The organism is Arthrobacter sp. SDTb3-6 (assembly GCF_013376095.1).
Taxonomy (GTDB): domain Bacteria; phylum Actinomycetota; class Actinomycetes; order Actinomycetales; family Micrococcaceae; genus Specibacter.
In genome coordinates, this window is the sequence record NZ_JAAMFN010000025.1 from 1 (window position 1) to 56,135 (window position 56,135).

53 protein-coding genes (1 of these 53 running past the window's edge) are annotated in these 56,135 nt (G+C 68.3%); 27 read left to right on the top strand and 26 right to left on the bottom strand.

The genetic code is table 11. The annotated features are described in order from the left end of the window. The 4 genes from G6035_RS12735 to G6035_RS12750 form a co-directional block, all read right to left on the bottom strand. The coding region (locus G6035_RS12735; RefSeq protein ID WP_176617478.1) for an NHL domain-containing thioredoxin family protein at positions 1-1,826 on the bottom strand (1,826 nt) is incomplete at its 3' end. After that, positions 1,826-4,108 (bottom strand): cytochrome c oxidase assembly protein, encoded by a 2,283-nt coding sequence (locus tag G6035_RS12740; RefSeq protein WP_176617479.1) that lies wholly within the window; start codon positions 4,106-4,108, stop codon positions 1,826-1,828. The genes G6035_RS12740 and G6035_RS12735, both read right to left, overlap by 1 nt. Before the next feature lie 102 nt (positions 4,109-4,210). Continuing rightward, positions 4,211-4,498 (bottom strand): HU family DNA-binding protein, encoded by a 288-nt coding sequence (locus tag G6035_RS12745; RefSeq protein ID WP_110502511.1) that lies wholly within the window; start codon positions 4,496-4,498, stop codon positions 4,211-4,213. Between the two features lie 190 nt (positions 4,499-4,688). Then, the gene (locus G6035_RS12750) at positions 4,689-5,897 is read right to left on the bottom strand and encodes an ROK family transcriptional regulator (RefSeq protein WP_176617480.1); all 1,209 of its coding nucleotides are present in this window, start codon (positions 5,895-5,897) and stop codon (positions 4,689-4,691) included. A gap of 159 nt (positions 5,898-6,056) precedes the next feature. Here G6035_RS12750 and G6035_RS12755 point away from each other — a divergent pair, with 159 nt between their 5' ends. The 4 genes from G6035_RS12755 to G6035_RS12770 are packed head-to-tail and all read left to right on the top strand — an operon-like array spanning position 6,057 to position 10,889. Next, positions 6,057-7,349 carry an extracellular solute-binding protein gene (locus G6035_RS12755; protein WP_371131002.1) on the top strand — a complete coding sequence of 431 codons (1,293 nt, stop codon included), beginning with the start codon at positions 6,057-6,059 and terminating at the stop codon, positions 7,347-7,349. 34 nt (positions 7,350-7,383) lie between these two features. Next, complete coding sequence (locus G6035_RS12760; RefSeq protein ID WP_176617482.1) at positions 7,384-8,274, top strand: carbohydrate ABC transporter permease; 891 nt, start codon at positions 7,384-7,386, stop codon at positions 8,272-8,274. Continuing rightward, the gene (locus G6035_RS12765) at positions 8,275-9,177 is read left to right on the top strand and encodes a carbohydrate ABC transporter permease (RefSeq protein ID WP_256127962.1); all 903 of its coding nucleotides are present in this window, start codon (positions 8,275-8,277) and stop codon (positions 9,175-9,177) included. A gap of 26 nt (positions 9,178-9,203) precedes the next feature. Further along, positions 9,204-10,889 carry an alpha-amylase family glycosyl hydrolase gene (locus tag G6035_RS12770; protein ID WP_176617483.1) on the top strand — a complete coding sequence of 562 codons (1,686 nt, stop codon included), beginning with the start codon at positions 9,204-9,206 and terminating at the stop codon, positions 10,887-10,889. Between the two features lie 82 nt (positions 10,890-10,971). Here the strand turns inward: G6035_RS12770 and rpsN are convergent, their stop codons facing one another. The 5 genes from rpsN to G6035_RS12795 form a co-directional block, all read right to left on the bottom strand. After that, positions 10,972-11,277: a 30S ribosomal protein S14 gene (gene rpsN / locus G6035_RS12775; RefSeq protein WP_176617484.1), complete on the bottom strand. Its 306-nt coding sequence runs from the start codon at positions 11,275-11,277 to the stop codon at positions 10,972-10,974. A gap of 5 nt (positions 11,278-11,282) precedes the next feature. After that, positions 11,283-11,450: a 50S ribosomal protein L33 gene (gene rpmG, locus G6035_RS12780; RefSeq protein ID WP_044574616.1), complete on the bottom strand. Its 168-nt coding sequence runs from the start codon at positions 11,448-11,450 to the stop codon at positions 11,283-11,285. After that, positions 11,450-11,686, bottom strand: a complete 237-nt coding sequence (gene rpmB / locus G6035_RS12785; RefSeq protein ID WP_113716244.1) for a 50S ribosomal protein L28 — start codon at positions 11,684-11,686, stop codon at positions 11,450-11,452. Before rpmB ends, rpmG begins: the two co-directional genes overlap by 1 nt. A 253-nt stretch (positions 11,687-11,939) precedes the next feature. After that, entirely contained in the window at positions 11,940-12,740 is an 801-nt protein-coding gene (locus G6035_RS12790) for an SGNH/GDSL hydrolase family protein (protein ID WP_176617485.1), read from the bottom strand. A gap of 73 nt (positions 12,741-12,813) precedes the next feature. Then, entirely contained in the window at positions 12,814-14,637 is a 1,824-nt protein-coding gene (locus G6035_RS12795; protein ID WP_176617486.1) for an ABC transporter ATP-binding protein, read from the bottom strand. Between the two features lie 102 nt (positions 14,638-14,739). On the opposite strand from G6035_RS12795, the gene G6035_RS12800 reads away from it, so the two are divergent. Then, positions 14,740-15,201, top strand: coding sequence for a MarR family winged helix-turn-helix transcriptional regulator (locus tag G6035_RS12800; protein ID WP_176617487.1), 462 nt, complete (start codon positions 14,740-14,742; stop codon positions 15,199-15,201). Positions 15,202-15,239: 38 nt separating this feature from the next. On the opposite strand, the gene G6035_RS12805 is transcribed toward G6035_RS12800, so the two are convergent. The 7 genes from G6035_RS12805 to G6035_RS12835 form a co-directional block, all read right to left on the bottom strand. Continuing rightward, complete coding sequence (locus G6035_RS12805; protein ID WP_176617488.1) at positions 15,240-15,653, bottom strand: VOC family protein; 414 nt, start codon at positions 15,651-15,653, stop codon at positions 15,240-15,242. 73 nt (positions 15,654-15,726) lie between these two features. Continuing rightward, on the bottom strand, positions 15,727-16,692 hold the full coding sequence (locus G6035_RS12810; RefSeq protein WP_176617489.1) for a siderophore-interacting protein: 966 nt from the start codon (positions 16,690-16,692) through the stop codon (positions 15,727-15,729). Beyond that, positions 16,689-17,543: an ABC transporter ATP-binding protein gene (locus G6035_RS12815; RefSeq protein WP_256127963.1), complete on the bottom strand. Its 855-nt coding sequence runs from the start codon at positions 17,541-17,543 to the stop codon at positions 16,689-16,691. The genes G6035_RS12810 and G6035_RS12815 overlap by 4 nt, the downstream gene beginning before the upstream one ends. Before the next feature lie 2 nt (positions 17,544-17,545). Continuing rightward, entirely contained in the window at positions 17,546-18,613 is a 1,068-nt protein-coding gene (locus G6035_RS12820; protein WP_371131003.1) for a FecCD family ABC transporter permease, read from the bottom strand. Beyond that, the gene (locus G6035_RS12825) at positions 18,610-19,659 is read right to left on the bottom strand and encodes an iron chelate uptake ABC transporter family permease subunit (RefSeq protein WP_176617490.1); all 1,050 of its coding nucleotides are present in this window, start codon (positions 19,657-19,659) and stop codon (positions 18,610-18,612) included. Before G6035_RS12825 ends, G6035_RS12820 begins: the two co-directional genes overlap by 4 nt. Positions 19,660-19,670: 11 nt before the next feature. Then, positions 19,671-20,723: an iron-siderophore ABC transporter substrate-binding protein gene (locus tag G6035_RS12830; RefSeq protein ID WP_371131004.1), complete on the bottom strand. Its 1,053-nt coding sequence runs from the start codon at positions 20,721-20,723 to the stop codon at positions 19,671-19,673. A 152-nt stretch (positions 20,724-20,875) separates the two neighbouring features. Further along, positions 20,876-21,376: a MarR family winged helix-turn-helix transcriptional regulator gene (locus tag G6035_RS12835; protein ID WP_371131005.1), complete on the bottom strand. Its 501-nt coding sequence runs from the start codon at positions 21,374-21,376 to the stop codon at positions 20,876-20,878. A gap of 127 nt (positions 21,377-21,503) precedes the next feature. Between G6035_RS12835 and G6035_RS12840 the strand changes: the two genes are divergently transcribed. Next, on the top strand, positions 21,504-22,139 hold the full coding sequence (locus G6035_RS12840) for an NADPH-dependent F420 reductase (protein WP_176617492.1): 636 nt from the start codon (positions 21,504-21,506) through the stop codon (positions 22,137-22,139). A 128-nt stretch (positions 22,140-22,267) separates the two neighbouring features. Here the strand turns inward: G6035_RS12840 and G6035_RS12845 are convergent, their stop codons facing one another. Then, positions 22,268-23,281 (bottom strand): glutathione S-transferase family protein, encoded by a 1,014-nt coding sequence (locus G6035_RS12845; protein WP_176617493.1) that lies wholly within the window; start codon positions 23,279-23,281, stop codon positions 22,268-22,270. Between the two features lie 136 nt (positions 23,282-23,417). On the opposite strand from G6035_RS12845, the gene G6035_RS12850 reads away from it, so the two are divergent. From G6035_RS12850 to G6035_RS12870, 5 genes are read left to right on the top strand one after another with little or no spacing between them, the layout of a single operon-like run. Beyond that, a complete protein-coding gene (locus G6035_RS12850; protein ID WP_371131006.1) occupies positions 23,418-24,620 on the top strand; it encodes an ABC transporter ATP-binding protein in 1,203 nt (400 codons plus the stop codon). Further along, entirely contained in the window at positions 24,620-25,276 is a 657-nt protein-coding gene (locus tag G6035_RS12855) for an ABC transporter permease (protein ID WP_176617494.1), read from the top strand. Before G6035_RS12850 ends, G6035_RS12855 begins: the two co-directional genes overlap by 1 nt. After that, on the top strand, positions 25,273-26,025 hold the full coding sequence (locus G6035_RS12860) for an ABC transporter permease (protein ID WP_176617530.1): 753 nt from the start codon (positions 25,273-25,275) through the stop codon (positions 26,023-26,025). Before G6035_RS12855 ends, G6035_RS12860 begins: the two co-directional genes overlap by 4 nt. Further along, positions 26,022-26,975: an ABC transporter substrate-binding protein gene (locus tag G6035_RS12865; RefSeq protein WP_176617495.1), complete on the top strand. Its 954-nt coding sequence runs from the start codon at positions 26,022-26,024 to the stop codon at positions 26,973-26,975. The genes G6035_RS12860 and G6035_RS12865 overlap by 4 nt, the downstream gene beginning before the upstream one ends. 9 nt (positions 26,976-26,984) lie before the next feature. Next, the gene (locus G6035_RS12870) at positions 26,985-28,418 is read left to right on the top strand and encodes an NAD(P)/FAD-dependent oxidoreductase (RefSeq protein ID WP_176617496.1); all 1,434 of its coding nucleotides are present in this window, start codon (positions 26,985-26,987) and stop codon (positions 28,416-28,418) included. Here the strand turns inward: G6035_RS12870 and G6035_RS12875 are convergent. Next, positions 28,415-29,515 carry a serine hydrolase domain-containing protein gene (locus tag G6035_RS12875; RefSeq protein WP_176617497.1) on the bottom strand — a complete coding sequence of 367 codons (1,101 nt, stop codon included), beginning with the start codon at positions 29,513-29,515 and terminating at the stop codon, positions 28,415-28,417. The two genes, G6035_RS12870 and G6035_RS12875, sit on opposite strands and share 4 nt — an antisense overlap. A gap of 117 nt (positions 29,516-29,632) precedes the next feature. Here G6035_RS12875 and G6035_RS12880 point away from each other — a divergent pair, with 117 nt between their 5' ends. Next, a complete protein-coding gene (locus tag G6035_RS12880; protein WP_176617498.1) occupies positions 29,633-32,782 on the top strand; it encodes a glycoside hydrolase family 38 C-terminal domain-containing protein in 3,150 nt (1,049 codons plus the stop codon). 1,196 nt (positions 32,783-33,978) lie between these two features. On the opposite strand, the gene G6035_RS12885 is transcribed toward G6035_RS12880, so the two are convergent. Then, positions 33,979-35,997 carry a glycogen debranching N-terminal domain-containing protein gene (locus G6035_RS12885; RefSeq protein WP_176617499.1) on the bottom strand — a complete coding sequence of 673 codons (2,019 nt, stop codon included), beginning with the start codon at positions 35,995-35,997 and terminating at the stop codon, positions 33,979-33,981. Between the two features lie 224 nt (positions 35,998-36,221). On the opposite strand from G6035_RS12885, the gene G6035_RS12890 reads away from it, so the two are divergent. Both G6035_RS12890 and G6035_RS12895 read left to right on the top strand, forming a co-directional pair. After that, positions 36,222-38,186 (top strand): acyl-CoA dehydrogenase family protein, encoded by a 1,965-nt coding sequence (locus tag G6035_RS12890; protein ID WP_176617500.1) that lies wholly within the window; start codon positions 36,222-36,224, stop codon positions 38,184-38,186. A 131-nt stretch (positions 38,187-38,317) separates the two neighbouring features. Then, positions 38,318-38,611, top strand: coding sequence for a hypothetical protein (locus G6035_RS12895; RefSeq protein ID WP_176617501.1), 294 nt, complete (start codon positions 38,318-38,320; stop codon positions 38,609-38,611). A 67-nt stretch (positions 38,612-38,678) separates the two neighbouring features. On the opposite strand, the gene G6035_RS12900 is transcribed toward G6035_RS12895, so the two are convergent. After that, positions 38,679-39,104, bottom strand: a complete 426-nt coding sequence (locus G6035_RS12900) for a universal stress protein (protein ID WP_176617502.1) — start codon at positions 39,102-39,104, stop codon at positions 38,679-38,681. Positions 39,105-39,196: 92 nt separating this feature from the next. After that, a complete protein-coding gene (locus tag G6035_RS12905) occupies positions 39,197-42,046 on the bottom strand; it encodes an FAD-binding and (Fe-S)-binding domain-containing protein (RefSeq protein WP_176617503.1) in 2,850 nt (949 codons plus the stop codon). A gap of 83 nt (positions 42,047-42,129) precedes the next feature. Between G6035_RS12905 and G6035_RS12910 the strand changes: the two genes are divergently transcribed. Further along, the gene (locus tag G6035_RS12910) at positions 42,130-42,777 is read left to right on the top strand and encodes a GntR family transcriptional regulator (protein ID WP_176617504.1); all 648 of its coding nucleotides are present in this window, start codon (positions 42,130-42,132) and stop codon (positions 42,775-42,777) included. A 51-nt stretch (positions 42,778-42,828) separates the two neighbouring features. Beyond that, entirely contained in the window at positions 42,829-43,311 is a 483-nt protein-coding gene (rraA, locus tag G6035_RS12915; protein WP_176617505.1) for a ribonuclease E activity regulator RraA, read from the top strand. Between the two features lie 9 nt (positions 43,312-43,320). Here the strand turns inward: rraA and G6035_RS12920 are convergent, their stop codons facing one another. Both G6035_RS12920 and G6035_RS12925 read right to left on the bottom strand, forming a co-directional pair. After that, on the bottom strand, positions 43,321-43,962 hold the full coding sequence (locus tag G6035_RS12920) for an NAD(P)-binding domain-containing protein (protein ID WP_176617506.1): 642 nt from the start codon (positions 43,960-43,962) through the stop codon (positions 43,321-43,323). Positions 43,963-44,028: 66 nt separating this feature from the next. Further along, a complete protein-coding gene (locus tag G6035_RS12925; RefSeq protein ID WP_176617507.1) occupies positions 44,029-44,514 on the bottom strand; it encodes a thioesterase family protein in 486 nt (161 codons plus the stop codon). 139 nt (positions 44,515-44,653) lie between these two features. Between G6035_RS12925 and G6035_RS12930 the strand changes: the two genes are divergently transcribed. Together G6035_RS12930 and G6035_RS12935 are read left to right on the top strand one after the other, a co-directional pair. Beyond that, positions 44,654-45,472 carry a metal-dependent hydrolase gene (locus tag G6035_RS12930; protein WP_176617508.1) on the top strand — a complete coding sequence of 273 codons (819 nt, stop codon included), beginning with the start codon at positions 44,654-44,656 and terminating at the stop codon, positions 45,470-45,472. 56 nt (positions 45,473-45,528) lie between these two features. Further along, complete coding sequence (locus G6035_RS12935) at positions 45,529-45,999, top strand: hypothetical protein (protein WP_176617509.1); 471 nt, start codon at positions 45,529-45,531, stop codon at positions 45,997-45,999. Positions 46,000-46,021: 22 nt separating this feature from the next. Here G6035_RS12935 and G6035_RS12940 read toward each other — a convergent pair whose 3' ends face one another. After that, positions 46,022-46,522, bottom strand: coding sequence for a DUF456 domain-containing protein (locus G6035_RS12940; RefSeq protein ID WP_176617510.1), 501 nt, complete (start codon positions 46,520-46,522; stop codon positions 46,022-46,024). A gap of 42 nt (positions 46,523-46,564) precedes the next feature. Between G6035_RS12940 and G6035_RS12945 the strand changes: the two genes are divergently transcribed. After that, positions 46,565-48,073, top strand: a complete 1,509-nt coding sequence (locus G6035_RS12945) for a DUF2079 domain-containing protein (protein ID WP_176617511.1) — start codon at positions 46,565-46,567, stop codon at positions 48,071-48,073. Positions 48,074-48,175: 102 nt separating this feature from the next. Beyond that, on the top strand, positions 48,176-48,946 hold the full coding sequence (locus G6035_RS12950; RefSeq protein WP_176617512.1) for a sulfite exporter TauE/SafE family protein: 771 nt from the start codon (positions 48,176-48,178) through the stop codon (positions 48,944-48,946). Between the two features lie 15 nt (positions 48,947-48,961). Here the strand turns inward: G6035_RS12950 and G6035_RS12955 are convergent, their stop codons facing one another. Beyond that, positions 48,962-50,221 (bottom strand): MFS transporter, encoded by a 1,260-nt coding sequence (locus tag G6035_RS12955; RefSeq protein WP_176617513.1) that lies wholly within the window; start codon positions 50,219-50,221, stop codon positions 48,962-48,964. A 53-nt stretch (positions 50,222-50,274) separates the two neighbouring features. Then, positions 50,275-51,318: a Gfo/Idh/MocA family oxidoreductase gene (locus G6035_RS12960; RefSeq protein WP_306295905.1), complete on the bottom strand. Its 1,044-nt coding sequence runs from the start codon at positions 51,316-51,318 to the stop codon at positions 50,275-50,277. A gap of 102 nt (positions 51,319-51,420) precedes the next feature. On the opposite strand from G6035_RS12960, the gene G6035_RS12965 reads away from it, so the two are divergent. The 7 genes from G6035_RS12965 to G6035_RS12995 all read left to right on the top strand — a co-directional run. After that, positions 51,421-52,899, top strand: coding sequence for an amino acid permease (locus G6035_RS12965; protein ID WP_176617515.1), 1,479 nt, complete (start codon positions 51,421-51,423; stop codon positions 52,897-52,899). Positions 52,900-52,912: 13 nt separating this feature from the next. Then, the gene (locus tag G6035_RS12970; RefSeq protein WP_176617516.1) at positions 52,913-53,278 is read left to right on the top strand and encodes a helix-turn-helix domain-containing protein; all 366 of its coding nucleotides are present in this window, start codon (positions 52,913-52,915) and stop codon (positions 53,276-53,278) included. A gap of 139 nt (positions 53,279-53,417) precedes the next feature. Next, positions 53,418-53,885 (top strand): thioredoxin-dependent thiol peroxidase, encoded by a 468-nt coding sequence (gene bcp, locus G6035_RS12975; protein ID WP_176617517.1) that lies wholly within the window; start codon positions 53,418-53,420, stop codon positions 53,883-53,885. Positions 53,886-54,138: 253 nt separating this feature from the next. Beyond that, positions 54,139-54,636: a 2-oxo-4-hydroxy-4-carboxy-5-ureidoimidazoline decarboxylase gene (gene uraD / locus G6035_RS12980; RefSeq protein WP_176617518.1), complete on the top strand. Its 498-nt coding sequence runs from the start codon at positions 54,139-54,141 to the stop codon at positions 54,634-54,636. Then, positions 54,633-54,971, top strand: a complete 339-nt coding sequence (gene uraH / locus G6035_RS12985) for a hydroxyisourate hydrolase (RefSeq protein ID WP_176617519.1) — start codon at positions 54,633-54,635, stop codon at positions 54,969-54,971. The genes uraD and uraH overlap by 4 nt, the downstream gene beginning before the upstream one ends. Before the next feature lie 2 nt (positions 54,972-54,973). Further along, on the top strand, positions 54,974-55,885 hold the full coding sequence (gene pucL / locus G6035_RS12990) for a factor-independent urate hydroxylase (RefSeq protein ID WP_176617520.1): 912 nt from the start codon (positions 54,974-54,976) through the stop codon (positions 55,883-55,885). A 108-nt stretch (positions 55,886-55,993) separates the two neighbouring features. Continuing rightward, positions 55,994-56,135, top strand: the start of a protein-coding gene (locus G6035_RS12995; protein WP_176617521.1) for a nucleobase:cation symporter-2 family protein. 1,337 nt of this gene lie beyond the right edge of the window; the window shows 142 of its 1,479 coding nt (coding positions 1-142); its start codon is at positions 55,994-55,996; its stop codon lies beyond the right edge, outside the window.

A 56,135-nucleotide genomic window follows, 5' to 3' on the forward strand; every position in this document is an offset into this window, starting at 1 on the left:
GCATCCTCCGGGCCGTCGCAGGCCGCGGCCCGGGCGGTCAGGTGCAGCACGCCCTCGGGCACATCGGCTGACAGCACCAGCGTCCGGGACAGGCCCACGGACGTGCCGCCGCCGGAGACCAGCAGTTCCGGCGGGGTGGAGGAGACCTTCAACTGCGTGGGGTCGCCCCAGCGGTCGTCCAGCTTTTGCCCGGTCGGCGCCGAGAAACGCACCGTCAGTGCCAGCCCGCCGCTGGCCACGGCAGTCCTGGGGCGCTGGGTCTGTGCGGCGCCCTCGTCGACCTGCAGTGCCTGCTTGGGCAGCGGCACGCGGATCAGCTGGTGCTTGTTGGCTTCCACCACGATGAGCAGCGGGACGTCGCCGGACTCGTCCAGCAGCACGTCGCTGGGCTCGGCCAGCCCGCGGGCCAGCGTGCTGACCTGCCGTGTGGCGGGGTCGTAGCGTCGCACGGCACCGTTGTAGGTGTCCGCCACGGCCACGGAACCGTCCGGGAGCACGGCGACTCCCAGCGGGTGCTGCAGGCGGGCCTGGGCGGCGTCGCCGTCGCGGAAGCCAAAGTCGAAGAGGCCCTCGCCGATGGCGGTCTCCACGGTCGCCGTCCGCCCGCCGGCATCGCCCGCAGGTCCGAACTTCACCACGCGCAGCGCTGACGTTTCGGAGTCGGCCACCCAGAGATTTCCCTGGGCGTCCTCGGTCAGGCCGGAGGGCTGGGCAAACCAGGCCTGGTGGGCCGGACCGTCAAGCAGTCCCTCGAGCCCGTTGCCTGCAACAATCTCCACGGCACCGCTGGCCGGGTCAAAGCCAAAGAGCTGGTGCGTTCCGGCCATGGCAACCACCACTGTCTCCAGCACGGAGGAATACGCCACATCCCACGGCGAGGACAGCGCAATCTCGAGGGGCGCGGTGCCGAGCTGCGTCGCAGAGGCCGGGGCGCCGTCGTCATCCACCCGCGCAGGGCCCGCATCCAGGAGCCGCTGCACGCCATTGCCGGCCACGGTCCGCACCTCGCCGGTGGCGAGCGTGACCCCGCGGAGGCGATGGTTTACCGAGTCGGCCATGATCACGTCGTACCCGACGCGCGCGGCCAGTGCGGCCGGGAGCAGCGCCACGCCCTGGGGTTCGTTGAACTCGGCCTGCCCGGCGGAACCGTCCGTGTGCCCCCTGGTCCCGGCCCCGATGGTGCGCACCACGGTGGCCAGGTCCGGACCCATCTCCACGAGCCGGTGGTGGCCGGTGTCGGAGACGAGGAAGTTCCCGCCCGCCAGCGGCAGCACCTTGCCGGGAAAGCGAAGGTCGCGGGAGACGGGCTCGGGAGCCACATAGGGCCCGTCGCCGCGGTGCAGGGTCCCCTTCGCCTCATGCTCGGCGATCAGTTCGGGGATGAAGGAGGCCAGGCCGGCCGCATGCCCCTCGCCGGAAAGGTGGGCCACGATGTAGCCCTCGGGGTCCACCACCACCAAGGTGGGCCAGGCGCGCGCGGAGTAGGCCTGCCAGGTGGCCAGCTCGGGGTCGTCCAGGACGGGGTGGGTGATCTCATAACGTTCGACCGCGGCGGCGAGGGCCGCGGGGTCCGCCTCGTGCTCAAACTTCGGCGAGTGCACGCCCACCGTGACCAACACGTCCCTGTACTCCTCCTCGAGGGGGCGCAGTTCGTCCAGCACGTGCAGGCAGTTGATGCAGCAGAACGACCAGAAATCGAGGATGACAATCTTGCCGCGCAGCTTTTCCAGGCCCAGCTCGGCGCCACCGGTGTTGAGCCAGGCACGGCCCTGCAGTTCGGAGGCGCGGACGCGGACGGTGGCGGCGGTGTTCGTTGCAGAATCCACTAGTGCTTTTCTCCTTGTGACCCAGGTTGGGAACGTGAACCGGATGGGGTACCAGACGGTGAAGCTGGGGGCGCAGCCGGGCTGTTGTGCAGGTGCGGCAGCGGCGGTCCGCTGTGGGCGGAGTCCATCGTGGCGTCACGCCGGGCCAGCTGGGCAAACATGTCATTGTAAGCGTTGAGGTCGGCGTAGTTATTCCGAACGGCGGCCCGGTCCTTGCGCTTGGTCTCGCGCGCATCCGACTTCGACCACATGTAGGCGACCCCCATGGCAATGGCCAGGGTGGGGACCTCCCCCACGCCCCAGGCGATGCCGCCGGCGGTTTGCTGGTCAACCAGCGCCGAGTCACCCCAGGGCCGGCCCATGTTGCCAAAGTATTCGCCCGAGAGCAGGTTGGTGGCCATCATCAGGGAGACCCCGAAGAATGCGTGGAACGCCATGGTTGCCAGGAGCAGCAGCAGCCGCATCGGGTACGGGAAGCGGCGCGGGAGCGGGTCCGAGCCGATCATGCTCATGATGAAGATGTAACCCGTCAGCGTGAAGTGCACGATCATCAGCTCGTGGCCCACGTGGTAGCGCATGGCCAGGTTGAACAGGGGCGAGTAGTAAAACACGACCAGGCTGCCGGCGAAGTTGGCTGCGGCAAACAGCGGGTGCGTGATCAGCTGCGAGTACCGGGAGTGCACCAGCACCAGGATCCATTCGCGGACGCCCCGGCTGCCGTCCCGGCGCGGGGTCAGCGCCTGCAGTGCCAGGGACACGGGCGAGCCCAGCGCCAGGAACAGGGGGGCGATGACCATCAGCGACATGTGCTCCACCATGTGGGCGCTGAACAGGACCTGGCCGTACACGGCCGTCCCGCCGGAGGTGATGTAGACCAGGGACACGAGCCCGGCAAACCAAGACACGCTGCGCAGCACGGACCACTTGTCCCCGCGGCGGCGCAGCTTGATGAGGCCGGAGATGTACGCGGCCGCGGCGGCCAGGGCGAAGGCCACCCACAGCCAGTCCATCCGCCACTCGGTGAACCACCGGGAGAAGGTCAGCTCCGGTGGCAGCGGGTAGTCGGTGAGAATCTGGGCCGGGGTCAGCGCCGCCTGCACCAGTTCCCGGGACTGCGGGGGCGCGGAGCGGCTCAGGCCCACGGCGAGGCCGCTGGTGATGCCCATGATCAGCAGTTCGCCAAAGACCAGCTGCCAGAGCAGGCGGCGGGTGCGGGCCGCCGTCGCTGGTTTTTCACCCCCGGCCAGGCGGGGAATGATCCAGGTCCGGTGCATCCAGCCGATCACGCCGAGCAGGATGGTGGCGGCGGACTTGGCCAGGATCAGCTGGCCGTAGCTGGAGTAGAAGAGGTCGTGCCAGTTGGTGATGCGGATGGCGGCGTTGACAATTCCGGAGCCGGCCACGCCTGCGAAGGCGAAGATGGCGAGCGTGGAGAAGCGCTGCAGCGTCGGGGCGGTGATCTTGCCCAACACCCCGGAAACCACCACCAGCACAATGATGCCGCCCACCCACAGCGAAACGCCGGTGATGTGCAGGAACAGCGAGTTCACGGCGCCAACGTGGTCGGCACTGGAGGCGGAGTGGCCGATCAGCGCCTGCGGCACAAACGCCAGCAGGGCCACGACCAGGGGGACGGCCAGGGCGCTGATATTGCGCAGGCCAAACACGAGGGTGGTGGTGACGGCGGCGCAAATGACCACCATGAGCCAGGCCTGGCCCACGGGCAGCGACGTCATGTAAAACACCAGCTGGTGGGTGTATTCGCTGCTGCCGGACACGGACAGCCCGGAAATGCTTGAGTACGTCAGCACTAGGACGGCGATGGCTGCCAGGGTCCAGACGCCGCCGGCCACCGCAGCCAGCGTCATGACGCGGGTGAAGGCGGGATGTTCGGGGACGTGGTGGCGCTTGGCGGAGTCCGCCTTTTGCTTGCCGGTGTGGGGCCGGCGGGACGTGGCATCCTTGGGCAGGATCACGATGGCGAACACCAGCGAGCCCACGACCGTGGCCAGGGCCAGGTTGTGGATGGTGGTGGCCACGGGCAGGCCCCAGCGGGTGAAGGCCCCCGGATCGCCGAGCTGCTGCACCCCGGCGGCGCCGGTCCACAGCAAAGCGCCCACGACGCCGGCCATGGCGCCGGCCAGCCCAAGCCACCACCACGGCCCGCGAATGCCGCCGGCAAAAGTGGCGGCCAGACCGGGTTTTGGCGCGGCAATCTCCGGGCGGGGACTCGTGGCGGGGGCTGATTCTACGGGTGGCACCCTTCCATTGTCTGGCACCATGCCGGTCCAGGGCGAATCAGGGACTTCCCAGCTTCACCTGCGGATTAAACACGCGGGGGCGGCCGGCAGGTGCCGGCCGCCCCCGCGGCGAAGTTGTGGTGATTACTTCTTGTTGGAAACGGCAGCCTTCAGCTTGGAGCCGGCGGACAGCTTGACGCTGTGGCCTGCGGCAATCTGGATGGTTTCGCCGGTCTGCGGGTTGCGGCCGGTGCGAGCTGCACGGTCGGTGCGCTCGATGGAGAGCCAACCCGGGATGGTGATCTTTTCACCGGCGGCAACGGAGCTCTCGAATACCGAGAACAGTGCGTCCAGGACGCCGTTCACTGCGGTCTGGCTGGTCTCAGCCTTTGCAGCAACTTCCGCAACCAGTTCGCTACGATTCTTAGCCATGTTTGTCCTCCTGGACGTCAAGAAATTCTTGTTCCACGCGGTTGCGTGTCAACCACTGCTAGCGAACTTACCAGTTCTTCCGCGGGATTCCGGCAATTTTGGGCGTTTTTCGTGGTTTTTGGACCGATTTGCAGTGATTCCTGCCCCGGTTTTCACCCCCGGGCGCCCGCAGCGGCCCAAAAACGGCCCGTTAACGCGCCACACCGGGGCGAAACGGGGCAAACGACAACGGCTCGTCGCGCAACATGGAAAGCCCGCATTCCAGTGCTCCCAGCACCACGCCGTCGGCCCCCAGCGTGGACGCCGCCAGCTCGGGCACGGGCGGCTGGAAAACGTCATCCAGCACGGCGGCGGCCTTGTCGATGACGGGCTGCGCAGCCTGGGCGATGGCCCCGGCCACGATGACCTTCTCCACGTCCAGCAGGCTCACCAGTATCTGGGCAACGCGGGCCAGCCGCTCCCCCAGGCGGTCCACAATCCCCTGCGCCGCCGCATCCCCGCCGGCTGCTGCGGCAAACACCGCCTCGGCGGACAACTGCGCCCGGGGAAGCTGCGCCAGCGCCGAGCCCGGCGGCAGGGTCCTGGCCTTGCTGGCCGCCACAGCCCATTCCCGGGCCAGGAACCCCAGCCCTTCGGAGGAACCGGCTCCCTGGACAATGTCCAGCAGGCGCATTTCGCCCGCACCGCCGTGCCGGCCGCGCAGCAGCCTGCCGTCAACGACCAGCCCCGCACCGAAGCGTTCACCGGACAATAGCGTTGCAAAGGAGTCAAGGCCCGGGTTGCGGGCGTGTTCGGCGAGCGCCGCCAGGTTTGCGTCGTTGTCGACCATGGTCCGGCCGCAATCGTCAAATACGGCAGGGAAGCCCGGATTCATGTGCTGCCAATAGTCGTGTCCCGCCGGGGAGTGTCCCTGTCCGTCCACGGGGGCCGGCACGCCGACCACCACGAGGAAGACCTCCTCCGGGCGCACATCCGCGTGTGCCAGCACGGAATCGACGGCACCGCGCGCCGCCGTCCGCCGGACGGGGCCCTGCACGCCGTCGATCGTGTGGCCGGTCCGGGCGAGGATGGTGCCGCGCAGATCGGCCACGGCCGCGGTGACTGTGTGTTGGCCGGCGTCGACGGCGACGATATAGCCGGCCCGGTCGCGCAGCCGGTAGCGGCGGGCGGGCCGGCCCTTGCTGTACTGGCCGGCCTCCCGGGAATCAGCCACCTCGTCGATCCACCCCTGCGCCACGAGGGTGTCGCAGAGCCCCAGGACCGTGGACCGGGTCAGCCCTGTCGCCGCCATGACCTCCGACGCCAGAAAGGTCTGGGCAGCCAACGCATAGCGCAGCACCGCCCCTACGTTCATGCGCCGCAACAATTGCGGCGACGTCGCCACATCTTCCCGTAACATCCCTTGACCCCATCGCCGTCGTGAGGCAATATTACCTTTGCTTATTAAATATAGGTTCTAGATTTAGTTATTAGAGAAACGCCGCCGCGCAGCCGGCGGACCATCGGAGTCCAGCCAGGGATGTCCAGCCAGGGAAGTCCAGCCAAGGGAGACAATGACGTGCAATCCACTACACCAGCAGCGCAGCCGGGACTGAGCAGGCGGTCGTTCCTGTTCGGTGCCGCAGCGTTGGGAGCCGGGCTGTCGATGGCCGGATGCGCCCCGGGCCAGGGGTCCGGCGGGAAAACCACCACCATCACCTTCTACGTCTCCAAGCCGGAGGTGATCGGCTATTTTGACGGCTTGATCAAGCAGTTCCACGCGAGCCAGGACACCGTCCGGGTCATCCGCGATTCCACGTCAAGCATGTCCGCAGACTTCGTGCGGAACCAGCCCCCGGACCTGGGCTGCTGGAACTACAACTTCTCCGTGGCGGCCTTCGTCAGGCATGGGGCCCTGAGCGATCTCTCCGACATGGCCGAGGCCAAGTCGATCAATCCCAAGTTGTGGCCACTGCTCCAGCAGACGGCCACCTACCCCGGCCGCACCAGCGCCATCCCGTACTCGGTCATGGCTGCCTCGGTCATCTACAACAAGGACATGTTCGCCAGGTACGGTTTGGCCGTGCCCACCACCTGGTCCCAGCTGCAGGCGGTGTGCAGGACGCTTCAGGGCGCCGGGATCTCCCCCTTCTACAACACGCTCAAGGACAACTGGACCGTGGCACAGGGCATGTTCGACTACAGCGTCGGCGGCATGGTGGACATCCCCCGGTTCTTCAGCGCCCTGGACGCCGAGGGCACCTCGGTGCGGGCCGGATCTGCCGCGTCGTTCCACAAAGACTTCCAGGGCCCCATGCAGCACATGTCCCAGCTTGCCCTGCTGGCGAACCAGGATGCCGCAAGCCGCGGATACGGCGACGGCAACCTCGCCTTCGCCCAAGGCAAGGCGGCCATGTACCTGCAGGGCCCATGGGCACTGAACGAAATTGCCAAGACCGCGCCCACGATGAACCTGGGCACCTTCCCCCTCCCGGTCACCGAAGACCCTGCAGACCTCAAGGTGCGCGTGAACGTCGACCTCGCCTTGTGGATCCCGGAAGCGTCGAAAAAGAAGGCGGCGGCACGCCAGTTCCTGTCCTTCCTCATGCAGCCGGAGGTCAACGACAAATACAATGCCGACAACAACGGCTTCGGCGTCCGGACGGATTCCCCGCCGGCGAGGAACCCCGCACTGGCCGGCATGCAGAAATACTACGACGGCGCCGCCTTCTACCTGGGCGCCTCGCAGCTGATCCCGGCCTCCATCCCCGTGGCCGACTATGCCCAGGCCATCGCCCTTGGGTCCGCCCCCGGGCCGGAACTGGCCACCCTGGACTCCGACTGGTCCCGGCTCGCCCTGCGCAACGCCTGACCGCCGTCCCGCACCCACGAATCGAGTAAAGATCATGGCCCTTTCATCCCCGGCTCCGGTCCGGCGGCGACGCCGCGTCGAACCCGTCTTCTATCTCTTCCTGTTGCCCACCGTCATCCTGTTCACCCTGGCGATCATGGTTCCTGCCGTCATGGGCATCGCCCTCAGCTTCACGAACTCCGTCGGCTTTGGCGATTTCAGGTTCATCGGCCTGACCAACTACATTGCCGTCTTCTCCGACCCGGCCATCCTAGCGGCATACCTGTTCACGATTGGCTTCGCCGTCGTGACGGTGCTGCTGGTCAACGTGGTCGCGTTCCTGCTGGCCATCGCCCTGACCTCCAGGATCCGGGCAAGGATCGCCCTCCGTGCGGTTTTTGTGCTGCCCATGGTGGTCTCCGGCATTGTCATCGCCTATGTCTTCAACTACCTGTTCTCAAACTCGCTGCCCAGTGTTGCCTCGGCCGTCGGTTTCGGGCCGCTGGAGCAAAGCGTGCTGGCGAACCCGGACCTGGCCTGGCTTGCCATCGTGGTGGTCACCGCCTGGCAGGCCATCCCGGGAACCCTGCTCATTTACATCGCCGGCGTCCTGGCCATCCCCTCGGATGTCTACGAAGCCGCCTCCCTCGACGGGGCAGGCGGCTGGCGCCAGCTGCGCTCCATCACCGTCCCCCTGACCGCCGGATATGTGGTCATCAACCTCATCCTGGGCTTCAAGGGCTTCATGAACACCTACGACATCATTGTCGGCTTGACCGGGGGCGGCCCCGGCACCTCCACGACCAGCGTTGCCATGTCCATCTTCAACGGCTTTTCCAACGGCGATTACTCGTACCAAATGGCCAACGCGACCATCTTCTTCCTGATCGCGATCGTCATCGCACTGCTTCAATTGCGCACCACCCGCGGAAAGGCGGCCCTTTAGATGAGCACCCAAGTCATGCCCGCCCCGGCCACGCACACGGCTCCCGCCACCGCGGGGAGCCGCCCCCGCCGTCGTCCATCCCGGGCCCAGCGCGGCAGCTGGGCGCTGACCATCATCCTTGCCCTCTGCTCCCTCACCGTCCTGGTCCCGCTCTATGCAAGCTGCGTGATGGCCTTCAAAACCACCAGGCAGGCCGTTGACGGAAACGCATTTTCGCTGCCCTTCCCCTTGAGCCTGGACGGCTTTGTCCAGGCGTGGACGCTCACGGATTTCCCCCGCAGCTTCGCCATCTCCGTTTTCATTGCCGCCGTCACGGTGGCCGGCACCATCGCCCTGAGCTCGTTCGCCGCCTTCGCCATTTCACACAACTGGGAAAACCGCGTGTTCCGCTGGTCCTTCTTCTACCTGCTGGCCGCCATGTTCCTGCCGTTCCCGGTGGTTGCGCTGTCCCAGGTGAAGCTGACCGGCATGGTGCACCTGGACAACCCGGTGGGCGTGGCCATCCTGCACATCATGTTCCAGCTGTCCTTCAGCGTCATGCTTTTCACCGCCTTCCTGCGCTCCATTCCCACCGAGCTGGAGGAAAGTGCCAGGATCGACGGCGCCAGCACCTGGCAGGTGTTCTGGCGGCTGGTCTTCCCGCTGCTGGCCCCGATGAGCGCGACGGTGGGCATCTTCGCCTTCCTGGCGTCGTGGAACGACTACATGATGCCGACGCTGATCACGGCAGACCCTGCCCTGCAGACCCTGCCCGTGCTGCAGAACATCTTTCAGACCCAGTTCAGCAATAACTACAACGTGTCCTTCGCGTCGTACCTGATGGCCATGGCCCCGGCCATCATCGTCTATCTCATATCCCAGCGCTGGGTCATGTCCGGGCTGACCCAGGGCGCCATCAAATAAACCACCACCCAAGGAGAACAAACCCCATGACTGAAACACTTGCCACGGCACGGCAGCTGCCCACCCCCGACGAGACCTGGTGGCGCCAGGCCGCCGTCTACCAGATCTACCCCCGCTCCTTTGCCGATTCCAACGGCGACGGCATCGGCGACCTGCCCGGCATCACCTCCCGCATCCCGTACCTGGCGGAGCTGGGCATCGACGCCGTCTGGCTCAGCCCGTTCTACCCCTCGGCACTGGCCGACGGCGGCTACGACGTCGACGACTACCGCAACGTTGACCCCCGCCTGGGCACCCTGGACGACTTTGATGCCATGACGCAGGCCCTGCACGCCGCTGGCATCCGCCTGATCGTGGACATCGTGCCCAACCACACCTCCGACCGCCACGAGTGGTTCCGCGAGGCACTGGCCGCCCCGAAGGGTTCCGCCGCCCGCGACCGCTACATCTTCCGGGACGGTTTGGGCCCGGACGGTGCCGCGCCGCCCGCCGACTGGGTGTCCACCTTTGGCGGGCCCGCCTGGGAACCCGTGGGCGACGGACAGTGGTACTTCCACTTTTTCGCCAAGGAACAGCCGGACCTGAACTGGAACAACCGCCAGGTCCATGCGGACTTCCAGCAGACGCTGCGCTTCTGGTCGGACCGGGGCGTGGACGGCTTCCGCATCGACGTGGCGCACGGCCTCGCGAAGGACCTGGGCCAGGACCTGCCCAGTCAGGCCGAACTCGACGCCACTCCCAAAGACGGCAACCACCCGTTGTGGGACCGCGATGACGTACACGACATTTACGCCGGGTGGCGCACCGTGTTCAATGCCTACACCCCCGCCCGCACGGCCGTGGCCGAAGCCTGGGTGGCCTCGGACCGCAGGGCGCGCTACGCGAGTGCGGACGGACTGGGCCAGGCTTTCAACTTTGACCTGCTCGAGGCCGATTTCGACGCCGGGGCGTTCCGGGACATCATCACGTTCAACCTGGGCCTCGCCGCGGAGTCCGGTTCGTCCACCACCTGGGTGTTCTCCAACCACGATGTGGTCCGCCATGCGACCCGCTACGGGCTGCCGGCGCGGAACGGCGACACGGCCAAGCAGGGCTCGGCGTGGCTGCTCAGCGGCGGCACCGTGCCCCGGCTCGACGCCGCGCTCGGCCTGCGCCGTGCCCGCGCCGCGACCCTCCTGGAACTGGCCCTGCCGGGTTCCGCCTACCTGTACCAGGGCGAGGAACTGGGCCTTCAGGAGGTGGCGGACATTCCGGCGGGGCAACGCCAGGACCCGTCGTTCTTCCGCAACCCGGGCGTGGACATGGGCCGCGACGGCTGCCGCGTGCCGCTGCCCTGGACCCGGGCCGGGGCGTCCTTCGGTTTCGGCACGGGGGATGCCCACCTGCCACAGCCGGCCTGGTTTGCCGAATCGTCCGTCGAGGCGGAGGACGGCGTGGCGGATTCCACGCTGTCGATGTACCGTGCCGCCCTCGCCCTGCGGTCGCGGCTGCAGGCCGCAGAGTCGCTGGAGTGGCTGGAAACCGGGCGCGAGGACGTCCTGGCGTTCCGCCGCCCGAACGGGTGGACGTCCATCACCAACTTCGGCACGGACCCCTTCACGCTGCCGGCCGGGGAGGTGCTCCTGGCCAGTGCCGGGCTCCTGCCCGGTTCACTGCCGGGTTCACTGCCGGGTTCACTGCCCGGGGCGGCAACGGCCTGGCTGCAGCTGTAGGCCGGGCGTATGCCGCGTCGCTTTCGCGGGCACCAAAAAAGGGCGGCAACCCGAAGGTTGCCGCCCTTTTTAGAACCGGAATTTACCAGCTGGACTTCGTGATGCCGGGCAGTTCGCCAGCGTGTGCCATCTTGCGGAAGCGCACGCGGGAGATGCCGAACTTCTGGAGCGTTCCACGCGGACGGCCGTCGATGGCGTCGCGGTTGCGGACGCGCACGGGCGAAGCGTTGCGGGGGAGCTTCTGCAGGCCCAGGCGGGCAGCTTCGCGCTCTTCCGGAGTGGAGGCGGGGTTAACGAGGGCCTTCTTCAGTTCGAGGCGCTTTTCAGCGTAACGCTCGACGATGACCTTGCGCTTCTCGTTTTTGGCGATCATGGACTTCTTGGCCATAGTCTTTAGCGCTCCTCTCGGAATTCAACGTGCTGGCGGATCTTGGGATCGTACTTCTTCAGGACCAGGCGGTCCGGGGTGTTGCGGCGGTTCTTGCGGGTCACATACGTGAAACCGGTACCGGCCGTGCTCTTGAGCTTGATGATGGGACGTACGTCCTTGTCCTTTGCCATTAGAGCTTCACCCCTCGTGCCAGAATCTGTGCAACAACGGCGTCAATTCCGCGTACATCGATGACCTTGATCCCCTTGGCAGAAACCTGCAGGGTGACATTGCGGCGCAGGGACGGAACCCAGTAGCGCTTCTTCTGGATGTTCGGATCGAACCGGCGCTTGTTGCGGCGGTGCGAGTGCGAAATGCTATGTCCAAAGCCCGGCTCGGCTCCGGTCACCTGGCAGTGTGCTGCCATGATCACTCCTAATAAATGAATGGAAACGGTCCGCTGCTGCAAACCGTGCGCCAAGGCAGCGTCCGCCCCTGGACAGCATGATTCCCACAATTCATTGACAATGATGATGGAAAAGGCCGTCCGGCGAATACCCGAATGCACGCAACTTGAGCCCCTAACTACCGGCCCGCGGGAACATATTCACCGCAAACCGGAGCAATTGCACACGCTCCGCGCCACCTGGCGCCTACCCAGTCTAGTGGCTGGCGGGCCATTAAGACCAATCGTCCTTATCATGGCCCCTGCGCCGCGGCGAATGCAGCTCCGGCCAGCGCGCGGAGAGGTTGTCCCCGGACGACACCCCCCGCAGGCGGCGGCCAATCCACGGCCCCACGTATTCGCGGGTCCAGGCGGCGTTGTCCTTCAGCGTTTCGGCGGTGGTCCGGACCGGGACGGGCGGCAGCTCCGGCATGGGAATGCGGGCCGTCCCACCCAGCCGTTCCAGGACCCGGTTGGCCATGTTGATGTGACCGGGCGTGGACATGTGCATGCGGTCCACGCCCCACAGCCGCCAGTCGTTGTATTCGCGGAAGCGCCAGTAGTCGACCAGTTCAGCACCGCGCACCTCCGCCACTTCCCGCAGCAACTCGTTGTAGACGGCGGTGCGGCCGCGGATGCCGGCAAAAACCTTGGAGCTGCTGGCATCAAATCCGGTGAAGACGAGCACGCGGGCGCCCGTGCCCGCCAGCTTGGCCAAGGCGAGCGAGTAGGCAGCCAGCATGGCGTCGATGTCCACCTTGGGCCGCAGGATGTCATTGATGCCGGCGTAGATGGTGACAAGCGTGGGGTTCATGGCCACGGCCGCGTCCACCTGTTCCGCCAGGATCTGCTTCATTTTCTTCCCGCGGATGGCCAGGTTGGCGTAGCCGAACGAATCCCCCGGGCAGGCGGCGGCCAGTTGTTCGGCCGTGCGGTCCGCCCAGCCCCGCACCTGGTTGGGCAGCGCCGGGTCCGTGTCGCCGAGCCCCTCGGTGAACGAGTCGCCCAGTGCCACGTACCGTTCCGTATATTCCACGCCCGCCTCCTTGCTGCACCTGCCTTGACCAAGTCAATCCTATGTCCGCCCCCGGCCGGTCCGTTTTTGGCGCCTACGCGGCCGGCTCCAGCTGCCCGGCGGATGCGATGAGGGCCGCATACGCTCCCCCGGCGTCCCGCAGCTGCGCCGGCGTGCCCGTTTCCACGAGTTCCCCGCCGGCCAGGACGGCCAGCTGGTCCGCATCCTCCACGGTGGTCAACCGGTGGGCGATGGTCAGGGTGGTCCGTCCGACGGCGAGGTGGTCCAGCGCCCCCTGCACCTGCGCCTCGGTGGTGTTGTCCAGCGCGGACGTTGCCTCGTCGAGGATGAGGACGCGCGGGTTGCGCAGGATGGTGCGCGCGATGGCCAGCCGCTGCTGTTCCCCTCCCGAAAACCGGTGGCCGCGGGCGCCGACCAGCGTGTCCAGGCCGCCGGGGAGTCCGGCCACGAGATCGGCGATCCGGGCCGCCCCGAGCGCCTGCCACAGTGCGGCATCCCCGGCGTCGGGCGCGGCAAGCAGCAGGTTGTCGCGGATCGAGGCGTGGACCAGGTAGCTTTCCTGCGACACCACGCCCACGATCCGGGCCAGGACCTCCGGGGCGATGTCGCGCACGTCAACGCCGTCAATCGTCACGCGCCCGGCCGTGACATCGTGCAGGCGGGGAAGCAGCGAGCCAAGGGTCGACTTTCCGGACCCCGTGGGGCCCACGACGGCGGTTGCCGAGCCGGCGGGCAGCGCAAGGTCGATTCCGCGCAGGACGTCCGGCCCGCCGTCGTACGCGAAACGCACGTTTTCAAAGCGCACCTCACCGCGCACCGTGGCGGGATCCAACGGGATCGGGTGGGACGGTGCCGTGACCTCCGGGACCAGGTCAAGGTATTCAAAGATGCGGCTGAACAGCGCCATGGCCGTGACCCACTGGACGCCGAGGTTCAGCAGGCCCATGATGGGGCGAAAAATGGTGGACTGCAGGGCCGTGAACGCCACCACGGTGCCAATGCTCATGCCGTTCGCAGGCAGTCCGGCGGCAAAGTAGATCAGGGCCGGGATGGCGGAAAAGATGATGCCCATGGTGGCCATGCGCCAACGCCCGGCCAGCTGCGAGCGCAGTTCCAGGCCGATCAGGCGCTCGGAGCTGGCCGTGTAGAGGGCCGCGTCCCGGCCGGTGGTGCCCAGGGTCTTCGCCAGGCGGACGCCGGAGATGGACAGCCCCTCCTCGACCTGGGTGTTCATGGTGGCGAGCTCGGCCTGCAGGGTGGAGGTGACGTCGCGCCGGAGCAGGGCCACGCGGCGGGAGAACCAGACGGCGGGCGGGATGACCACCAGGGACAGGAGGGACAGTTGGGGCGAGAGCGCCACCATGGCCACGGCCGTGGCGACCGCGGTGGTCAGGTTGGATGCGACGCCGGTGGCCGTGGAGGTGATGACCGACTGCATGCCGGCGATGTCGTTGTTCAGGCGCGACTGCACCTCGCCGCTGCGGGTCCGGGTGAAGAATCCCAGCGACTGCCTTTGCAGGTGGGTGAACAAGCGGACCCGCAGGGCGTGCATGATCATTTGGCCCATGCCGGTGGCCATCCACGTCTGCACCACGCCAATGGCGGCGGTGGCCGCGGCGACGGCGATCATGGCGCCGGCCAGCCAGGCGAGCAACGTGATGTTCCGCTCCAGCAGGGCGGTGTCGATGATGCCGCGGACCAGGAACGGCTGCGCCAGGCCGATCACGCTGGAGGCGCTGATGAGAAGCACGACGGCGGCGATGGTCCCCTTGTGGGGCGCGAACAGTGCCGCGATGCGCCTGGCGCTTACGGGGTGGCGTGCAAGCTGGGCCTGGTCGGCGGGGCTGACGCGGGCGGGTCCACGGCCGGCGTGGGGCGGTTTTTTGCTCTCCGTCATGGGCTGCACCTCCAGATGGTGTGCCGGGTGCGGGAGTCGCACCAACTATTCAGGAGGTTACCTCACTATGAGGTTATGGGTCAAGCTGGGTAGACTGGCACCATGACTTCCTCCGGAGACCAACCCGCAGACCTGGGCGAGCTGTTTCACTCCGCCTTCCGCGGCCTGCGCCGCACCTGGGCCGAGCAGCTGGCGCCGTGGGAGATGACGCCGCACCAATGGCGGGCGCTCATGACGCTGTTGCGCGCCTGCACGCCGGGACTGGACGCGCCTGCAGGGCCCTCCGCGCCGGGCGTCCGGCTGAAGGACCTTGCGGAGCGGTTGCGCATTGCCCCGCGCTCAGCCACCGAGGTGGTGGACCAGCTTGAAGCCAAGGGCCTGGTGCGCCGCGATCCGGACCCCACGGACCGCCGCGCCACCCTGGTGGTGGCAACGGCGGCCGGGCAGCAGCTTTTTGCGGACATCACGGCCCAGCGCCGGGACAGGTCCAGCGAGTACTTTGCCCGCCTCGCTGCCGAAGACCGCGCCGAGCTGGCCAGGATCCTGGCCCTGCTGGGCCGTTAACCCCGGCCCGCCCCGCCTGGCGTTGCGGCCAGGAACAGCTACGCGGCGGGGGTTCCCGAAATGTTGATGAGCCACGGCACGCCGAACTTGTCGGTGAACATGCCGAAGGTGTCGCCCCAGGGTGCCTTGGCCAGCTTTTCGCCAATGGTGCCGCCCTCGGAGAGCTTGTTGTAGTAGCCCGTCAAGGTTTCCTCGTCGTCGCCGGAGAGCGAGACGGTTGAATTGGGCTTGATGTCCATGGCCTGGGGGACGTCGGCGGCCATGAGCACCACGCCGTTGTCGCCTGCCAGCTGGCCGTGCATGATGTTGTCCGCCTCGGCAGGGTCCTCGGAGACGTGGAATTCGGCGAAGGTGCTCAGGTCAAGCTTGCCACCGAAGACCGAGTGGTAAAACTCCATGGCCTGCCTGGCGTTGTCGCGAAAGTTCAAATAGGGGTTGAGTTGAACGGACATGGCGGTGCTCCTTGGGGGTTGCTCGCACTGTGATGCAAGACATTATGCCCCCGATCCCCCGCGCTGTCATCAGCTATGCGGCAAGCGCCTGGCCCATCCGCCAATAGCCCATGAAGGCCACCGAATTGCGGTCCATTCCGACGTCGCGCACCAGGTAACGGCGCAGGCCGCGGATGGCCGCGGCCTCGCCCGCAATCCATGCATACAGGCCGTGCCCGGGCCTGCATTCGGGCGTTTCCCACAATACGGCCGAGTCCACGTCAACCTCCTCGGGCTCATCCCCCTGCCGTTTGGCCGCGGGCACGATGACGTTGCGGACGGCCGCGTCCAACAGCGTTCCGTGTGCCGCGCCGTTGCGCGCATGCCACCGCACCTCCACCCGGGCTGCCGAATGGATGTCCAGGAAGTCGGCCGCCGTGGGCACCTCCAGGACCGCATGCCCGATGATGTGCGGGGGCAGCGATTCCAGGATCGCGGCAATGGCCGGCACGGCGGTTTCGTCGCCCACCAACAGCACCCGCCCTGCGCCGCCCGGTGCGAACTCGATGCCCAGGCAGCGGCCCCAGCGGGCGCACGGTCCTATTACCAGCAGCGGATCCCCCGGCTGGGCACCCGCGGCCCACAACGCAGCCGGACCGGAGGCGCCAGGGTGCAGCACAAAGTCAATGTCCAGTTCCGCCGGGGCACCCGGGAAATCCGGCGATGCCGGCACGGCCGGCCGCAGCGCCCTTACCGTGTAGGTGCGCATCACCCCCCGCACGGCTTCGTCCACGGCAAGCCAGGCCGGGTACCAGCCGTCCTGCAGGGACCCTCGCACCGCGTGCAGCTCGGGCAGCCCGCGCCCGGGCGGCGGAATGAGCACCTTGATGCGCAGGTCAAGCGTTTCGCCGCCGGCACCTGTCCCGAAGAGCGCCAGGTCCCCACCGGTGAACGTAATGCGCCGGAAGTGTGGCGTCAGCTGACGCACGGCCGCCACGGTCAGGGCAAAAGTCCGCAGTGGCCGGGCCGGAGCCTCAACCAGGGACGCCCCGGCGCTCATGCCGGCACGCCTTGCCGCAAACGCGGGCGAAGCACCGCGGCCCGCCGCCCCAACGGCACCACCAGCGGCGTCCCCGTCACCGGATCCGGCACAACCACCGATTCCAGGCCAAACACCTCACGCACCAGCGCCGCGGTCAGCACGGCGCCCGGCGGACCCTGGGCCACCACCTGGCCGGCCTTCATGGCCACCAGGTGGTCTGCATACCGCGCCGCCAGATTGAGGTCATGCAGCACCATGGCAACCGTGGTTTGCCGCCGCGCATTGAGCTCGGACACCACGTCCAGCACCTCCACCTGGTGGGCCAGGTCCAGGTACGTCGTGGGCTCGTCGAGCAGCAGGGCTCCGGTTTCCTGGGCCAATGCCATGGCGATCCAGACGCGCTGGCGCTGCCCTCCGGACAGTTCCTCCACATTGCGCGCGGCCAGCTCCAGCGTGCCGGTGACGGAAAGCGCAGCCGCCACGGCGTCGTCGTCGGCGTCCGTCCACTGCCGGAACCACCCCTGGTGGGGGCTGCGCCCACGCCCCACCAGCTCGGAAACGGTAATGCCGTCGGGCGCTGTTGGGCCCTGGGGCAGGATGCCCAGTTCGCGGGCCAGGGCGCGCGTGGGCAACTTGTGGATCTCCGTCCCGTTGAGGTGGACGGCACCTGGGCCTGGGGCCAGCAGCCTGGCCAGCCCGCGCAGCAGCGTGGATTTCCCGCACGCATTGGCACCGACAATGATGGTCACCTTCCCGGCGGGCAGCTCCAGTGAGAGCCCCTCCACGATGGGTGCCCCGGCGTAGCCGAGTGTCACGTTGCGGGCGCCCAGTCGTGTGGCATGCGCTTCGAGGGGCATTTCGGGGGGCATGGTCAGCCTCCTTGGTTGGTGCGGTTGGATGAGACGAGGAGCCAGAGAAGGAATGGGGCACCGAGCGCGCCGGTCACCACGCCTACGGGCAGCGTGGTTCCGGGGACCGCGTTGACGGCGGCAAAATTGCCGGCCAGCACAATGGCGGCGCCCACCAGTGAGGCCAGCGGCAGGGACGTGTCGCCGTTGTTAAGCCTCCGGGCGATGGGCCCGGAGAGGAACGCGACGAAGGCGATGGGCCCGGCCGCGGCAGTGGGCAGGGCGGCCAGCAGCACGCCGAGGACAGTCAGCAGCAGGCGTGCGCGCTGAATGTTGAAGCCGAGCCCGGCGGCGGTATCGTCGCCGAGGGCCAGGCCGCGCAGCTGGCGCACCCCCGGACCGGTGGCAGGCAGCAGGACCAGCAGGGCCAGGGCGAGGAAGGCCACACGCTGCCAATTCGCCCGGCCCAGGGAGCCGCTCAGCCAGACCATGACGTCCTGGGCGTTGTTGATGTCCGCGCGGGACAGCATGAATGTCACTCCCGCCTGCATGAAGGCGGCTGCCCCGATGCCCACCAGGACCAGCCCCGTCCCGCCGCGGCCGCGCGCCAGCCAGGTGATGAGGAGAGCCACGGCCAGGGCCCCGGCCATGGCCGCCGCGGACACCCCGGCGCCAGTCACGCCAAAGAGTGCAATCGCGGCAACGGCGGTGGCGCTGGCCCCATAGCTGATGCCGATGATGTCCGGGCTGGCCAGCGGATTGCGCAGCATCGCCTGGAAAACGGCACCGGCCGTGCCGAACGACGCCCCGGCCAGCAGCCCCAACACGGCCTGCGGCAACTTGTTGTCCATGACGATGAAGCGGGCGCCGGGAATGTCCGCCCCGCCGAGCAGCCGCAGGAAGTCCGGGATGGTTACGGTGTAGCTGCCCAGCAGGATGTTCACGACAAACAGCGCCGCCACTGTGGCGGCGAGGGTTGCCAGGACCCAGGCACGACGCCGGCGGGACGCCCGGCGCTGTTGGCGCACCCAGGCGCCACCGGCGGCGGCACCCACGGCGGCAGGCTGCCGTGTCCTGTGCAGGACGCTCACAGTTCGGCCCGCCGTCCTCGCCGCACCACGGCGATGAACACGGGCGCACCGATCAAGGCGGCCAGGACACCGGCTGGCACCTCCCCGGGCAGCAGGACCACGCGTCCGGCGATGTCCGCCGCGAGCAGCACCGTCGGGGCGGCTGCGGCGGAGAGCGGCAGCAACCACCGATAGTCGGATCCCACGAGTGCCCGGAGCAGGTGCGGCACCACCAGGCCGATGAAGGCGATGGGCCCGGCCAGCGCCGTGGCGGAGCCGCACAACAGCACAATCCCCACGGCGGAAACAGCCCGCCCCATCCCGGGCCGCCGGCCCAGGCCCCGCGCCGTGTCATCCCCCAGCGCAAGGGTGTTCAGCAACCTGCCCGTGGAAAGCAGGATCACGGCGCCCGCCGCCACGAAGGGCAGCACGGCGCCAATGGATCCCCAGGACTTGCCGGCGAGCGCGCCCACCTGCCAGGTACGGAACAGTTCCAGGGAGTCCTGGCTCGAGACGACCATGGCGCTCATGAGCGAGCCCATCCCGGCGGCCACAGCGGCCCCGGCGAGCGCCAGCTTCACCGGCGTCGCCCCGCTGCGGCCCAGGCTGGCCACGCCGTAGACCACCGCGGCAGCCACGGCGCTGCCGGCAAAGGCGAACCACAGGTAGGAGGAGACCCCCGCGACGCCCAGGAAAAAGATGCCGGCCACCACGGCCAGCGACGCGCCGGCGTTGACGCCCAATATCCCCGGGTCCGCCAGCGGGTTGCGGGCCACGCCCTGCATGGACGTCCCCGCCAGCCCCAGGGAGGCCCCCACCACCAGGCCGGCCACTGTGCGGACCAGGCGCGCGGCCACGACGGCGTGGTCCCCGTCGGCCGCATCAAAGCGGACCAGGGCGTCCAGGACGGCGGGGAGGGCAACGCTCCGGGCCCCGACGGCCAGCGACAAGAGGACCAACAGCGCCAGTGCGGCCACGACGGTGGCCAGCCACAGCATCCTCGGCCTGGCGGCCACTGAAGCGCAGGCTGCGGCAGAAACCCGGGCTTCAAGGGCGGCTGCGCCCATCGCGTTCAGCCCTAAGCCTTGGCGGCCGCGGCGCCAAGCCGGGGCAGGAAGGCATCCAGCGCCCAGGGCAGGCTCAGCGGGGAGGAGGCGGAAATTGCCAAGGTCAGCGTGTTGTCCGAATCCGCCACAAAGGTGCCGTTCTTGATGGCCGGGATCTGGCCGAGCAGCGGGTCCGCCACGATGGCGTCCTTCGTCGTGGCGTCGGGAACCCAGCTGACGAACACCTGCGAGTCCAGCTCATTGGCCTTCTCGGCGGACCAAGGCATGAAAAAGTCCTTTGTGCCCTTTTCCGCGGCAACCACCACGGGGGCCAGCTCCATCCCGATGCTGGTGAGGAACTTGGGCCGGTTGTCACCGGAGAGGTAGACGTTCACGCCGTCGCCCTTGGCCGGCTCCAGATTGCCGTAGATGAAGGTCTTGCCCGTGATGGCCGGGTACTTGGCGGCCTGGTCCGCAATGGTCTTCCCCGTGGCGGCGACGAGCTCCTTCGCGGCCTGCGACCTGCCGAGGGCGGCACCGATCAACGTGGTGGCGTCCTGCCAGGAGGTGCCGTAGGGTGCTTCCGGGTAGGCGACGACCGGGGCGATCTTGCTGAGCTTGTCGTAGTCCTCCTGTGTCAGCCCCGAATAGGCGGCGAGGATGACGTCCGGGTTGGTCTTGGCCACCTCGGTGAAGTTGACGCCGTCGGCTTCGGAGTACTGCACCGGGGCCTTGTCGGTGCCAAGGGCGGCGCCGGCCTTCGCCAGGGCGGCATCCTTCCACGGGGTGGAGCCCTGGTCGTTGCCGCCCCAGTCATTCCTGGGCATGCCTACCGGGATGACACCCAGGGCGATGGCGATGTCGTCGTTGACCCAGGACACTGTGGCGACCCGCTGCGGGGCGGCCTTGATGACGGCGCTGCCGAACTTGTGCCGGACCGTGACGGGAAAGGTGTCCGCGGCGGTGTTCTCCGCAGCGTTTCCCACGGTGCCGGTAGCTCCGGTGGAGCACCCTGCCAGTGTGGCGGCGGCAGCCGCAGCTGCCAGCAGTCCGAACGAGAATCCATGTCGACGCGAAAATTCCACAATTGTTCCTCACCGTAGGCAGGTAGATGACGGCTGTAGTTAAGTAAGCCTTACCTACCCTAGCGGAGATTTTAGGCATTAGGGAACACTAGTGTGACGTATTGGATTTTCGTGATGCGCCACTGTGGGATACGAGCACGGCGCGCGGATGCCTAGGGCGCCGGCGTGCGCAGGATCCAGTGGTTGGCATCGAGCCCGCGCATAAGCTTGCGGCCAATGCGGGCCAGGTCGGCCACATCCTGTTCGTCAAGGTGGTCAAAGACCAATTCGCGGACGGATGCCACATGGATCGGCGCCAGTTCCGTGATCAGCGCCAGGCCCTCCGCGGTGACGGTGGTCGCGGTGACACGGGCATCATCGGCATGCGTGGCCCGTTCCACCAGCCCGCGCGCCTGCAGTTTCTTCACTACGTGTGACAGCCGGGACAGCGAGGCACTCGTCCGCGCCGCCAGCTCGCTCATGGGCAGCGTGCGGCTGGCAGCCTCCGAGAGCATGGCCAGGACATTGTAGTCAAAAAGCGAAAGCCTGGCCGCCTGCTGGAGCGGACCCTCGAGCGCGCCGGGCAGCAACGTGGTGGTGGACAGCAGCGCCAGCCACGCCGCGCGCTCATCCACGCTCAGCCAGCGTGGCCCCTGTTCAATCATGGACACCATCTTTCCATGTGCGGGCGGGTGGGACACGTTCCAAAGTTTTTACTTGACAGTTCAACTAAACCGGCCTATATTTAGTTGTAGCTTCAAGTAATGACTTCCAGCAAACCCCTTGGAAAGTAGGAACACCATGAGCACCATCACCATCATCGGCACCGGAAACATGGCCCGCGGCATTGCCACACGCGCACTCGCCGCCGGCCGCAGCGTCGAGGTACTGGGCCGCGACGCGGAAAAGGCCGGCAGCTTCGCCGCCGAACTGGCCAGCAACGTCACCTCCGGCACCGTGGGCACGGCCCCCGCCGGCGACATCGTGGTGCTGGCACTGCCGTTTGACGACGCCAAGAAAATTGTGTCCAACTACGGGGACGCCCTGGAAGGCAAGACCGTCATTGACATCACCAACCCGGTGAACTTCGAGACCTTCGACTCGCTCGTCGTCGCCCCGGGCACCTCGGCCGCCGAGGAAATCGCCGCCCTCACCCCCGCCAGCGTCGTCAAGGCCTTCAACACCACCTTCGCCGGCACGCTCGTGGCCGGCGAAGCCGGCGGCCAGACCCTGGACGTCTTTATCGCCGGGGACAACGCCGACGCGACGGCAGCCGTCTCCTCCCTCGTCTCCGGCGGCGGCATGCGGCCCATCGTGGTTGGTGCCCTCAAGCGCTCCCGCGAGCTTGAAGGCTTCCAGTTCCTGGTCATGACCCTCCAGGCCAACCCCGCGTTCGAGACGTTCAACTGGAACACCGGGCTGAAGATCGTAGGCTGACCCAACCCAGCCCTTCGGGGCCCCGGCGCTGAGAGAACCGGCGCCGAGAGTACAGCTGTGGCGGCCTCCCTCGCAAGGAGGCCGCCACAGCTGTACTCTCGTGACTCCCGGGCGGGCCGGGCGGCCGTTTAGGCGTCGACGGGACGCGTGGGGGCCGTTCCGTTGCCGAACGGGCGCCCTCCGAGCACCTCGCGGCCGTGCGGGGTCGTCCAGCCGGACGTGTCCGGGCCCTTCGGTACGATCTGCGTCGGGTTCAGGTCCTCGTGGACGATGTAGTAGTGCTGTTTGATCTGCTCAAAGTTGACGGTGTCGCCAAAGCCGGGCGTCTGGAACAGGTCCCGGGCGTAGGCCCACAGCGCCGGCATTTCAGTGAGCTTGCTCCGGTTGCACTTGAAGTGCCCGTGGTAGACGGCGTCGAAGCGCACCAGTGTGGTGAACAGCCGCACATCCGCCTCGGTGATGGTGTCCCCCACCAGGTAGCGCTGCGTCGCAAGCCTCTCCTCCAGCCAGTCCAGCGCCGTGAACAGGCGGTCGTAGGCGGCGTCGTATGCTTCCTGGCTCCCGGCAAAACCGCAGCGGTACACCCCGTTGTTGACCTCCGTGAAGACCCGCTTGTTGACGGTGTCGATCTCCTCACGGAGCGCTTCCGGGTACAGCTCCGGCGCGCCGTCACGGTGGAAGTCACGCCACTCGGTGGAAAAATCCAGCGTGATCTGCGGGAAGTTGTTCGTCACCACGGCCCCGCTCGGCACGTCCACAATGGCAGGGACGGTAATGCCGCGCGGGTAGTTGGGGGTGCGTTTGAAGTAGGCCTCCTGCAGGCGCGGAATGCCCAGCACCGGGTCCAGCCCGTCCGGGTCCAGGTCGAAGGTCCAGCTGCGGACGTCGTGCGTGGGGCCGCACACGCCGATCGAAATGGCATCCTCGAGCCCCAGCAGCCGGCGCACGATCGTGGAGCGGTGCGCCCAGGGGCAGGCCCGTGAGACGACGAGCCGGTACCGGCCCGCTTCCACGGGATACCCGTCAGCGCCGTCCCGGGTGATCCGGGTTTCAATGTAGTTTGTGTCGCGGGTGTATTCGCTGCCCGTGACGTAAATGCCCTTGGTGCTAAATTCCGTCCCGCCGGTGTTCTTCGTGTCCATGCCCCCAGCCTATGCCGCCTGCGATGTCCGCAGTTAGCGAAACCGACCCGCCGGAATCCGCAGCTTTTGCCCCGGCCGGCCCAAACCTTGCTTTACTCGGCAAAATCAGCCTGCCTATGATCAAAGGCAGCAGGTGATTGTCACCAACAGTGAGGACCCGCAAATGGTCGTGCCGGATGTTTCAGCAACCGCCGACACCAGTACCGCCGCAGGCCAGCCCCTGGGCAGGCCCGGTTCCGCCACGATTGAATTCCACAACGTGGCCAAAAGCTACCAGGCCGGCCAGCCCGCCGTCGAAAACCTGGACCTGGGCATCGACGCCGGCAAGATCACGGTCTTCGTGGGCCCGTCGGGCTGCGGGAAAACCACGTCGCTGCGGATGATCAACCGCATGGTGGAGCCCACCTCCGGCACCATCACCGTGGGTGGGCGTGACGTCAGCACCATTCCCGCCCCGGCCCTGCGCCGCTCCATGGGCTACGTCATGCAGTCCGCCGGGCTGCTGCCGCACCGCACCGTCATGGACAACGTCACCACCGTGCTGCGCCTGAACCGGGTCCCGCGCGCCACGGCGCGCGCCCGCGCCGCCGAGCTGCTGGACACGGTGGGCCTCTCCGCCGCCATGGGCCGGCGCTACCCCAACCAGCTTTCCGGCGGTCAGCAGCAGCGGGTCGGGGTGGCCCGGGCCCTGGCGGCGGATCCGCCCGTGCTGCTCATGGATGAGCCGTTTTCCGCCGTGGACCCGGTGGTCCGCGCCGAACTGCAGCAGGAACTGCTCCGGCTCCAGCGTGACCTCGCCAAGACCATCGTCTTCGTCACCCACGACATCGACGAGGCCACGCTCCTGGGCGACAAGGTGGCCGTGTTTGCCACGGGCGGGCGCGTGGCGCAATATGCTGCGCCGGAGGAGATCCTGCGCGCCCCCGTCGACGACTTCGTAGCCGCGTTTGTGGGCCGGGACCGCGGCTTCCGCCACCTGTCCTTCCATGCCGGCACGTCCGTCCCGCTCCACCCGGCCCCGTCCGTTGCCACGGACGCCGTGGCCCTGGAGGCCGCGGCTACCGATGCCCCGGCCTGGCGCCTGGCGGTCGACGCCGGCAACCGCCCCCTGGGCTGGCTGGCGCCCGGCCCCGGCGGCTCCCTGCTGCCCGGCGGCTCCCTGTTCCGCGCCGGGGACTCCCTGCGCAATGCGCTCGACGCCGCACTGTCCTCGCCGTCCGGGCTGGGCGTTGCCGTGGACGACGCCGGATCGGTCACCGGCGTCGTCAGGGCACCCGAGGTGCTGGCCGCCATCGACGCCGCCCGGGTGGCCCGCCAGCGCGGCGAAGGCCGCCCCTGATGGACTGGTTCCTGGCCAACCTGCCCCAGGTCCTCTCGCTCACCGGCTCCCACCTGGTGCAGGCGGTGGTCCCGCTGGCCCTCAGCGCCGTGATCGCCATTCCGCTGGCGCAGCTGGCCCGTCTGAACACGGGGCTGGGTGCGTTCATCCTCTCGGCGGGGTCGCTGCTGTACACCATCCCGTCACTGGCGTTGTTTGTGATCCTGCCCGGGCTCCTGGGCACCAAGATCCTCGACTTTGCGAACATCATTGTGGCCCTGACCATCTACGCCGTGGCCCTGCTGGTCCGCTCCACCCTGGACGCGCTCAATTCCGTCGACGACGGCATCCGCCAGGCTGCCACCGCCATGGGCTACAAGCCGCTCCAGCGGTTCCTGGCGGTGGACCTGCCGCTGTCCGTGCCGGTCCTTTTTGCCGGGCTGCGCGTCATCTCCGTCAGCAACATTTCCCTTGTCACGGTGGGCGCCCTGCTCGGCATCCCCAGCCTGGGCTTCTTCTTCACCGACGGGCTGCAGCGCAACTTCCCCACCGAGATCCTCGTGGGCATCATCGGGACCCTGGTGCTGGCCGTGTTGGTCGATGCGGTGCTGGTGCTGCTCCAACGGCTGCTGACCCCGTGGCTGCGCACGCCCAGGCCGGCGGGGGTGCCCGCATGAGCCTGCCCGCCACCAAGTACACGCCCGGCGGCCCCTTCAGCCAGGGCTGGCAGTGGCTCACCGACCCCGCCAACTGGCAGGGGCCCCTGGGCATCCCGCAGCGCATCGTCGAGCACCTGGGCTATTCCGGCCTGGTGCTGCTGATCTCCCTCGCCATCGCGGTCCCCATCGGGCTCTACGTGGGGCACACGGGCCGGGGACGCGTCGTCGTGGTATCCCTCTCGGGCGTGCTGCGCGCCCTGCCCACCCTGGGCATCATGACCCTGTTCGCCCTCCTGGCCACGTCCACGCTTTCGCTCATGCCGGCCGTGTGGGCGCTGGTGCTGCTGGCCGTCCCGCCCATCCTGACCGGCACCTACGCCGGGATCTCCGCCGTCGAACCGGGCATTGTGGACTCCGCCCGCAGCATGGGCATGACCGAATGGCAGGTGCTGTTCCGGGTCGAGGTGCCCAACGGGCTGGCCGTCATGCTGGGCGGCTTCCGCTCCGCCGTGCTGCAGGTGGTGGCCACGGTCGCCGTGGTGGCGTTCATCAGCCTCGGCGGGTTGGGCCGGTTTATCATTGACGGGCTGGCCGTGCAGGACTACGGTCAGGTGCTGGGCGGGGCTGTGGTGATTGCGGTGCTGGCGATCGCCATCGACGGCCTGCTGGTCCTGCTGCAGCGCCTGGCCGTTTCACCAGGTTTGCAAGAGGCCAGGCACGGTCCGGCCGATGTCCCCACAGCCACCACAACAGGAGGAACACCATGACGCACCTTTCCCGACCCACCCGCAGGACCGTACTGGGCGCAGCCGCGGGCCTCTCCGTCCTGCTGGCGGCCACGGCCTGCAGCGGCAGCCCGCTGGCCACGAATTCCTCCACCGCGAGCGCCGGCGGCACCGCCGGCACGGGCTCACTGGTGGTGGGCTCCGCGAACTTCCCGGAAAGCGCCACGATCGCCGAAATTTACGCCGGCGCCCTCAACGCCGCGGGGATCAAGACCACCACCAAGTTGAACATTGGCTCCCGCGAGGTCTACGTCAAGGCCGTGGAGGACGGTTCCATCGATGTGGTCCCCGACTACACCGGCAACCTGCTCGGCTTCCTTGACCCCAAGACCACGGCCACCACGCCCGAGCAGGTGGTGGCCGCACTGCCCAAGGCGATGCCGGCCGGGCTGTCCGTGCTCAGCGCCGCGAAGGCCGAGGACAAGGACGCCATGGTGGTCACGGCGGCAACCGCGGCCAAGTACAAGCTGAAGTCCATTGAGGACCTCGCCAAGGTGTGCAACCAGCTCACCCTCGGTGCGCCGCCGGAGTTCCAGACGCGCCCCTACGGGCTGGCCGGCCTGAAGGCGAAGTACAACTGCGTGCCGGCCAAGTTCACCCCGATCAGCGACGGCGGCGGCCCGCTCACCGTCAAGGCGCTGCTGAACAACGACATCCAGGTGGCGGACATCTTCACCACCTCACCGGCCATCCCCGAAAACAAGCTCGTGGTGCTGACCGACCCCAAGAACAACTGGCTCGCCCAGCAGGTGGTCCCGCTGGTCAAGACGGACAAGATTTCCGACGCGGCCAACATGGCCCTGGGCATGGTCTCCGGCCTGCTCACCACCGAGGACCTCATCGCGCTTAACACCGAGGTGAGCGGTCCGAAGAAGATGGACCCCAAGGATGCCGCAGCCGCCTGGCTGAAGGAAAAGGGACTTACCAAATAAGGAGTTGCCATGACCGGCCCCGCTGAAACCGTTGACGTCGTTGTGGTCGGAATGGGGCCCGGAGGCGAGTCCCTGGCCGGGGAGCTGGCCGCCGCCGGGCTGTCCGTGGTGGGGGTGGAATCCCGACTGGTGGGCGGGGAATGTCCCTACTATGGCTGCATCCCGTCCAAAATGCTGATCCGGGCGGCCGGCACCCTGGCCGAGGCCCGCCGCGTGCCCGGGCTGGCAGGGCAGGCCACCGTGGAGCCGGACTTTTCCGTGGCGGCCCGGCGCATCCGCGAGGAGGCCACCGACAACTGGGACGACGCCGTCGCCGCCAAACGCTTCACCGACAAGGGCGGCCGGCTGGTCCGCGGCACCGGGCGGCTGTCCGGCCCGCGCCAGGTCACCGTTGCCGGGAACGACGGCGGCGAGTCCACCTTCTCGGCGCGCCTGGCCGTGGTGCTCAACCCCGGCACGAACCCCGCCGTGCCGCCCATCCCCGGCCTGGCCGGCACCCCGTTGTGGACCAACCGGGAAGCCCTGCGGGCGGAAGCGGCACCTGAGTCGCTGATCGTGCTGGGCGGCGGCCCCGTCGGGGCCGAGCTGGCGCAGGCCTTTGCCCGCTTCGGCACGCACGTCACAGTGGTGGCACGCGGTCCCCGCCTGGTTCCGCGTGAGGAACCGGAAGCTTCCGAACTGCTCGCCGACGTGTTCCGCCGCGAAGGCATTGACGTGCTGCTGAACACCAGCACCACGTCGGTGTCCCATTCCGCGGCCGGCTTCTCCGTGGAACTGGCCACCGGCCCGGACTCCACGGGCGCGGACGACGCCGGCCCGGCCGTTGCGCGGCTGGCGGCGGAGCAGCTGCTGGTCGCCACGGGGCGCTCCTCCACGCTGGGTACCCTGGACCTGGCCGCGGCAGGGGTGGCCTGGGACGGGAAAAATGCCCCGGCCCTGGACGGCCACCTGCAGGTGGCGGACGGCCTCCACCTGATCGGCGACGCCGCCGGTGCCGGCGCGTTCACCCATATGTCGATGTACCATGCGAACATTGTGGCCGGGAAGATCCTGGCGCAGCATTTCGGCGGGCCGGACAGGGGCACCACGGATTCCCGTGCGGTGCCGCGGGTGACGTTCACGGACCCGGAAATGGGGGCCGTCGGGATGACAGAACGGCAGGCGCGGGACGCCGGGCTGCACGTCCGGACCGGGTTCACGTCCCTGGCCGATTCCTCCCGCGGATGGATCCACCAGGCCCGCGGCTTCATCAAGCTCGTCGAGGACGCGGACAGCGGCACCCTGGTGGGCGCGGCCGCCGTCGGGCCTTCCGGCGGGGAGGTGCTGTCCATGCTGGCCCTGGCCGTGCACGCGCGCGTCCCCGTGGACACGCTCAGGACCATGATTTACGCCTACCCCACGTTCCACCGGGCCGTTGAATCAGCCCTGGCGGACCTCCACTAGCGCAGGGCCAGCACCGCCCTGCGCACCGCGGCGCTGAGCTGCATGGCCCGGCCGGCGGTGCCGCCTTCCTCGTTCCACGCCGGGACGTAGCCAAACCCCACCCCGTAGAGGGGGTCGGCGAAGCCCAGGGCCGCGTTGGCGCCGTCGTGCCCGAATGCCGAGGCGCTGCCAAAGTCCATGCGCGGGTGCGGTTTCATGAAGGTGACGGCAAAGGCACCGGTGTCGCAAAAGACCCTGTCCAGGCCCCAGACCTGCTCCTGGGCCATGACCCCGATGGTTTCCGGAGACAGGTAGGCAGGCCGTCCGTCCACGCTGGTGATGGCGCCGGCATAGACACGCGCCAGGCCGTCGGCCGATCCCACCCCGGCGCCGCTGCAGCTGCCGGCCGCCCGGACGCTTCGGAGGTTGGGCAGGGCCAGCAGGTTGCCGGCCTGGACATTGCCGGACATGCCCGCAATGGAGTGCGGATCCAGGAAGCCGGCCGGCTCGTCGGCATAGCGGACCGGGCGGAAGCGCGGTTCCTCGGACTCGGGCAGGCCCAGGAACATGTCCGCCGCGTAAGGTTCGCGGATCCGCCGGTTGTAGACGTCCTGAAGCCGCTCCCCCGTGGCCCGGCGGCACAGCTCCTCCAGGAACACGCCCATGGTCAGGGCGTGGTAGCCGAACGTGCCGCTGCCCGGGCGCCACAGCGGGGCCATGCAGGCGAGCCGGTCCGCCACGGCGGGAAGGTCGTTGTAGTCCTCCATGGCGAACCCGCCCTGCACGCCCACCAGCCCGGCCTGGTGCGAGAGCAGTTCGCGGACCAGGACGCCGCCCTTGCCGTGGCGGGCAAACTCGGGCCAGTAGGAGGCAACGGGGGCGTCAACGTCCATGAGCCCGTCCTGGACCAGCAGGCTGAACGCCAGTGCCGCCACGCCCTTCGAGCAGGAAAACACGCCGGTCAGGGAGTCCGCGGACGAGTCCGGGCCGCCCACCAGGTCCACCACCTTCACGCCGTCGTGGTAGACGGCGAGCTGGGCGCTGTAGGTGGGATCGGCGTCGAGCATGGAGTCAAAAAGGGTGCGGACGGAGGCGAATTCGGCGGTGGCAAAGGTCATGGAACCACTCTAGGGAAGAAGCGGCGCGCCATGGGGACTTCGCCGGGCCGTCCCGGGGCGCCCCCCACTAGACTGAAAATTCGAGCACCGCCCGCCCGGTCTGGAAGGCAGCTACGCATGCATGACAAGCACACCCTGATCGAGAACCGCCTTAAACGCGTCCTGGCGGAGCGGATCCGGCCGGCGATCCACACGCCCGTGGCGCCGCTGGATTTGACGGCCTGGCACGTCGAGGGCGGGGCCGGTGAGCCGGTGGACCCGGCCGTGGCGCTGGAGCTTGCCCGCACCGGCGCCACGCCGGCGGGCGGCTCGGAGGGTCCCGCGCACGACGCCGGAGCCTCCTTTGCGCCGTTTGCTGTCGGACAGGCGTGGGGTCCGGCCTGGGGCACCAGCTGGATCCACGTGACCGGCACGGTCCCGCCGGAAGCCGCGGGGCACGCCGTCGAACTGGTGGTGGACCTGGGGTTCAGCCAGTCCTGGCCGGGTTTCCAGGCGGAAGGGCTCGTGTACCGCCCGGACGGCACCCCGGTCAAGGCCCTCAACCCGCTGAACACCTGGGTGCCGGTTGCGGAGCGGGCCCGCGGCGGGGAGGCGGTGGATCTTTTTGTCGAGGCGGCGGCCAACCCCTTTGTGTTTACGGACAACCCCTTTGTGCCAACAATGCTCGGCGAAAAGTCCACGGCCGGACCGGAGCCGCGATACACCCTGGCCCGGGCCGACATCAATATTTTCCACACCGACGTCTGGGAACTGGTGCAGGACCTGGAGGTGCTCTCGCAGCTGGCGGCCGAGCTGGACCTGGGCGATCCGCGCCGCTGGGACATCCTCTATGCCCTGGAACGCGCGCTCGACGCCATGTCCCTGACGGACATTGCCGGCACCGCCGCGGCGGCCCGCACCTGGTTGGCGGAGGTGCTGGCCCGGCCGGCGAACGCCAGCGCACACCGGCTCACCGCCGTCGGGCATGCCCACATCGACTCGGCGTGGCTGTGGCCCGTGCGCGAAACCGTCCGGAAGGTGGCCCGGACCACGTCCAATGTGGTGCAGCTGCTGGCGGACCATCCCGGGCTGCAGTACGCCATGTCCTCGGCGCAGCAGTATGAATGGCTCAAGGAACAGCGCCCCGAGGTCTACGCCAAGGTGAAGGCGGCAGTGGCCGGCGGACGCTTCATCCCCGTGGGCGGCATGTGGGTGGAATCGGACACCAACATGGTCGGGTCCGAGGCCATGGCCCGGCAATTCACGTATGGCCAGCGCTTCTTCCGCGAAAACTTCGGCATCCAGTGCCAGGAGGTGTGGCTGCCGGACTCGTTTGGCTACTCCGCCGCGCTGCCCCAAATTGTGAAGCTGGCCGGGGCGAAGTGGTTCCTGACGCAGAAGATCTCCTGGAACACCGACAACAAGTTCCCGCACCACACCTTCAACTGGGAGGGCATCGACGGCACCCGCGTGTTCACCCACTTCCCGCCCGTGGATACCTACAATTCCCAGCTGTCCGGGCAGGAGCTGGCCCATGCCGTGCGCAACTTCAGGGACAAGGGCGCGTCCAACCACTCGCTGGTGCCCTTCGGCTGGGGCGACGGCGGCGGCGGGCCCACGCGCGAAATGCTGGCCCGGGCCCGCCGCACCCACGACCTCGAAGGTTCCCCGCGGGTCACCATCGCCGCGCCACGGGACTTCTTTACGGCCGCCGAGGCGGAATATGCGAACGCCCCGGTGTGGAAGGGGGAGCTGTACCTGGAGCTGCACCGCGGCACGTACACCTCCCAGGCATTGACCAAGCAGGGTAACCGGCGCAGCGAGCACCTGCTGCGCGAGGCAGAACTGTGGAGTGCCACGGCGGCCGTGCGCGGGCTGCTGGACTATCCGTACGGGGAACTGGACCGGCTGTGGAAGCTGGTGCTGCTGCACCAGTTCCACGACATCCTGCCCGGCTCCTCCATCGCCTGGGTGCACCGCGAAGCGGCCGAACGCTACGCCGAAATCGCCGCCGACCTTGAGGAGATCATCGCCGAGGCGCTGGCCGTTCTGGCCCCGCCGGTCGTTCTGCTCCCGCTGCTCGAGCCTGCCGAGGCCCGGGTCCCCACAAGCCCGGCCAGCGGGGCCCTCATCCATTTCAACGCCTCCCCCTACCCACGCCGCGGCATCGCCGCGCTGGGCGCGGGCGTCCCGGACCCGGCCACGGCGGACGTGACGGTGGAGCGGGATGGAGCGGACGTCGTCGTGCATAACGGGCTGGTCAGCGTCCGGTTCGGTCCGGACGGCGTCATCACCTCCATCGTGGATGTGGCGGCGGAGCGCGAGCTGGTGCCGGCCGGGCAGGGCGCCAACCTGCTGCAGCTGCACGCCGACTTCCCGAACATGTGGGATGCGTGGGACATCGACGAGTTTTACAAGAACACCGTGGCCGACATCCGTGAACTGGATTCGCTGGACATGGCGGTCCTGGACGGCCACGCGGAGATCACCATCAAGCGCAGTTTCCGGGCCTCGCACATCACCCAGCAGGTACGGATTTCCCCGGATTCGAAGACCATCACGGTGCACAACGACGTGGACTGGCACGAACAGGAGACGCTGCTGAAAGCCGCGTTCCCCTTGGACATCCATACGGACCAGGCGCGGTTTGAGACCCAATACGGGCACATCCAGCGCCCCACGCATGAGAACACGTCCTGGGACAACGCCCGCTTTGAGGTGTGCGCGCACCGCTGGGTCCATGTGGGCGAACCCGGCTTCGGCGCGGCGGTCATCAACGATTCCACGTACGGGCACGACGTTTCCCGCCACCCCGGCGCCAACGGCTCCAGCTTCACCACCGTGCGGCTGTCGCTGTTGCGGGGACCCCGTTTCCCAGACCCCGGGACTGACCAGGGCCCGCATTCCTTCAGCTATGGGCTGGTGGTAGGCGCTGAAGTGGCCGATGCCGTAGCCGCCGGGTATGCCCTCAACCTGCCGTGGCGCGCCGTGCCTGATGAAGGCATCGCTGTTGAACCCCTGGTGCGCGCCGACTCCCAGGCTGCCGTGATTGAGGCCGTCAAGCTGGCCGATGACCGCAGCGGCGACGTGATTGTGCGCCTGTACGAGCCGCTCGGGGCGCGGGCACGGGTGGCGTTGTCGGCTTCGTTCCCCGTGGCGTCAGCGGTGGAAAACAACCTCCTCGAGCAGCCGTACGACGCCGGCTCCCTCACCGTCACTGACGGGCGCCTACATGTCACACTGCGCCCGTTCCAAATCCTGACGCTGAGGCTGAAGCGCGGCGCCTGAGTGGGTGGTTCGGGTCCCGGGTGGGGGTTGGTTGTCGGGGTCTGGTTTGTTGGTGTTGGTGTGGTGGCTGGTGGTGTGGTCGGTGAGGTGTTCGTCACCGGGTCCACCAGGAGGCGCAGGCGCAGGAATGTCCCGGCCCCGGCCAACAGCTTGCGTGCGGTTTCTTCGGTGATGGGGCCGTGTCCGGCGAGTTCGGCCGGTTCATTCCTCACCCCGGGCGGGCCCAGCACCGGGACGGTGACGATGAGCTGCGCCGCCGGCAGGGGAGGTTCGGCCACGACAACCCCGTCCCGCACCGCATCCAGCTGGGCCACGTGGTCCTGCACGGGGTCCTCCAACACACCATCAACCACCCCGCCGGCCACACCGGCGGCCAGGCCTTCCACGACCCCCGCCAACCCCGCACGCCCAGCAACCGGCCCACCACCGGGCACCGGAACCCCGCCATCGGAACCGGCATCCGAAGCCACCAAACTGCCAGCGACAGACGGGTCTGGGTCCGGTTCCGGGGAGGTGGGCGGGCAGCCCGGCCGGTTCCGGCACGTCCGGGCCGAACGGTTCAACGGAGGGCAGGGTGAGGGCGGCAATGAGTGCCGCCCCCTCGTCCGTGGCGGGGGATCCCCCGTTGCCGGGGTCACCAACCGGCTCGTCCATACACCCGTTATAGATACTACCTACGCTAAACACCATAGACGTTAGCAAATGTGTTCTATTTTATTTGGTGGGGCGGGTGCTCCGCCAGCCCTTCTGGGTTGATCCTGCGACCCTTTCGGGTGTACCGGCGGCCCTGCACACGGACCGGCCCGTGCCCGGGCCCGGGACTCGATTGAAGGCTCCGCCTCCGGGGGAACACGCCGGTTTCTGCATCCCTATAGGGCCCCAACAGGCAGGGGATCGACACGCCCGTTCCGCCCAGCTGCCGGGGCTGCGGCCCACGGCGTGACCACAGTGATGCAGGCCCCGTCACCCAGCCGAGTCCTCCCGACGGTTGCAACCCAGCCTCGATGAGCACGCCCTCGAACGTGCGGCAGCGTCTACCAAAACAGCCCCGGTTGCAACCGGGCGTTGGAAAACACGCCCCCGATCGCGGGTCGACGCGGGGTAAGCGCGGAAGGGATCGGAAAAACACCCCCATTCGCGCGGGAGGGTTTGGGGAAACACGCCCGATTGCAACCGAGCGTTGGAGGTGGGGGAGGCTACATGGGCCTGAGGGCGGTGGCCCCGGATTCGTCTACCTCCACCTTGAACTGCAGGCCGCCGGCCTGGAGGCCGGAGACGCTGAAGCCCCCGAACGGCGTCGGCACCTTCGGCGCCGCAAGCGGCAGCCGTCCCGGCCCCTGCGGCTCCAGCCCGAGGGTGGCCAGCAGGATCGGCACGGCCGAGGCGGCGGCCCACGCCTGCGGTCGGCACGAGGAAGGATAGGGCAGCGCGCCGCCCTGGTCCGCGGCATCGCCGGAAAACAGCTCGGGCAGCCGGTAGCCAAATCCCTCCGCGGCATTGACCAGCCCCAGTGCCACACGGGCGGCCGCCGCGGAGTGGCCCGCGGCGGCAAGCCCGCCGAGGATGAGGGCGGAATCGTGCGTCCAGACCGAGCCGCAGTGGTAGCGCAGCGGCCAGTACGCGGCGTTTGCAGCATCCAGGGTGCGGATGCCGAAACCGGAAAACATGCCCGGTCCCATGAGTCGGTCAGCCACGGCCGCCTCCTCTTCACGGGACAGCAGCCCCGTTCCCAGCAGGTGGCCCATGTTGCTGGCCACCCCGTCCACGGGACGCTTGTCCGCGTCGAGCGCGATGGCCGGATAGGGCCCCAAGGCATCCCGGCACCAGAATCCAGCACGGAAACGCTCCGCCAGCGACGCCGCCCAGGACCGCCACTGCGCCCCGCCCGGCCGGCCAAAGGCGTCAAGGAGGGCGGCCCCGTCCAGTGCCGCCCGGTAGGCGTAGCCCTGGACCTCGGCCAGGGCAATGGGTCCGCGGGCCAGCGAACCGTCCTGCCAGCGGATTGAATCCGCCGAGTCCTTCCAGCCCTGGTTGGCCAGCCCGTGGCCGGTTGTGTCGAGGTATTCCAGGAAGCCGTCGCCGTCGCCATCCCCCCAGTCACGCAACCAGCCGAGGGCGGCCTCCAGGTTGCCCAGCAGCTCCCGCACCGGGTCCTCCGGCATGCCCCACCTCCAGGCGTCGTGCAGCAGGCTGATCCACAGCGGCGTGGCATCCACCGTCCCGTAGTAGACGGGTGGCAGCCGCAGCTGTTCATTGTGTGAGTTGCCCGGCAGCACCAGCTCGCCGCGGCGAAGTTCGTGCAGGATCTTCCCGGGCTGCTCGGCCGTTTCGGCGTTGTTTTCCCGGCCCTGGCGTGCGGCCAGGGTGCGCAGCGTGCCCGCTGCCAGCTCCGGGTCCACGGGCAACATCATGCGTGCGGCGATGATTGAATCGCGCCCGAACAAGGTAAAGAACCACGGGGCGCCCGCAGCCAGGAAGGCATCCCCCGGCCGGTCCACGGTGGACATCCGCAGGCCGGCCAGGTCCTGCTGCGCCCGGGCTGCCAGCGCCTTCAGCCGCGGGTCACGGGCAGTGACTTCCAGCGGGCGGGGGCCTGCGGCCGCAGCCGCCACCGGCGACCGGCCGTCCGCAGCCTCAACCGACCAGCCCGCCTCCGCCTTGCCCCGCGCAGGGACGGCGAGGTCCCAGCGGAACACGAGGGCGCCGTCGTCCGCCACGGCTTGGCCAGCAGCGCCCGGCGCCGCAAACGACGCCGTGACCGCTCCGGCGGAGGCCTCCCAGCGGTCCTCGCGCGGGACGGGCACGACGAGCACCCGGGGTCCGCCCGACTTGACGGCGGCCATGGGCGAAAAGTCGACGCCCACCCTCAACTCGAGCGACACGTCCGCATCCCCCGGCAGGTCGGAATGCAGCACAAACTCCTCGACAACCCGCGAGGCCTCCACCGTCCGGCGCCGGACCAGGACAAGCAGCGGATCAGCGAAGGAACCGCCCACGTCCCGGACCGCGGCCGTAAACGAGGAACCGGAGGCGCCCAGCTGCTCCGGCTCCATTCCGTTGACGGTCAGCAGGGCCTCCCCCGCGACCCGGGTGTCGGCGACATAGATGCCCTGGGCCCCGTCCGGGCGAATTTGCCCATCCGCACCGGACCAGGCCTGCATGGGCGCGGCCAGCTGCACGTTCAGGTCATGGAGAAAGGGTTGGCGTTCGGACATGGCATCCTCCTGGCGGTGGACTTCGGGCGGTGGACTTCGGGCTGCGGACTGAAGGCGGCGGCTGGGTGCTCCTGGATCCATCCTGCCGTTAACGACGGCAAATGCACACAGTCCGGGCCCTGCCATTGCCGCCCCACCTACCCACGGGTAGCATCAAGGCATGAGCGAGTCTTGAGCTCCGCATGCCGGTTCCTGTCATCGGCGCCGGCGGAATCGAGGTAGTCATGAGCACACACGTTGACGGCCCGGCGGCCACGGCCCCCGCACAGGTCACGGCCGAAGACGCGCGCAATGCGGCCGAGGCGGCCCGGGAAACCGAGTGGGAGCGGCCCAGCTTTGCCAAGGGACTGTACCTGGGCGATTTTGACTTGAGCCTGATCCACCCGCACCCCCAGGCCCCGGACGACGACGTGGCGCGCGGGGACGCCTTCCTCGAAAAGCTTCAGTCATATGCCCGCACCATGGACCCCTCCATCATTGAACGCGACGCCCTGATACCGGACGAATACCTCGCCGGGCTCGCCAAGCTGGGCGTCTTCGGCATGAAGATCCCGCGGAAGTACGGCGGGCTGGGGCTGAACCTGACCTACTACGGCCGAGCCCTGGCCATCCTCGGCACCGTCCACCCTTCTTTCGGCGCCCTGGTCTCCGCCCACCAGTCCATCGGCGTGCCGGAGCCCGTGAAGGTCTTTGGCACGGAGGAACAAAAGCAAAAGTACCTGCCCCGCTGCGCCGCCGGCGCCGTCACCGCCTTCCTCCTGACCGAGCCCGACGTCGGATCCGACCCCGCGCGCATGGCCTGCGCCGCCGTGCCCACCGCGGACGGAAGCGAATACGTCCTGGACGGCGTGAAGCTGTGGACCACCAACGGCGTCATCGCCGAGCTCGTGGTGGTCATGGCTGTCGTGCCCTCGCACGGGGTGGATGAAAACGGCAGGAAGACCGGCGGCATCACCGCGTTCGTGGTGGAGGCCGACTCCCCCGGCATCACGGTGGAGCACCGGAACAAGTTCATGGGCCTGCGCGGCATAGAAAACGGCGTCACCCGCTTCCACCAGGTGAGGGTTCCAGTGGAAAACCGGCTGGGCCGCGAAGGCCAGGGCCTGAAGATCGCGCTGACCACCCTGAACACGGGGCGCCTGTCCATCCCGGCCATGGCCGCCGGTGCCGGCAAGTGGTCGCTGAAGATCGCCCGCGAATGGTCCAACGCCCGCACCCAGTGGGGACACCCCGTGGGCCGGCACGAGGCCGTGGGCAAGAAGCTGGCGTTCATGGCGGCCACCACGTTTGCGCTGGAGGCCGTGTTTGAGCTCTCCGCGGCACTGGCCGACGCCGGCATGAAGGACGTGCGGATCGAGGCGGCCCTGGCGAAGCTGTGGTCCTCGGAAATGTCCTACAAATGCGCCGACGAGCTGGTGCAGGTGCGTGGCGGCCGCGGCTATGAAACGGCCGCATCCCTCGCGGCCCGCGGCGAGCGCGCCGTGCCCGCCGAGCAGTTGATGCGCGACCTGCGCATCAACAGGATCTTTGAGGGTTCCACGGAGATCATGCACCTGCTCATTGCCCGCGAAGCCGTGGACGCGCACCTGGCCGCCGCCGGCGACCTCGCCTCCACCACCGCCACCCTGCAGCAGAAGGGCAGGGCCGCCGTGGCCGCCAGCGGCTTCTATGCCAAGTGGCTGCCGCAGCTGGTGGTGGGCAAGGGCCTGGACCCGCGCTCCTACAGCGAGTTCGGACCACTGGCCAAGCACCTGCGCTTCGTGGAACGCGAATCCCGGCGCCTGGCCCGCCAGACGTTTTACGGGATGGGGCGCTGGCAGGGCCGGCTCGAATACAAGCAGGCGTTCCTGGGCAGGATCGTGGACATCGGCGCCGAGCTGTTCGCCATCGCCGCCTGCTGCAGCCGGGTTGAAATGCTACGGCTCAAGGACCCCGTCCAGGGCCGGTCGGCACTCCAGCTCGCCGACGCCTTTGCCGGGCAGTCGCGCCTGCGGATCGAGGCCTTGTTCGACGAACTCTGGCACAACACGGACGACGCCGATGCTTCCCTCTCCGCCTCCCTCCTGGCCGGCGACTACGCGTGGCTTGAAGACGGCATCATCGATGTTTCCGAGGGCACGGGCCCGTGGATCGCCGATGCCACGCCCGGCCCCACGACCCGGGAGAACCAGCACCGCAGGTACCGCTAAGGTAACGGCCGGGCGAAAACCATTACATATTGGTTTCATTCCTGCGGCACGCCGGGGGCGTGTTTCACCAGGCCAAACGGGTGCCTACCGTAGGAACGTACGCATGCTTGTGGACGATATGGGGTATTGCCGTGGACTTCAATCACCTGAATTACTATCTGCTGGTCTACATCGGCACGCTCATGCTGGGCCTGCTCATGTTCGCCATCATGACCGTCGCCTTCGTGTCCGTGACCTCCGTCGTGGCGGTCATCTACAGCCTGGTGGGCGCGGCACGGCGGATCACGGAGGCCGCGGTGAAGGCCCGGCCCGTGGTGAGCGGTGTCCCGGCCGTGCTGCGGCACTCCAGCAGGACCATCGTGGTCCAGGCGCCCCGGGCCCGCCCGGTCCAGGAGCGGCCCGCGGACCGGAAGGAAGCGGCCTGAAACCACAAAATCCCCGCGGCCTGCCGGCAGCGGGGGTTTCGCAGCGGCCTCACGGCCGGGCACAAAATCAGTCGTCGGTCTTGACGATGTACACGTCGCACGGGGCGTTGTGGGAGACGGCGTTGGCAACGGAACCCAGCACGCGCCGCAGGCCCTGCATGCGCACGTTGCCCACCACGATGAGCTCGGCCTTGAGCTTGGTGGCCTCCTCAAGCAGGACGTCGGCCGGCTTGCCCAGGGCGGAGGAGTATTCGGTCTTCACGCCGCTGATCTTCAGCTCGTCGGCCACGCGCTGCGCCACCCGCTCGGCCTCGTCGGCGGTGGACAGGAACCATTCGTCGTTGCCGATCTCAACCTTTTCGGTCTTGTCCTCCCCGTAGGCCGTCACCACGCGCAGGGTGGAGCCAAGGGATTTGGCCAGGTTGGCTGCCACGCGGGCAGCCTTCATGGAGGTTGAGTTGCCGTCGACGCCGACGATGATAATTCCCGCCATTTTCATACATCCTTCGTTTGGGGTGGGGCACCAGCACTATTAACAACCAGCCTATCCACAGAAGCGGGCATATAGGGCGGAAGGTGGGGCAACTAACCGAACGTTTCGCGGCCGGCGGCCACCCCGGCCAGCAGTTCCAGCACGTGGCGGTAGCCGGCGCCGGTGGCCCGGGCCATGCCCAGCTCACAGGTCCGGTTGCAGGAGGCGTGCGCCGTGGCGCCCATCGCGGCCACCTCTGCGGCCTGGGCGGCGGTGGCCGAGGCCGTCAGTTGCGGGTGCAGCATGCCGCGGTCCCCGGCAAAGCCGCAACAGCCCCAGCTCTCCGGCACCTTCACGGTGGCGGCCACCGCGCCGGCAACCTGTTCAAGTGCGGGGTTCAGGCCCAACCGGGTCGAGGAGCAGGTGGGGTGCAGCGCGAGCGAATCAATCCGCGTCCACGATTCCCCGAGCAGCGGCAGGATCCGTTCCGCCGTGAATTGCACGGCGTCCACCACGCGCAGGGCCCGCTGCCCCGGCGCCGACACTTCGGTTTCCACGGTGTGGATGAGTCCCTCGGTGCAGCTGGAGGCGTCGCAAATGATCTCCAGCTCGCCGTCCCGCGTGGCTTCCCGCAGCAGCTTCAGGGTCCGGGCATGCATCCCGGCGAGCCCGGCCGCCATCCCCTTGGACGACCACGGCGTGCCGCAGCACGCGCCGTCAATGCCCTCGGGCACCAACAGCTCCAGCCCGGCCCGGGCGCACAATTCCTCAAAGCCGGCCTGGACACCCGGGGAGGAATCGGCGGCCGGGCCAAACATGGCGTTCACGCAGGCGGGGAAATACACGGCCGCCGGTGCCCCGGCAGGCGCCGGCCGGCGTCGGGCCTTCCCTCCGGCGGGAAGCTCGGGGGAATACAGCGGCAGGGTGTCCGCGCCGAGGACCTTCCGGCCCAGCCGGTTCGCCGGAAGCACGACGCCGGAGGGCACCTTCGCGGCCACCGACAGTGCCAGCCCGGCCCCGCGGGTGACGGCGCCCCAGTGCCCGGCCGCCGCCTCCCAGACCCCGTTTTCCAGTTTCCCGGACGCGTCCCGGCGCAGGTGCTTGACGAGGTTGCCGGTGTTGATGTCCACCGGGCAGGCGGTCTGGCACATGCCGTCCACGGCGCAGGTGTCCACGGCGGCGTAGTTGTAGTCCGCCTCGAGCGCCGCGGCCAGGGCGGTGTCGCCGTCCGCGCGGGCCGCCTCGATGGCGCGCAGGGTCACAATCCGCTGGCGCGGGGTGAGCGTGAGGTCCTTGCTGGGGCAGACCGGTTCGCAGTAGCCGCAGGAGACGCAGCGGTCCACCTCGGGATCGACGGCGGGCGGGGCGGCCTTGATGTGGCGCAGATGCGCGGAGGGGTCGTCGTCGAGCAGGACGCCGGGGTTGAGCAGGCCGGCCGGGTCGAAGAGTTCCTTGATCCGGCGCATCACCGAGTACAGTTCATCGCCGTACTGGCGGCGGACAAACGGCGCCATGACCCGCCCGGTGCCGTGCTCGGCCTTCAACGAGCCGCCTTCGCCGAGCACCACGTCCACCATGTCCTCCGTGAACGCGGCGTACCGTGCCAGCTCGTCCGGGCTGGCAAACCGGTCGGTGAGCATGAAGTGGATGTTGCCGTCCTTGGCGTGGCCGAAGGTGACCGAATTTTCATAGCCGTACTTCCCAAACAGCGTCCCCAGAGCCAGGCAGGTCCGGGCCAGCGCGGGCACCGGCACCACCACGTCCTCGAGCAGTGCCGTGGTGCCCTGCGGCCGGGCCCCGGCCATGGAGGTGTACAGGCCCTTGCGCAGGTGCCACAGCCCGGCCCGGACCTGGGCGTCCGTGCTGAAACGGGCCGGGGCGGCCAGGCCCGGCGTGCCTGCGAGCGCTGCGGCCCCGGCCTCCAGCCCGGCAAGCTCCGCCGCATCCCCGGTCTGGTATTCCACGAGCAGGGCGGCCTGCCGGTCCACGTGCAGGTCCCGCACGACGCCGGGCACCCGGGCCAGCCCCTGCCCCACCCTGAGCGAGGCGGCGTCCATGAGTTCCACCGTGGCGGCGCCGCTGGCGACGAGTTCGGGCAGGGCCGTGTTGGCCGCCTCCAGGTCCGTGAACACGAGCAGCCCGGACGTTGCGTGGGCCAGGCGCGGCACGGTGCGGAACACGGCCTCGGCCACGAAGCCGAGCGTGCCCTCGCTGCCCACGATCAGGTGGGCCAGGATTTCCGCCGGTCCGGCAAAGTCCAGCAGCGCATTCAGCCCGTAGCCCATGGTGTTTTTCATGGCGAACTGGTGCCGGATGATGCGCGTGGATTCGGGGTTGTCCGTGACCCGCCGGCGAAGTTCCAGCAGGCCGTTGAACAGCTCCGGTTCCTGCGCACGGAGGCGGGCATCGGCATCGGGCGCCGCGGTGTCGACCACGGTGCCCCCGGGCAGCACCACGGTCAGGGATTCCAGGGTGCGGTAGGCGTTGTCGGTGGTGCCGCACGCCATGCCGGAGGAGTTGTTCGCCACCACGCCGCCGATGGTGCAGGCCACCTCGCTGGCGGGGTCGGGGCCGAACTTGCGGCCAAACCGCAGCAGGCGGGCGTTGAGGGCGCGCACCGTGGTGCCGGGCTGGACGCGCACGCGGGCGCCGCCGTCGAGCACCTCCATGCCGCGGAAGTTTTTGCGCACGTCCACCAGCAGCCCGTCCGTGACGCCCTGCCCGCTGAGGCTGGTGCCGCCGGAGCGCAGCGTCACCGGCAGCCCGGCCGCCGCGCCGGCCCGGAACAGCTGCCCGACTTCCCGGGCGTTGCGCGGCACGGCCACGGCCTGCGGCAGGAGGTAAAAGTGGGACGCGTCGTGGGCGTGGGCGTGCAGGTCCAGCGCCCGCGTGGTGGTCTGCCCCGGGTCCGCCATGGCGGCCCGAATGGTGGCGACCGATTCCTGTCCTGTCAGCGTCGACATGACCACATCCCTGTCCTCGTAAATTAATTGTCTGACAAGTATACTCAAACAGGAACGCTGGACAACCCGAGGAAAGGCAGCCCATGACCCGCCCCCTGGCCACCAAAACCGTGGTGGAAGCCGTGACCGACGACCTTCGCGGGCGCATCCTCAGCGGCAGCCTCACGTCCGAGACCGCCGTGACCGAGCTGGAAATCGCCACGTCCTACAGCGTGGCCCGTCCCACCGCCAAGGCCGCGATTGAAAAGCTGGTGGGCGAAAACCTGCTGGTCCGCGGCACGCACAAGAGCGCCCGGGTGGCCGAGCTGGGCCCGGAATCCGTCCGTGACATCTACCTGGCCCGCGCCTACCTGGAAAGCGAAATCCTGCGCCGGCTGGCCGCCACGCACACCGTGCCGGAGGAGGCCGTGCGGGCCAATGCGGACATCCTGGCCCTGGCCGGCGCAGGGGACCTCGCCCTGGTGGAGCCGGACATGCGCTTTCACACGGCACTGGTGGACGCGGTCGGCAATGAACGGATCGCCCGCATGTACCGCTCCCTGGTCAGTGAGGTGCGGTTGTGCATGACACGCGTGCAGGCACTCCACCTGCTGGACAGCGCCGCCATCCACGCCGAACACGAACTGATCCTGGTCCAGCTGGCGGCCGGGGATGCCGAGGGGGCCGCCGCCACGCTGGACGGCCACCTGGCCGCCGCCCGCGAGCGCCTCGCGGAGGCGTTGGGGACGTAACGAAACGGCCCATGCCTGCCCCCGGCGCCCGGCAGCGCCTATGCTGGCGCCATGACCTTCACCACGGCAGACCTTTTTGACGAACGCGGGGCCGAACTGGCTTCGGTCTCCCTGCAGTTCCGCAACTTCGGCACGCGCACCGCATTCAGCGGCCCGGCCCGCACCGTGCGCTGCTTCCAGGACAACGCGCTGGCCAAGGCCGTGCTGGCAACGGCGGGCAACGGTGCCGTCCTGGTGGTCGACGGCGGCGGCTCGCTGGAAACCGCACTCATGGGGGACATGATCGCCCAGTCCGCCGTGGACAACGGCTGGTCCGGGGTGATCATCAACGGGGCCATCCGTGACAGCTTGGTGGTGGACACCCTGCCATTGGGCGTCAAGGCCCTTGGCACCAATCCGGCGAAGAGCGGCAAGGAAGGCACCGGGGAGGCCGACGTCCCGGTCCAGCTCGGAGCCACCACCGTATGGCCGGGCGCCATGGTCTACGCCGACGCGGACGGCATCCTCGTCGAACGCGGCAACCCGGTGGCGTAGGCCGGGGCGCTAGGGCAGGCGCTGCGCCTTCGCCAGGTTCGCGGTGAGCTCCGCCGCGTTCTGGCGCACCCCGTAGGCCGGGCGGTCGCGTTCCACCCGCCAGCTTTCGGACAGCGGCCCGATGTTCACGGTGTCGAAGCCGAACTCGTCATACAGCCGGGTCACCACCTCCGCGGCGTCAGCATGGTCGCTGGCCGTGGCCAGGGCGCGGCGGTTGGCGGTGCCGGCCGGGGTGCCCGTGCCGGTGATGTCTGCCGCCGGAAGGTGGTTGAAGCCCTTCGCCACCTTCGAGCCGGGCAGGTGCTCCTGCAGCAGCCCCGAGGTGGTGGCCTCGCCGTTATCCAGGGCGGGGATGTGGCCGTCGCGCTCCCAGTAGTAGTTGTTGGTGTCAATGACCACCTTGCCGGCCAGCGGTCCGGGCGGAACGTCCCGGTAGTTCTTGAAGGGGATGGTGACAACGGCGACGTCCGCCGCCTCGGCCGCCTCCTGCACCGTGGCGGCCCGGGCGCGCGGCCCCAGCTCCGCCACGAGTCCGGCGAGCGTTTCGGGCCCGCGCGAGTTGCTGATGACCACCTCATGGCCCAGCTGCACGGCCTTGCGTGCAATCTGGCTGCCGATGTGTCCTGCCCCGATGATTCCCAGTGTTGTCATATCCACACAACGGCCCGGCGTTCCGGGAAAATTCCCGTGTTGCGCCACGTTGCGCCGGGCAACGGGTCAGCGGAAGTTCGGCTCCCCCAGGAAGGGCGCCAGCTGCGCCTTCTTCTCCGCCGAAATGCGCAGGACGGTGCCTGTGCCCCCATGGAAGAACGCGATGGAGGTCTCCGCGATGGCGCACTTGAGGCCCGTGACCGGGTCGAAAATGGCGTAGGCCACCGTGATGCTGGCCCCCTTGACGGAGCTGACCCACACCTCGATCCGGGCGGGGACGTTGCGGTAGTTCAACGGCACCAGGTACTTCACCCGGTGCTCCACCACCAGCGCCTGGGTGCCGTCCGGCAGCTCGGAAAAGATGGGCAGCTCCACCTCGAGGCCCGGCAGCCCGGTCCCCGCCGGCGGGCCAAAGGCGTGGATGCGGGCTTCCTCCAGTATCCGCAGCACCTCCACGTTGTTGATGTGCCCATACGCGTCCATGTCTCCCCAGCGCATGGGGACGTTGACGGTCAGCCGCATGCCGCCGTCGTGCCTTGAATCTGTTGCCATGGGCCTACCGTATCGCGCCGGCGCATTTTTGCCGGGCACGGGCCCGCCAACGGGACTTTGCCGTCCCGGGGCCCTACTGTGGAGGGTGCAGATTTTCCTCCACGCGTTGAGGGAGCCACCCCCGCCGAGAGGAAAAGCCATGATGGGACCCCACCACGCCGCCTGCGGGGCGGCCGCCTGGCTGGCCCTGACCACCCGCTTCCATGTCGACACGGGCGCTGCCGCGGCGGTGCTGCCGTTCCTGCCGCAGGGGTTCGACGCCGGACTGGGGCTGTTGCACGTCGGTGCGGCCGGGGTGCTGGCCGGCACCATCGTCACGGCGGGCGCGGCGCTGCTGCCCGACGCTGACCACCGCAACGCGACCATCGCCCACTCCCTGCCGCCGGTTTCCAACCTCCTGTGCATCGAGGTGGGGCGGCTGTCCGGGGGGCACCGGCACGGGACCCATTCGCTGCTGGGCATGGCTGTTTTTGTGTTCATCTCCATGCTGGCGGGCATGTGGACGGCGCAGGTGGAGCCGTTTGGCCTGGTCTTTCCCGGTGCCGGGGTCCTGACGGTGCTGCTGGCGTCGTTCGCGGCCAAGGCGCTGAAGTTCATCCCCGACTCGATGCGCCGGTTCCCGTGGGTCGTGGGCCTGGCCGTGGGCGTCTTCATCACGTTTTTTGCACCTCAGGACCAGTTTTGGTTCCCGCTGGCCGTGGGCCTGGGCGTGGCCGTCCACCTCGCCGGGGACATGCTGACGACCGGCGGCTGCAACCTGCTCTGGCCGCTGCGGATCCGCCCGCCGAAGCTGGCGCGGAAGCTGCCGCTGGTCCGGGGGGTGTGGAAGCGCAACGGAAATGTGGCCGTTCCCGTGCTCGGCAATGCCGGCTCCTGGCGCGAATGGGTGTTGCTGGTGCCCCTGAGCGGGTACGTCGTACTGGCGATTATTGGCACGTCGGCGCGCTGGCTGGGTTGACCAACGCACCAGCAAATTGTAAGGAAACGCACAGATCCGTTGGCTAGCATGACTGCATGCCCGCAGTCCGTCCGCCCCGCCGCCGCGTCGAATTTTTCGTGGTGCCGTTCGTGGCTGCCGTGTGCATGGCGTTCATCATTGGCGCCATCGTGATGGACAAGGACTCCGGCGGATGCGCCCCCGCCTCCTGGCACAACCGCGTGATGCTGACCCTGGCGGGAAACCAGGCCACGGCGGCGCAGGTGGATTCCGTCACGGCCTGCGTCGGGGCCGAGTGTGTCCCGCTCACGCCCACCTTCGCCCGGAAGTCCTCATCCGGGTCCGTCCTGCTGGCCCGGCAGCCCGACGGGTCGTGGCAGCTCAAGGTCGGCACGCAACCGGCGTCGTCCGTGACCTTCCGTGCCTTTGACGCCTCCGGAAAGGTGCTGGGCCAGCAGTCCAACACCTTGAACTGGACCCGGGTGGGCGGCAACGAAAAGTGCGGCGGACCGATGGCCGACCTGCACGTGGACCTCCAGCTGCCCTGAGCCGCTACGGTTCCGCGGGGTGTTACCTGGTGAGGAAATACACGAGCACGCCCGCCGCCCAGGTCCCGGCCGCCAGCGACGCGAAGCCGAATTCGGCCAGCATGCCCAAACCCGTGGCCTTCAGCGCCGCCACGGAGGATGAAACGGCCGGCTTCACGGACTTCTGGCGCACCAGTTCGGCCAGAAACAGGCCCAGGACAAAACCAAGCAGCAGGCCCACGAACGGGACCACAAGGAACCCCACCACGCCCAGGACCAGCCCGGCAACGACGGAGCGGCCAGGGATCTGCCGGGCCTTCATGGCCCGGCCCGTCAGCACGGCACCGGACAGCATCCCGGCCGCCACGAACGCCGCACCCACGCCAAACACCACCCAGCCCGCCGGCTGCCCCACGGCGAAGGCCCAGGCCAGCAGGCTGGCGGCGACGAGCAGGCTGCCGGGCAACACCGGAATGATCACCCCGGCGGCCCCCACCAGGATCGCGAGGCCGCAAATGACTGTCCAGATGAGCTGTGCGTCCATCCGCCCATCCTGCCAGACCCCGCCCCCGTTAGACTTTCAAGCGTGACTGCAACCAAGGACAGCGGCCCGGAAACCGGCCGGGCACGGCAGCGAACCCCGGGCATTGCCCCCGGGGTTGAGGGGCTGCGCCGTGTTGTGGGGCTGCGCCGTGTTGTGGGGCTGCGCCGTGTTGTGGGGCTGCGCCGTGTTGTGGGGCTGCGCCGTGCAGCCGGCAGCCCGGCGGCCTTGGCCGCGCTGCTCGGCGCCGGCGCCTTTGCGGTCTACATGGTGTATTCGTCGCTGCAGTGGACCAGCTTCGCCATCCGGTCCTGGGACCTGGGCATCTTCACCCAGCTGGCCCAGGATTACGCGCATTTCCAGGCGCCCATTGTGAGCATCAAGGGCCAGGGCTTCAACCTCCTTGGCGACCATTTCCACCCCATCCTGGTGTTGCTGGGCCCCGTTTACCGGCTTTTTCCCAGCGCCTTTACCCTGCTGGTGGTGCAGAACCTGCTGTTCGCCGTCTCGGTTGCCGTGGTGGCCCGGCTGGCGCTCAAACGCCTGGGCCGGGTTCCGGGTTCCTGCCTGGGCTTCGCCTATGCCCTGAGCTGGGGGCTGCAGTCGGCCGTGGATGCGCAGTTCCACGAGATAGCGTTCGCCGTGCCGCTGCTGGCGCTCTCGCTCTGTGCGCTGCTCGAGGAAAAATGGCGGCAGGCCTGGATCTGGGCCGCACTGCTGGTCTTCGTCAAGGAAGACATGGGCCTGACAGTGCTGGTGCTGGGCCTGGTCATGGCCCACCGCGGGCGCAGGCCGGCCGGACTGTGGCTGGCAGCCTGGGGTGTGGCCTGGTTTGTGCTGTCCACCCGGCTCATCCTGCCGGCCTTCAACCACGGCTCCGCCTGGGCCTACCAGGGCCAACTGGACATCGACGGCTTCCTGCGGGACCCGGCGTCGTTGTTCCAAAAGGACAAGGTGGCCACGGTCCTGCTGCTGGCTGCCGTCACGGCCGGCCTGGCCCTGTTTTCGCCGCTGGTGCTGCTGGTGCTGCCCACGCTGGCTTGGCGCTTCCTCGGTGAGCTGCCCTTTTACTGGGGGCAGGAATGGCAGTACAGCGCCGTGCTGATGCCGATGGTCTTTTGCGCCGCCATCGATGCCCTGTCCCGGCGCAGGGTGCTCCATTCGGCGAGGTTGCGGCTGCTGTCCGGAGTGGCCATGGCGCTGCTTGCCGTGGCGCTGGGCGGGCATTTCGCGTTCGGCAGGTTCGCCAACCCTGCCCAGGGCTTTCCCACGGCGGGCAACGCCGCGGCCCGCAGTGCCTTGGCCGCCGTCCCCGCAGGCGTCACGGTGGAGACGGACATCAGCCTCATGAGCTACCTCGTGGACCGGGACCAGGTGTACTGGATCGGCAACAGGAACCCGGCTCCGGACTATGTGCTGCTGGACGTCTCCGGCCACCCGGGCGACGCCGACGACTCCACCGCCCTGCAGGCAGAGTCTCGCTTCCCCGGCAGCCGCTACGTCACCGTCCATGCCGACGGCCACTTCCAGGTGGCCAGGCGGGTGGCCGGGTAGCGGCACCGGACCGGCCGGACAATATACTTTGAAAGGCCCTGCCGCCCCGGCGTGCGGGCCCTTGGTGAAAACTTCCAGCCCACATAAGGATACGGACGGCACATGCTTGAAGCGGGGGCAATATTTCTGGCGGGCTTTTGGGCCGGCATGATCAATGTTGTCGTGGGGTCCGGCACGCTGGTGACGTTCCCCGTCCTGCTGCTGTTCGGCTACCCGCCGCTGACGGCGAACATCTCCAACAACATCGGCCTCGTGGCCGGGGGCCTGTCCGGCACCTGGGGGTACCGCAAGGAACTGGGGCCCAACAAGGACATGATCAAGCGGCTGCTGCCGGCGTCGGCCATCGGCGGGCTGGTGGGGGCGCTGCTGCTGCTGGTGCTGCCGGCGTCGGCCTTTGGCACCATCGTCCCCGTGCTGATCGTCATCGGCCTGCTCATGGTGGCCTTCGGCCCGTCGCTGCAGCGGCTGCTGGCCAAGCGGCGCTACACCGGCCCCGGAGGGGGCCCCTCACGCAGCAGTGCCGGGCTGGTCGCCGCCATCTTTGTGCTGGGCATGTACGGCGGCTACTTCGGCGCCGCGCAGGGCATCCTGATTGTCGGGCTGATGAGCATCATGACCACCGTGGCCCTGCAGCAGATCAACGCGGTGAAGAACGTGTTGACCACCTCCGTCAACGGCATTGCCGCCATCACGTTCATGGTGGTGGCCTGGCACTACATCGACTGGAAGGTCACCGCGCTCATTGCGGTGGGTTCGCTGCTGGGCGGGATGGTGGGTGCCCGGTTTGGCCGGAAGCTGCCGCCCATGGCGTTGCGGGCCACGATCATCGTGGTGGGCACGGCCGCGCTGCTGAAGATGGTCTTCTTCTCCTGAGCCGTGCCGGCCGGCTCAGTCCACGCCCTTGATCTTCACCACAAACACCGCACCGAGCAGGCCGATCACCGCCGCCACAACGTACAGCGTCACGTAGCCGCCGAAGACGGTCACCAGCGGCAGCGCGATGACCGGGACAATGACCTGCGGCAGCGAGTTCGCCACGTTGATCACGCCCAGGTCCTTGCCCCGGCTGGCCGCCGACGGCAGCACCTGGGTGAGCAGGGCAAAGTCCACGGCCAGGTAGGCCCCGTAGCCGATGCCCAGCACGGCGGCGCCCGCCAAGGCACCCGTCCAGGTGGGCTCGAACGCCAGGATCAGGGCCGCCAGGGCAATAATGGCGGAGGAGGCGATGACGAACGGCTTCCTCCGGCCCACCCGGTCCGTCCACCGCCCGCCGATGACGGCGGTGACAAGCGTCAGCACCGCGTAAATGCCCGTCAGCACCAGCACGCCGAATTCCGGGTTGGCAAAGCCCACGGCGTCGCGGAGGAAGAACAGCAGGTACAGGGTCACCAGGTGGTTGCCGACATTGACCAGGAAGCGGGTAAGCCAGGCCCAGCCAAAGTCCGGGTGGCGCCGGGGCGAGATCCAAAACCCCGTGAAGAACCTGGCCCAGGAAAACGGCGGGCGGTCGGCGGCGGAGAGCACGTGGTCGTTGGAAAGGAAGAGGTACGGCACCATGCCCGCCGTGAGCGCAATGGCGCACAGGAGGTAGCCCAGCACGAAGTTTCCGGCGACGACGGCGCCCACGGCCGCGCCCAGCAGGATCCCCACCACCGTGCCCATGGAGGCCAGCCCGCCGATGGTGCCGCGCTGGCGCACGGGCACCTGGTCCGGCACCGCGGCCGTGACGGCGGCCAGCGCGCCGTTGCAGCCCAGCTGCACCAGGCACCACAGCAGCGTCATGGCCGCAACGCCGGGGGCGACGGCCAGGCCCAGCAGCCCGATGGTGCCCAGCAGGGCGCCGATGAACACCCAGGGGACGCGCCGGCCAAAGCGGGAGAGGGACCTGTCGCTGAAGGTGCCGAACAGGGGGTTGGCCACGAGGGACACCGCGGCCCCGGCCCCGGTCACCAGGGCCAGGATGGCTTCCTTGTCGCCCTCATTGAAGTGGATCGCCTGCTGTCCCAGCAGCACCTGGATGGGGCCAAAGAAGGCGGTGTTGATGCCGACGTTGACCAGCACCACGGACAGGGTCCAGCGGTTCCTGACGTTGTTTGTGGGTTCGGACAGGGCCGCCCCGCTATGCGCGCCGTGCTTGCTTTCCGTCACCGTGCCCCCATTTTTGGCTGCCCTCCCGGCGGGAGAGGCTCCCTGGCCCCAGCTTACTTTGCGGCGGGCCCGGAGAGCTGCCCGCGCACCTGTTCAATGACGCGCAGCACCGCCACGGAGCCGGCCGGGTCCACCGGCACCGGCCCGCCGCGCAGCAGGGCCTGCGCCAGCCCCTCGTAAAAGGCCGTGAAGTTTCCGCGTTCGGTGGGCACGGGCACCAGGGCGCCGTCCCGCCCCAGCACGCCCCAGTTTTCCTTCGGATCCACGCCATAGCCAGGGTCGCCCGGCCGGATCCCGGCGGCAAGCTGTACCTCCTGCTGGTCCATCGCCTGCTTGGTGAAGGCCGCCTCGGACCCCAGGACGCGCATCCGGGGCCCGCGCTGGGCCACGTTGAGGTTCATCCACAGATGGGACACCACGCCGCCGGCATGTTCCAGCGCGACGAAGGCGTCGTCGTCGGCCCTCTCCACGGGCCGGCGGGCGGCAGCCTCCCCGTAGACGCGCACGGGCGGGCCGAACAGCTGCAGCGCCTGGTCGATCAGGTGGCTCCCGAGGTCGTTGAGGATGCCGCCGCCGTCCGCTGCGGCCGCCTTCGCCTTCCACTCCTTCGTCACGGCCGGCTGCCACCGCTCCAGGCGTGATTCAAATCGCCGCACCTCGCCCAGGGCCCCCTCGGCGAGGAGCCTGCGCAGCGTCAGGTACTCCCCGTCCCACCGGCGGTTTTGGTACGTGGTGAGCACCAGTCCCCTGCGTTGGGCGAGCGCGATGAGTTCCTCCCCTTCCCCGCTCGTGAGGGTGAAGGGCTTGTCAACCACGACGGCGCACCCGGCTTCCAGCGCCTCCCGCGCGAGTGGCGCGTGGCTGGCGGGCGGGGTGGCCACCACCACCAGGTCCACGCCGCTGCCGGCCGGGGACCATTCCCGCCGGTCCACCACCCTGGCCTGCGGGTGGGCGGCCCGCGCCGCGGCCTGCCGTGCGGGGTCGCCGGTGACGACCACCTCGAGGGCGAAGTCGTCCAGGGCGTCCAGGAAGGGGCCATGAAAAGTGCTGCCGGCCAGCCCGAAGCCGAGCAGGGCTGTGCGTATCTTTGCCGTCATGGCCATATTTTACCCGGCACGGAAACACCCCCAAGACGTTGTAATGTATACAACGGACCGGGTAATCCAGGTCACTTTCCATCAGCATTGAGGGGTATTCCTTTGCAGCGCGCAAGCACCACGGCCACCACCGGCACCGCCGGCGGGGGCAATGACAATCCACAACTCACCCGCGCCCTGTCGAACCGGCACATCCAGCTCCTGGCCATCGGCGGCGCCATCGGCACGGGCCTGTTCATGGGTTCGGGGAAGACCATTTCGGTGGCCGGCCCGTCCGTCATCTTTGTATACATGATCATCGGCTTCATGCTGTTCTTTGTCATGCGCGCCATGGGCCAGCTGCTGCTGTCCAACCTCAACTACAAGACGTTCAGCGACTTTGCCGGCGACCTGCTGGGCCCCTGGGCCGGCTTCTTCACCGGCTGGACGTACTGGTTTTGCTGGGTGGTCACGGGCGTTGCGGACGTCATCGCGATTGCCGGCTATGCCCGCGAGCTGATCCCGGGCGTCCCGCTCTGGCTGCCCGGGGTGGCCACGGTGCTGATCCTGCTGCTGCTCAACCTGCCCACCGTGGCGGCGTTTGGCGAGACGGAATTCTGGTTTGCGCTGATCAAGATCGTTGCCATCGTGGCGCTGATCGTGGTGGGCCTGGTCATGATCTTTACCGGCTTCACGTCCAGCGCCGGCACCGCCTCCTTCACGAACCTGTGGAGCCACGGCGGCTTCTTCCCGCACGAGTTCATGGGCTTCGTGGCCGGTTTCCAGATCGCCGTGTTCGCCTTCGTGGGCATTGAGCTGGTGGGCACCGCCGCGGCCGAGACCAAGAACCCCGAGAAGAACCTGCCGCGCGCCATCAACGCCATCCCCATCCGCGTCATGCTCTTTTACGTCGGCGCGCTGATCGTGCTCATGTCCGTGACCCCGTGGACGGGCTTCAGGGCCGGGCACTCCCCCTTCATCGGCATGTTCGCCCTGGCCGGCCTGGGCATTGCCGCCACCGTGGTGAACCTGGTGGTGCTCACCAGCGCCATGTCCAGCGCCAACTCCGGCATCTACTCCACCTCCCGCATGGTCTACGGCCTGGCGAACGACGGCGACGCCCCCAAGGTGTTCGGGCGCCTGTCCCGGCGCAAGGTGCCCCGCAACGCCCTGTTCCTCTCCTGCATCCTGCTGCTGGCCGGCGTCGTGCTGCTCTACGCGGGCGACAACGTCGGCAAGGCGTTCGACATGGTCACCACCGTCTCGGCCGTCTGCTTCATGTTCGTGTGGTCGATCATCCTGGCCAGCTACCTGGCATTCCGGAAGCGCCGCCCGCGGCTGGCGGCAGCCTCGACGTTCAAGACGCCGGGCGGCAAGCCCATGGTGTACGTGGTGTTCGCATTCTTCGTCTTTATCCTGTGGGCCCTGACCACCCAGCCGGACACCCTCGTTGCCTTGGCCGTCACGCCCGTCTGGTTTGCCGTGATCGGCGCCGTGTATGCCGTGATGCGCCGGGATCCGAACCACCAGGCGCGCATTGCCCTGTGGCAGCAGGAGGCGGCCGGGGAGAAGGCGGCACTGGGCAGCGCCGAATCACGCTGATAACGTGGCTGGCATGAGTGGGGATGCGCCGAAGGTGACCGGGGTGGGCCGCAACGAGCAGGCGGCCCTGGCCAGGGCCCTGGCGGGCGGCACCGACATCACAGTCTTTGTCGACGGCACCGCGCACCGGCTGGCACCGGCCGCGCGGGAGGCCGTCGTCGACCTCCTGGCCCGGCTCTCCCGGGGCGAGGCGGTGACCGTTTCCAGCGTGGCGGAGCTGCTGACCACCTCGCAGGCGGCGGGGCTGGCCGGGATCTCCCACACCTTCCTGCGCAACCTGACCGACCGCGGGGAGATCCCGGTCCAGTACCGCGGCTCGCACCGGCGCATCCGCCGCGACGACGTCCTGGCCTGGCTGGCGGCGCAGCAGGACGGCTGATGCGGGCAGCGTCCGGCCGATGTCACAAACGTTGACCGCTGCCGCCCGCCATTCTAGAATCTTTTCATCTGACAAAATTCATATTCCATAATATGAAAATACAATGATGTGGCGTCAGATCAACCAACCTGGGAGCACCATGCCTGCACAACTTGCCGCCGGAAAACCGGCACCGAACTTTTCCCTGCCCAACGCCGACGGCGAACAGGTCTCGCTGGCCGACTACGCCGGACGCACGGTGGTGGTCTACTTTTACCCCAAGGCCGCGACGCCGGGCTGCACCACCGAGGCCTGCGACTTCCGCGACAGCCTGTCCGCACTGAACAATGCCGGCGTTGACGTGGTGGGCATCTCCACCGATCCGCAGCAGGACCTGGCCAGGTTCACCACGGACTTCGGGCTGAACTTCCCCCTGCTTTCGGACCTCAACCACGAGGTGGCGGAGTCCTGGGGCGCCTGGGGTGAGAAGAAGGTCAACGGCACCACGCTGATCGGCACGCTGCGCTCCACGGTGGTGGTGAACCCCGACGGCACCGTCCGGTCCGCCGGGTACAACGTCGCCGCGGACGGCCACGTTGCGCGCCTGCGCCGCGAACTGGGACTCTAGCCGGACCACCCCCCTGCGTGCTGCAGGGCCCCAAGGGGCGCGCCACTTCTGCCGTGGCGCGCCCCTTGGGCGTTAACTTGGCGCAGCTTCAAGGCGGCGCGCCGCAATGTCCGCCCGGGGGATTGACAACCCCCGTGTGATGCTGTTCACTATTGCATATGCTGAAATAACAGTTCCACGATACGAGAATTAATTTTCAATTCGTATAGCCTACGCCGTGGATGCCAGCATTTGAGTTACAAGGACAGCAAACATGTTGCTGCAACAATTCAACGAAGCGGACAGGGCGCAGCTGGACGCAACGCTTCGTCCGTGCGTGGACAACCAGCGGTGGATCGATGAGATCGCCGCGGCCCGCCCCTTCACCACCCTGAACGAGCTCTTCAGCCATGCGCTCAAGGCTGCCGCCCCGTTTTCCGGCACGGAAGTTGCCGCCGCCATGGCGCACCATCCGCGCATCGGAGAGCAGGCCGCCGGCAACAGCGCGGAGGCGAGGCTCTCGCGCAGGGAACAGTCCGGCGTCGACCCTGCCAACGCGGAACTTGCCCGGGCCCTGGCCGAAGGCAACCGCGCCTATGAGGAAAAGTTCGGCCAGGTGTTCCTGATCCGGGCCGCCGGCCGCACCCCGCAGGAAATCCTGGCCGCGCTGGAGCGGCGCCTGGCCAACACCGCCGAAGAAGAAGCCCCCATCGTGGCGCAGCAGCTGCGCGAAATCGCCGTGCTGCGCCTCAAAGGAGTGATGAGCCAATGAGCTCCCTGATAACCACCCACATTCTGGATACCGCAGCGGGGCAGCCCGCGGCAGGTGTCGCCGTCGAGCTTTACGCCCGCGACGGCGGGGCATGGCACCAGATTGCGACGGGCACCACTGATGCTGACGGGCGGGTGAAAGATCTTGGCCCCGCGACGCTGCCGGGCGGCGACTACCGCCTCCGCTTCGACACGGGCGCCTACTTCGCCGGCATCACCACGGACACCTTCTTCCCGGAGGTGGCCCTGACATTCACGGTTGCGGAAGGCCAGGCGCACTACCACGTGCCCCTGCTGCTGAGCCCGTTCGCCTATTCAACGTACAGAGGAAACTGATCATGACCACGAACAGCAACATCATCCTGGGAGCCAACCAGTACGGCAAGGCCGAGGTCCGCCTTGTCAAGATCACCCGCGACACCGACCGCCACAGCATTGAGGACCTCAACGTCACCTCCCAGCTGCGCGGGGACTTCACGGCCGCCCACCTCGAGGGCGACAACGGGCACGTGGTGGCCACAGACACCCAGAAGAACACCATCTTCTCCCTGGCCCGCGACGGCGTGGGCTCCCCCGAGGCGTTCCTGCAGCGCCTCGCCGAGCACTTCACCAGCTCCTTCGACTGGGTCACCGGCGGGCGCTGGGCCGCTGAGTCCTATGCCTGGGACCGCATCCAGGCCAACGGCACCGGCCACAACCACTCCTTCGTGCGCAACGGCCAGGAGGTGCGCACCGCCGTCGTGGTCAAGGACGGGGACACGGTCCACGTGCTGGGCGGGCTGAAGGACCTGACAGTGCTCAAGTCCACTGAGTCAGGCTTTGTCGGCTACCCGAAGGACAAGTACACGACGCTGGCCGAGACCACGGACCGGGTCATGTCCACCGACGTCGCGGCCCGCTGGCGCTACAACCCAGCCGCCGTCGCCACCCTGGACTTCAACAAGACCTACGACGACGTCAAGGCGCTCCTGCTCGAAGGCTTCACCGAGGGCTATTCCCACGCCCTGCAGCAGACCTTGTTTGAGATGGGCAAAAAGGTCATGGACGCGCACGAGGAAATCGACGAGATCAAGTTCTCCATGCCGAACAAGCACCACTTTGTGGTGGACCTGTCCCCGTTCGGCCAGGACAACCCCGGCGAGGTGCTCTTCGCCGCGGACCGCCCCTACGGGCTGATCGAGGCCACCGTGGTCCGTGAAAACGGCACCGACGCCGGCAACGCCTGGGAGGGCATGGCCGGCTTCTGCTAGCCGGCACCAAAAAGGGCGGGCGGGGGAGGCAACCCCCGTCCGCCCGCGGCGGCAACTCCCAAAGCGGGTTGCACGCATACCAAGGGTAAGCAGACAAGGAGGTCCGCTATGACCAAGATCCACGCTTCAACCACCAAGGCTGTCCGTCCCGAGGACGAAAAACTCGGCATCGGCGTCAGCTTCGCGTACGGCTTCCAGCATGTCCTGACCATGTATGGCGGCATCATCGCCGTCCCGCTGATCATTGGCC

Bases quoted from the DNA above. Each gene is read 5' to 3' on its own strand.
- G6035_RS12740 (WP_176617479.1), bottom strand. From the start codon at position 4,108: ATGGTGCCAGACAATGGAAGGGTGCCACCCGTAGAATCAGCCCCCGCC.
- G6035_RS12745 (WP_110502511.1), bottom strand. From the start codon at position 4,498: ATGGCTAAGAATCGTAGCGAACTGGTTGCGGAAGTTGCTGCAAAGGCT.
- G6035_RS12750 (WP_176617480.1), bottom strand. From the start codon at position 5,897: ATGTTACGGGAAGATGTGGCGACGTCGCCGCAATTGTTGCGGCGCATG.
- G6035_RS12760 (WP_176617482.1), top strand. From the start codon at position 7,384: ATGGCCCTTTCATCCCCGGCTCCGGTCCGGCGGCGACGCCGCGTCGAA.
- G6035_RS12765 (WP_256127962.1), top strand. From the start codon at position 8,275: ATGAGCACCCAAGTCATGCCCGCCCCGGCCACGCACACGGCTCCCGCC.
- G6035_RS12770 (WP_176617483.1), top strand. From the start codon at position 9,204: ATGACTGAAACACTTGCCACGGCACGGCAGCTGCCCACCCCCGACGAG.
- rpsN (WP_176617484.1), bottom strand. From the start codon at position 11,277: ATGGCCAAGAAGTCCATGATCGCCAAAAACGAGAAGCGCAAGGTCATC.
- rpmG (WP_044574616.1), bottom strand. From the start codon at position 11,450: ATGGCAAAGGACAAGGACGTACGTCCCATCATCAAGCTCAAGAGCACG.
- rpmB (WP_113716244.1), bottom strand. From the start codon at position 11,686: ATGGCAGCACACTGCCAGGTGACCGGAGCCGAGCCGGGCTTTGGACAT.
- G6035_RS12795 (WP_176617486.1), bottom strand. From the start codon at position 14,637: ATGACGGAGAGCAAAAAACCGCCCCACGCCGGCCGTGGACCCGCCCGC.
- G6035_RS12800 (WP_176617487.1), top strand. From the start codon at position 14,740: ATGACTTCCTCCGGAGACCAACCCGCAGACCTGGGCGAGCTGTTTCAC.
- G6035_RS12805 (WP_176617488.1), bottom strand. From the start codon at position 15,653: ATGTCCGTTCAACTCAACCCCTATTTGAACTTTCGCGACAACGCCAGG.
- G6035_RS12810 (WP_176617489.1), bottom strand. From the start codon at position 16,692: ATGAGCGCCGGGGCGTCCCTGGTTGAGGCTCCGGCCCGGCCACTGCGG.
- G6035_RS12815 (WP_256127963.1), bottom strand. From the start codon at position 17,543: ATGCCCCCCGAAATGCCCCTCGAAGCGCATGCCACACGACTGGGCGCC.
- G6035_RS12825 (WP_176617490.1), bottom strand. From the start codon at position 19,659: ATGGGCGCAGCCGCCCTTGAAGCCCGGGTTTCTGCCGCAGCCTGCGCT.
- G6035_RS12835 (WP_371131005.1), bottom strand. From the start codon at position 21,376: ATGGTGTCCATGATTGAACAGGGGCCACGCTGGCTGAGCGTGGATGAG.
- G6035_RS12840 (WP_176617492.1), top strand. From the start codon at position 21,504: ATGAGCACCATCACCATCATCGGCACCGGAAACATGGCCCGCGGCATT.
- G6035_RS12845 (WP_176617493.1), bottom strand. From the start codon at position 23,281: ATGGACACGAAGAACACCGGCGGGACGGAATTTAGCACCAAGGGCATT.
- G6035_RS12855 (WP_176617494.1), top strand. From the start codon at position 24,620: ATGGACTGGTTCCTGGCCAACCTGCCCCAGGTCCTCTCGCTCACCGGC.
- G6035_RS12860 (WP_176617530.1), top strand. From the start codon at position 25,273: ATGAGCCTGCCCGCCACCAAGTACACGCCCGGCGGCCCCTTCAGCCAG.
- G6035_RS12865 (WP_176617495.1), top strand. From the start codon at position 26,022: ATGACGCACCTTTCCCGACCCACCCGCAGGACCGTACTGGGCGCAGCC.
- G6035_RS12870 (WP_176617496.1), top strand. From the start codon at position 26,985: ATGACCGGCCCCGCTGAAACCGTTGACGTCGTTGTGGTCGGAATGGGG.
- G6035_RS12875 (WP_176617497.1), bottom strand. From the start codon at position 29,515: ATGACCTTTGCCACCGCCGAATTCGCCTCCGTCCGCACCCTTTTTGAC.
- G6035_RS12880 (WP_176617498.1), top strand. From the start codon at position 29,633: ATGCATGACAAGCACACCCTGATCGAGAACCGCCTTAAACGCGTCCTG.
- G6035_RS12885 (WP_176617499.1), bottom strand. From the start codon at position 35,997: ATGTCCGAACGCCAACCCTTTCTCCATGACCTGAACGTGCAGCTGGCC.
- G6035_RS12890 (WP_176617500.1), top strand. From the start codon at position 36,222: ATGAGCACACACGTTGACGGCCCGGCGGCCACGGCCCCCGCACAGGTC.
- G6035_RS12900 (WP_176617502.1), bottom strand. From the start codon at position 39,104: ATGGCGGGAATTATCATCGTCGGCGTCGACGGCAACTCAACCTCCATG.
- G6035_RS12905 (WP_176617503.1), bottom strand. From the start codon at position 42,046: ATGTCGACGCTGACAGGACAGGAATCGGTCGCCACCATTCGGGCCGCC.
- G6035_RS12910 (WP_176617504.1), top strand. From the start codon at position 42,130: ATGACCCGCCCCCTGGCCACCAAAACCGTGGTGGAAGCCGTGACCGAC.
- rraA (WP_176617505.1), top strand. From the start codon at position 42,829: ATGACCTTCACCACGGCAGACCTTTTTGACGAACGCGGGGCCGAACTG.
- G6035_RS12920 (WP_176617506.1), bottom strand. From the start codon at position 43,962: ATGACAACACTGGGAATCATCGGGGCAGGACACATCGGCAGCCAGATT.
- G6035_RS12925 (WP_176617507.1), bottom strand. From the start codon at position 44,514: ATGGCAACAGATTCAAGGCACGACGGCGGCATGCGGCTGACCGTCAAC.
- G6035_RS12930 (WP_176617508.1), top strand. From the start codon at position 44,654: ATGATGGGACCCCACCACGCCGCCTGCGGGGCGGCCGCCTGGCTGGCC.
- G6035_RS12935 (WP_176617509.1), top strand. From the start codon at position 45,529: ATGCCCGCAGTCCGTCCGCCCCGCCGCCGCGTCGAATTTTTCGTGGTG.
- G6035_RS12940 (WP_176617510.1), bottom strand. From the start codon at position 46,522: ATGGACGCACAGCTCATCTGGACAGTCATTTGCGGCCTCGCGATCCTG.
- G6035_RS12950 (WP_176617512.1), top strand. From the start codon at position 48,176: ATGCTTGAAGCGGGGGCAATATTTCTGGCGGGCTTTTGGGCCGGCATG.
- G6035_RS12960 (WP_306295905.1), bottom strand. From the start codon at position 51,318: ATGACGGCAAAGATACGCACAGCCCTGCTCGGCTTCGGGCTGGCCGGC.
- G6035_RS12970 (WP_176617516.1), top strand. From the start codon at position 52,913: ATGAGTGGGGATGCGCCGAAGGTGACCGGGGTGGGCCGCAACGAGCAG.
- bcp (WP_176617517.1), top strand. From the start codon at position 53,418: ATGCCTGCACAACTTGCCGCCGGAAAACCGGCACCGAACTTTTCCCTG.
- uraD (WP_176617518.1), top strand. From the start codon at position 54,139: ATGTTGCTGCAACAATTCAACGAAGCGGACAGGGCGCAGCTGGACGCA.
- uraH (WP_176617519.1), top strand. From the start codon at position 54,633: ATGAGCTCCCTGATAACCACCCACATTCTGGATACCGCAGCGGGGCAG.
- pucL (WP_176617520.1), top strand. From the start codon at position 54,974: ATGACCACGAACAGCAACATCATCCTGGGAGCCAACCAGTACGGCAAG.